The 57,671-nt window shown below is 60.6% G+C and carries 50 protein-coding genes (2 of these 50 cut by a window edge); 11 read left to right on the top strand and 39 right to left on the bottom strand.

The window, feature by feature from the left end; translation table 11 throughout:
- The 15 genes from GMET_RS04665 to GMET_RS04595 all read right to left on the bottom strand — a co-directional run.
- Nucleotides 1-934, bottom strand: partial view of a peptidylprolyl isomerase gene (locus tag GMET_RS04665; protein ID WP_004513962.1) — the 5' portion only. The gene continues 59 nt to the left of window position 1, outside the view; 934 of the gene's 993 nt are visible here — the first part of the coding sequence; the start codon lies at nt 932-934; its stop codon lies beyond the left edge, outside the window.
- A gap of 21 nt (nt 935-955) precedes the next feature.
- The gene (locus GMET_RS04660) at nt 956-2,458 is read right to left on the bottom strand and encodes a S8 family peptidase (protein WP_004513961.1); all 1,503 of its coding nucleotides are present in this window, start codon (nt 2,456-2,458) and stop codon (nt 956-958) included.
- A 92-nt stretch (nt 2,459-2,550) separates the two neighbouring features.
- Nucleotides 2,551-4,020, bottom strand: coding sequence for a hypothetical protein (locus tag GMET_RS04655; protein ID WP_004513960.1), 1,470 nt, complete (start codon nt 4,018-4,020; stop codon nt 2,551-2,553).
- Between the two features lie 845 nt (nt 4,021-4,865).
- A complete protein-coding gene (gene rodA / locus GMET_RS04650; RefSeq protein WP_004513959.1) occupies nt 4,866-5,966 on the bottom strand; it encodes a rod shape-determining protein RodA in 1,101 nt (366 codons plus the stop codon).
- Complete coding sequence (mrdA, locus tag GMET_RS04645; protein ID WP_004513958.1) at nt 5,963-7,894, bottom strand: penicillin-binding protein 2; 1,932 nt, start codon at nt 7,892-7,894, stop codon at nt 5,963-5,965. Before mrdA ends, rodA begins: the two co-directional genes overlap by 4 nt.
- Nucleotides 7,891-8,376: a rod shape-determining protein MreD gene (gene mreD / locus GMET_RS04640; RefSeq protein WP_004513957.1), complete on the bottom strand. Its 486-nt coding sequence runs from the start codon at nt 8,374-8,376 to the stop codon at nt 7,891-7,893. The genes mrdA and mreD overlap by 4 nt, the downstream gene beginning before the upstream one ends.
- Nucleotides 8,373-9,194 carry a rod shape-determining protein MreC gene (gene mreC / locus GMET_RS04635; RefSeq protein WP_004513956.1) on the bottom strand — a complete coding sequence of 274 codons (822 nt, stop codon included), beginning with the start codon at nt 9,192-9,194 and terminating at the stop codon, nt 8,373-8,375. Before mreC ends, mreD begins: the two co-directional genes overlap by 4 nt.
- A gap of 106 nt (nt 9,195-9,300) precedes the next feature.
- A complete protein-coding gene (locus GMET_RS04630) occupies nt 9,301-9,789 on the bottom strand; it encodes a dTDP-4-dehydrorhamnose 3,5-epimerase family protein (RefSeq protein WP_004513955.1) in 489 nt (162 codons plus the stop codon).
- Nucleotides 9,773-10,681: a glucose-1-phosphate thymidylyltransferase RfbA gene (gene rfbA / locus GMET_RS04625; RefSeq protein WP_004513954.1), complete on the bottom strand. Its 909-nt coding sequence runs from the start codon at nt 10,679-10,681 to the stop codon at nt 9,773-9,775. The genes GMET_RS04630 and rfbA overlap by 17 nt, the downstream gene beginning before the upstream one ends.
- Before the next feature lie 109 nt (nt 10,682-10,790).
- Complete coding sequence (gene gmhB, locus GMET_RS04620; protein ID WP_004513953.1) at nt 10,791-11,369, bottom strand: D-glycero-beta-D-manno-heptose 1,7-bisphosphate 7-phosphatase; 579 nt, start codon at nt 11,367-11,369, stop codon at nt 10,791-10,793.
- The gene (gene rfaE1, locus GMET_RS04615; RefSeq protein WP_004513952.1) at nt 11,356-12,828 is read right to left on the bottom strand and encodes a D-glycero-beta-D-manno-heptose-7-phosphate kinase; all 1,473 of its coding nucleotides are present in this window, start codon (nt 12,826-12,828) and stop codon (nt 11,356-11,358) included. Before rfaE1 ends, gmhB begins: the two co-directional genes overlap by 14 nt.
- A gap of 39 nt (nt 12,829-12,867) precedes the next feature.
- Entirely contained in the window at nt 12,868-13,815 is a 948-nt protein-coding gene (locus GMET_RS04610) for a hypothetical protein (protein WP_004513951.1), read from the bottom strand.
- Nucleotides 13,812-14,381: a D-sedoheptulose 7-phosphate isomerase gene (locus GMET_RS04605; protein ID WP_004513950.1), complete on the bottom strand. Its 570-nt coding sequence runs from the start codon at nt 14,379-14,381 to the stop codon at nt 13,812-13,814. The genes GMET_RS04610 and GMET_RS04605 overlap by 4 nt, the downstream gene beginning before the upstream one ends.
- 70 nt (nt 14,382-14,451) lie before the next feature.
- Nucleotides 14,452-15,519: a glycosyltransferase family 2 protein gene (locus GMET_RS04600; RefSeq protein ID WP_011365745.1), complete on the bottom strand. Its 1,068-nt coding sequence runs from the start codon at nt 15,517-15,519 to the stop codon at nt 14,452-14,454.
- A 173-nt stretch (nt 15,520-15,692) separates the two neighbouring features.
- Nucleotides 15,693-16,727, bottom strand: a complete 1,035-nt coding sequence (locus GMET_RS04595; protein ID WP_420794816.1) for a rod shape-determining protein — start codon at nt 16,725-16,727, stop codon at nt 15,693-15,695.
- 210 nt (nt 16,728-16,937) lie between these two features.
- Here GMET_RS04595 and GMET_RS04590 point away from each other — a divergent pair, with 210 nt between their 5' ends.
- Both GMET_RS04590 and GMET_RS04585 read left to right on the top strand, forming a co-directional pair.
- Nucleotides 16,938-18,524 carry a peptidylprolyl isomerase gene (locus GMET_RS04590; RefSeq protein ID WP_004513947.1) on the top strand — a complete coding sequence of 529 codons (1,587 nt, stop codon included), beginning with the start codon at nt 16,938-16,940 and terminating at the stop codon, nt 18,522-18,524.
- 40 nt (nt 18,525-18,564) lie between these two features.
- The gene (locus tag GMET_RS04585) at nt 18,565-19,455 is read left to right on the top strand and encodes a phosphoribosylaminoimidazolesuccinocarboxamide synthase (protein ID WP_004513946.1); all 891 of its coding nucleotides are present in this window, start codon (nt 18,565-18,567) and stop codon (nt 19,453-19,455) included.
- Between the two features lie 72 nt (nt 19,456-19,527).
- On the opposite strand, the gene GMET_RS04580 is transcribed toward GMET_RS04585, so the two are convergent.
- The 15 genes from GMET_RS04580 to GMET_RS04510 form a co-directional block, all read right to left on the bottom strand.
- Nucleotides 19,528-19,869, bottom strand: a complete 342-nt coding sequence (locus GMET_RS04580; RefSeq protein WP_004513945.1) for a YajD family HNH nuclease — start codon at nt 19,867-19,869, stop codon at nt 19,528-19,530.
- A gap of 63 nt (nt 19,870-19,932) precedes the next feature.
- A complete protein-coding gene (locus GMET_RS04575) occupies nt 19,933-20,388 on the bottom strand; it encodes a hypothetical protein (RefSeq protein ID WP_004513944.1) in 456 nt (151 codons plus the stop codon).
- Nucleotides 20,389-20,487: 99 nt separating this feature from the next.
- Nucleotides 20,488-21,960, bottom strand: coding sequence for a hypothetical protein (locus tag GMET_RS04570; protein ID WP_004513943.1), 1,473 nt, complete (start codon nt 21,958-21,960; stop codon nt 20,488-20,490).
- A gap of 29 nt (nt 21,961-21,989) precedes the next feature.
- Nucleotides 21,990-22,676: a hypothetical protein gene (locus GMET_RS04565; protein ID WP_004513942.1), complete on the bottom strand. Its 687-nt coding sequence runs from the start codon at nt 22,674-22,676 to the stop codon at nt 21,990-21,992.
- A gap of 15 nt (nt 22,677-22,691) precedes the next feature.
- Complete coding sequence (locus tag GMET_RS04560; protein ID WP_004513941.1) at nt 22,692-23,903, bottom strand: hypothetical protein; 1,212 nt, start codon at nt 23,901-23,903, stop codon at nt 22,692-22,694.
- Nucleotides 23,904-24,487: 584 nt separating this feature from the next.
- Nucleotides 24,488-26,683, bottom strand: a complete 2,196-nt coding sequence (locus GMET_RS04555) for an OmcA/MtrC family decaheme c-type cytochrome (RefSeq protein ID WP_004513940.1) — start codon at nt 26,681-26,683, stop codon at nt 24,488-24,490.
- 24 nt (nt 26,684-26,707) lie between these two features.
- Nucleotides 26,708-27,487: a cytochrome c gene (locus tag GMET_RS04550; RefSeq protein ID WP_011365743.1), complete on the bottom strand. Its 780-nt coding sequence runs from the start codon at nt 27,485-27,487 to the stop codon at nt 26,708-26,710.
- Nucleotides 27,488-27,502: 15 nt separating this feature from the next.
- Nucleotides 27,503-28,720 carry a hypothetical protein gene (locus GMET_RS04545; RefSeq protein WP_011365742.1) on the bottom strand — a complete coding sequence of 406 codons (1,218 nt, stop codon included), beginning with the start codon at nt 28,718-28,720 and terminating at the stop codon, nt 27,503-27,505.
- A gap of 346 nt (nt 28,721-29,066) precedes the next feature.
- The gene (locus GMET_RS04540; protein ID WP_004513937.1) at nt 29,067-29,519 is read right to left on the bottom strand and encodes a surface-adhesin E family protein; all 453 of its coding nucleotides are present in this window, start codon (nt 29,517-29,519) and stop codon (nt 29,067-29,069) included.
- Nucleotides 29,520-29,611: 92 nt separating this feature from the next.
- On the bottom strand, nt 29,612-30,772 hold the full coding sequence (locus GMET_RS04535; RefSeq protein ID WP_004513936.1) for an MFS transporter: 1,161 nt from the start codon (nt 30,770-30,772) through the stop codon (nt 29,612-29,614).
- A gap of 121 nt (nt 30,773-30,893) precedes the next feature.
- The gene (locus GMET_RS04530; protein ID WP_004513935.1) at nt 30,894-32,369 is read right to left on the bottom strand and encodes an AAA family ATPase; all 1,476 of its coding nucleotides are present in this window, start codon (nt 32,367-32,369) and stop codon (nt 30,894-30,896) included.
- A 171-nt stretch (nt 32,370-32,540) separates the two neighbouring features.
- Nucleotides 32,541-34,448: an arginine decarboxylase gene (gene speA / locus GMET_RS04525; protein WP_004513934.1), complete on the bottom strand. Its 1,908-nt coding sequence runs from the start codon at nt 34,446-34,448 to the stop codon at nt 32,541-32,543.
- Between the two features lie 289 nt (nt 34,449-34,737).
- Nucleotides 34,738-35,892 carry a carboxynorspermidine decarboxylase gene (nspC, locus tag GMET_RS04520; protein WP_004513933.1) on the bottom strand — a complete coding sequence of 385 codons (1,155 nt, stop codon included), beginning with the start codon at nt 35,890-35,892 and terminating at the stop codon, nt 34,738-34,740.
- 192 nt (nt 35,893-36,084) lie between these two features.
- A complete protein-coding gene (locus GMET_RS04515; protein ID WP_004513932.1) occupies nt 36,085-37,278 on the bottom strand; it encodes a saccharopine dehydrogenase family protein in 1,194 nt (397 codons plus the stop codon).
- A 190-nt stretch (nt 37,279-37,468) separates the two neighbouring features.
- Entirely contained in the window at nt 37,469-38,014 is a 546-nt protein-coding gene (locus GMET_RS04510; RefSeq protein WP_004513931.1) for a helix-turn-helix domain-containing protein, read from the bottom strand.
- A gap of 386 nt (nt 38,015-38,400) precedes the next feature.
- Between GMET_RS04510 and GMET_RS04505 the strand changes: the two genes are divergently transcribed.
- Nucleotides 38,401-39,654, top strand: coding sequence for an ISL3-like element ISGme6 family transposase (locus GMET_RS04505; protein ID WP_011365741.1), 1,254 nt, complete (start codon nt 38,401-38,403; stop codon nt 39,652-39,654).
- A 30-nt stretch (nt 39,655-39,684) separates the two neighbouring features.
- Nucleotides 39,685-40,497, top strand: a complete 813-nt coding sequence (proC, locus tag GMET_RS04500) for a pyrroline-5-carboxylate reductase (protein WP_004513045.1) — start codon at nt 39,685-39,687, stop codon at nt 40,495-40,497.
- 307 nt (nt 40,498-40,804) lie between these two features.
- Here the strand turns inward: proC and GMET_RS04495 are convergent, their stop codons facing one another.
- From GMET_RS04495 to GMET_RS04455, 9 genes are all read right to left on the bottom strand, one after another.
- Complete coding sequence (locus GMET_RS04495) at nt 40,805-41,599, bottom strand: polysaccharide deacetylase family protein (RefSeq protein WP_011365739.1); 795 nt, start codon at nt 41,597-41,599, stop codon at nt 40,805-40,807.
- A gap of 97 nt (nt 41,600-41,696) precedes the next feature.
- Nucleotides 41,697-42,392: a YggS family pyridoxal phosphate-dependent enzyme gene (locus tag GMET_RS04490; protein WP_004513043.1), complete on the bottom strand. Its 696-nt coding sequence runs from the start codon at nt 42,390-42,392 to the stop codon at nt 41,697-41,699.
- A gap of 6 nt (nt 42,393-42,398) precedes the next feature.
- Nucleotides 42,399-42,977, bottom strand: a complete 579-nt coding sequence (locus tag GMET_RS04485; protein ID WP_004513042.1) for a Maf family nucleotide pyrophosphatase — start codon at nt 42,975-42,977, stop codon at nt 42,399-42,401.
- A complete protein-coding gene (locus GMET_RS04480) occupies nt 42,961-43,254 on the bottom strand; it encodes a hypothetical protein (RefSeq protein ID WP_004513041.1) in 294 nt (97 codons plus the stop codon). Before GMET_RS04480 ends, GMET_RS04485 begins: the two co-directional genes overlap by 17 nt.
- A 64-nt stretch (nt 43,255-43,318) precedes the next feature.
- Nucleotides 43,319-44,623 carry a methylenetetrahydrofolate--tRNA-(uracil(54)-C(5))-methyltransferase (FADH(2)-oxidizing) TrmFO gene (gene trmFO, locus GMET_RS04475; protein ID WP_004513040.1) on the bottom strand — a complete coding sequence of 435 codons (1,305 nt, stop codon included), beginning with the start codon at nt 44,621-44,623 and terminating at the stop codon, nt 43,319-43,321.
- Nucleotides 44,620-45,027 carry a hypothetical protein gene (locus tag GMET_RS04470; RefSeq protein ID WP_004513039.1) on the bottom strand — a complete coding sequence of 136 codons (408 nt, stop codon included), beginning with the start codon at nt 45,025-45,027 and terminating at the stop codon, nt 44,620-44,622. The genes trmFO and GMET_RS04470 overlap by 4 nt, the downstream gene beginning before the upstream one ends.
- Before the next feature lie 219 nt (nt 45,028-45,246).
- Nucleotides 45,247-47,523: a type I DNA topoisomerase gene (topA, locus tag GMET_RS04465; protein ID WP_004513038.1), complete on the bottom strand. Its 2,277-nt coding sequence runs from the start codon at nt 47,521-47,523 to the stop codon at nt 45,247-45,249.
- 47 nt (nt 47,524-47,570) lie between these two features.
- The gene (gene dprA / locus GMET_RS04460; RefSeq protein ID WP_004513037.1) at nt 47,571-48,647 is read right to left on the bottom strand and encodes a DNA-processing protein DprA; all 1,077 of its coding nucleotides are present in this window, start codon (nt 48,645-48,647) and stop codon (nt 47,571-47,573) included.
- 52 nt (nt 48,648-48,699) lie between these two features.
- Nucleotides 48,700-49,701: a LysM peptidoglycan-binding domain-containing protein gene (locus tag GMET_RS04455; RefSeq protein ID WP_004513036.1), complete on the bottom strand. Its 1,002-nt coding sequence runs from the start codon at nt 49,699-49,701 to the stop codon at nt 48,700-48,702.
- A 213-nt stretch (nt 49,702-49,914) separates the two neighbouring features.
- Between GMET_RS04455 and GMET_RS04450 the strand changes: the two genes are divergently transcribed.
- The 7 genes from GMET_RS04450 to GMET_RS04420 form a co-directional block, all read left to right on the top strand.
- Nucleotides 49,915-51,126 carry a peptidase U32 family protein gene (locus tag GMET_RS04450; protein WP_004513035.1) on the top strand — a complete coding sequence of 404 codons (1,212 nt, stop codon included), beginning with the start codon at nt 49,915-49,917 and terminating at the stop codon, nt 51,124-51,126.
- A gap of 26 nt (nt 51,127-51,152) precedes the next feature.
- The gene (locus GMET_RS04445; protein ID WP_004513034.1) at nt 51,153-52,817 is read left to right on the top strand and encodes a phospholipid carrier-dependent glycosyltransferase; all 1,665 of its coding nucleotides are present in this window, start codon (nt 51,153-51,155) and stop codon (nt 52,815-52,817) included.
- A gap of 81 nt (nt 52,818-52,898) precedes the next feature.
- The gene (locus GMET_RS04440) at nt 52,899-54,062 is read left to right on the top strand and encodes a DegT/DnrJ/EryC1/StrS family aminotransferase (RefSeq protein ID WP_004513033.1); all 1,164 of its coding nucleotides are present in this window, start codon (nt 52,899-52,901) and stop codon (nt 54,060-54,062) included.
- A gap of 3 nt (nt 54,063-54,065) precedes the next feature.
- Nucleotides 54,066-54,998, top strand: a complete 933-nt coding sequence (locus tag GMET_RS04435; protein ID WP_004513032.1) for a glycosyltransferase — start codon at nt 54,066-54,068, stop codon at nt 54,996-54,998.
- On the top strand, nt 54,985-55,920 hold the full coding sequence (locus GMET_RS04430) for a formyltransferase (RefSeq protein WP_004513031.1): 936 nt from the start codon (nt 54,985-54,987) through the stop codon (nt 55,918-55,920). The genes GMET_RS04435 and GMET_RS04430 overlap by 14 nt, the downstream gene beginning before the upstream one ends.
- A gap of 52 nt (nt 55,921-55,972) precedes the next feature.
- Nucleotides 55,973-57,013 (top strand): bifunctional UDP-4-keto-pentose/UDP-xylose synthase, encoded by a 1,041-nt coding sequence (locus GMET_RS04425; RefSeq protein WP_004513030.1) that lies wholly within the window; start codon nt 55,973-55,975, stop codon nt 57,011-57,013.
- A gap of 139 nt (nt 57,014-57,152) precedes the next feature.
- A protein-coding gene (locus GMET_RS04420) for a 4-deoxy-4-formamido-L-arabinose-phosphoundecaprenol deformylase (protein ID WP_004513029.1) crosses the window boundary here: on the top strand, nt 57,153-57,671 show its 5' portion. Its footprint extends 408 nt past the window's final position; only the first 519 of its 927 coding nucleotides appear in the window; its start codon is at nt 57,153-57,155; its stop codon lies beyond the right edge, outside the window.

Genomic DNA, 57,671 nt, shown 5'->3' with positions numbered 1-57,671 from the left:
AACGTTTTTCATCGTCGAAACGTTGCAGGTAGCGGGAAATGAACTCTCGAACTTCCGAGTACGGCCGTACCGTCACCGGCTTTTTATCCAAAACTTCCATAATGTGGAAACCAAATTTAGTCCTGACCGGTTCGCTCACCTCATTGAGCTTGAGTGAAAAGGCGACCTTATCGAACTCAGCGGGCATGGTTCCTCGCGAAACATAGCCCAGATCCCCACCGGACGAAGCGGTGGAGCACGCCGATACCTCCTTGGCAACTGCGGCAAAGTCCTTATCCCTGACAACCCGATTACGGATTTCACCGGCCTTCTTTTCGGCCTTGGCAACAGCCTCAGCGGTGCTACCATCGGGCTCGATCAGAATATGTCTGACCTTGATCTGCTCCGGAACACTGAAGCTCGTCGGATTGTCGCGGTAGAACTTCTGGATCTCCTCATCGGGAACCGGAACGCCAATGACCTTCTTGCTCGTAAGATATTCGTCGTAGCGAATCCCGTCCCGAAGTTCAGCCACAAAGATGTCGAGGGTCTTCCCTCTGGCCTGGAGATTTTTGAGAAACGCCTCTTCGTCGGGAAACTTCCCTTTAACTTCCTGTAACCGCTTGCTCACCTTGGCGTCAAGGTCGGTAACTTGCTGCTGGTTGCTTGCCTGGCGAAGCAGTTCTGCATCAATGAGGGAATAGAGTGCTTTTTTCTTTTGGTAGTCGTTCATCTTTGCTGGATCACGCGCGAATCCGGAAGCTCTTCCCTTATTAGCCAATGCGGCAAGGTGCGACTGCAAAGCATTCTCGTAGATCGGAACCCCATTGACCCGGGCTACTACTTTCCCGGTTTTATTCACCTCATCCGCGGAGACAGGCGTCTGAAGCAGATGAAGAGTGAACATCACTCCCAAAAGGAATAATCCAAATGTTAGCGAACGATTTAATCTCATTTTTCCTCTATGCGTCACCCGTTACCGGGCGAGTTTCGTGATGGTGATGTCAGCTGAGGAACCAATGTCACCGGACGGGGTAAAAACAAGCGTCGTTTGAGAGCCATCGAGAGTCACACTGGCATTCAGTTCCTCAAGAGGAGATGTGAAGCCGGTGGCAAAGACCCGCTCGAATTCCTTGCAGCTTCCAACGACAGACTTTACCGCCAGCCGCTCCAAGCCGTTATTCCTGACCTGCAACGAATAGCTCCCCTTGTCGAGGGTTATGGATTGTGTGCTGAGCTTCGGCATGCCTTTTTTCTTCTCGATATGTAACTTGTAGGTCTGGTCCGTAGACGCAGAAAGGTCAACCAACCCCCAGCCGAAGTACTTGTCACGCCCTGGATCCCCCAAATCCTTGGCGGTTGCGTCCAGCCTTGCCCGTACCTCGTCGGCACGACTGCCGTTACCGTTTGCGTCGGCAATGCCGCTGGAAAGAAGAACCGCAGCCGCTCCAGCAACATGGGGTGAGGCCTGGGAAGTGCCGCTCAGGAGTGCGTATCCACCACCGCTGACCGTGGATTTGATATAGGTGCCCGGCGCGGCCAGTTCCACTTTTGCACCATAACTGGATGCAGCGACAGTGTTAAAGACGGCACGCTGGTCATTCTGGTCAGTGGCCGCAACGGCAATGACGGAATCGAACGCCGCCGGAACGGAAATAGTTTCCCGGTTGTCGTTTCCTGTTGCCGCAACCAGAACGATGCCTGCCTGGTAGGCCCGGTCGCAGACATCCTTGAGAGGCTTGAAAATGTCGGGATAGATGGAATAGATGTCGCCGGAATACCCGATGCTGAGGTTGATCACATCCATCTTGTTGTCAATGGCCCACTCAATCCCGGCAACGACGGTATCCATGTCCCCCCCGGCGGTGGCACTGAAGACCTTTACCGCGTAGAGGGATGCTTCCGGCGCCACACCGACAACGCCGGTGCCGTTGTCCCGGGCCGCGATGATCCCCGCCACATGGGTTCCATGGCTCTGGGCATCGTCGTCAAAGGGATCTGCTGTATTGTTTACAAAATTGTATCCACCCCGATAGTTGTCCTTGAGGTCGGGATGGTTGTAGTCAATTCCGGAGTCAACAATGGCGACCTTGATTCCCGCCCCTTTATATCCACGGGAGGCGGCAACATTGGAGCCGATCCGCAGAACACCCCACGAATCCACATATTCGGGTGACGGGACACTGAGCGGCTCTGCCGGTCGAATCAGAGTAAATTTAATATTATCAACAACATAAGCAACCGAAGGGTCCTGCTTCAGACGCGCTATCTCTTCCTCGGGAAGTTCCGCGGAAATGGCACGGATGTGCTGGTGAGTCCGGTGGATTCGGCCTCTTGCGCCATACACCAGATTTTTTTCATGATCTTTTGGCGCGCGAGTGAATCCGACGATCACCTTCTTCGTGGCAGCAAACGAATCAAGTGGTAAGCAAAGCATCGCCCCCATAACAGCGACAAGAAGGGTGCGTAGTATGTTCATGGTGTACCTCTTAATCAATGGGAAGCAGCCGGTAAACAGGTAAAAAGTGGGATAGGGGAGAAACTCCCTCCCCTATCCCGGAACATCAAAAATTACCGCTTGGCCTTCTTGCCTGCGCCGGTAACGAGGGCGCTGGTAGGTCCGTAAAGGGTCTTCACGGTAACGGTGCTGCCTGCCTTGACGGCAGTGCTTGAACCGACAATCTTACCATTACCCCAGAACGAAACGGGGATCTGGCTGCCGTCCGCGGCGAAGAGGCCAAGGCCGGTGTTCACGTCGGTAGCAGGAGCATCACCGAAGCCGCTACCAGTGATGGTAACCGTGCCGCCGCTGACCGAAGCCGACTTGATGGTGAGGAGCGGAAGTACGGCAACGCGAGTCAGGTTGCTCTGCTTGTCGCCCTTGACCACGAGCAGGTCGTAGGTGCCGACCGGAAGAGCCGGGATGTTTACCTGAATCTCGCTCACGGTAATGGAGGTCGGCTGGACATTGACCGTGACCGAACCATTGGTAAGGGTAACGGATGAAGTGAAGTCTACGCCGTTGCTCTGGTTGGTGAAGCTGCCACCAGTGATGGTGAGTGCGTTAGACTGGTTGGCGATGAGGACCCTGGTGCTCAGGTCGGATACGAACGGTACAACCGCACCGGCCGGAGACGGATCGGTTGCATACTTCTTGAACGTACCGTGGCAGCCCCAGCAATCGAAGTCAGCGCCGATGTGGCCGTAACCGAGCGGCATGGCACCCGGGACGACGTTGGTTCCGAGCGTGGAGCCGTTAGGCCCGGCACCGGAGGGGTTCTCAATGTTGTGGAGCGACTTGATGCCATGGCAACGCTCGCAGGTCCGGATGTCAAGGAAGTTGACGTCGCCCGGCACACCGCCGTGGCACCAGGTGCAGTCACCGACCTGGATCGGCTGGCCGGTCGTGGAAGTCGGAGCACCGAGGCCGGTCCCGTGGTGGTTATCGGCGTTGCTCTTGATGTCCTTCGGTCCGACGGTGGGGGAGGCTACAGCAGCCTGGTGGCATGCCGCGCAACCGCCGTAGTTCTGCGGGGAGGTGGGGTTGTTGCCGCGCCACTTGGTTTCGGGAGTGACCGAAGATTTGGCGTAGGTCGGGATGGTATGGCCATCCAGCGGATTGTCAATGAAGCTGCCGTGGCAGAACTTGCAGTCCTGCTGCTGGGCTTGGGTTGTGATATGGTGCGGAGTCTTGGAGTGGCAGCGGAGGCAATCCCGGAAATCAGCAAAGGTGAATCCGCCCGCCCCGTCGGGGACCAGCTGGTGGCAGCCGGTAACCGGGTTGGCGGTCGGGTCGCCGTAGCAGCTCAGCTGCCGCGGCGGCAGTGTCAGGTTGTGGTGACGGGGAACCACGACCGTATCACTCACGTGACACGGGGCGGCCTGCAGACAGTCAGCACGGGTCAACGCCGAAAACGTCGTATCGTAGATGCCTCCATTCTGGTTAACCGGCGGCGGGGGTACCACAGCCCAGTTGACAGCGGCAAAACCAAGAATTGCCGTTACTGCGAGCCCAGCGCTCAACAAAATCTTCTTTTTCATCCCTTTCTGCTCCTTTCGCGTAATTAACTGCAGAGAATTTTCATTTACGACAACAGTTGAATCAAAAGACCTCCTGTCATCACCTCCTTCGCGTTAAGATTGTGAAAACCCTGCCTACACGATCAACCATCACATTTCATGAACCGGGAATGAAGTAGCGCCCTATCCTTCCAGCCAAAAAGCAAAAAACATCACTCAAATCTGCGAAGCATTCCCTGTTTTAGAATCGTTCATATTCTGCATCTGAATTGCTCGTCATATCCATCCTGAAGCACTAGATTTCGGAGGAAGTCATCCGAGCACTGAATAGCATGTCAATCCCTAAAAGTCCTCCCCACTGATTAACACTCACTAACCAAGTGAATTACTTTAACGTGCAGAAATGTTTTGTCAAGGCGGATTTTGTATACTGCATTCTATAGGCACCGCCACAATTATCAAATAAATTTTATTGCCCTTCAAGTTGGCATTTTGACACAGCAATGTGAGCCGCATTCGTAAGAGGGCAAAACTTCTTCATTTTTTCCACAACGCATTCATTGTCGTAACGCTCCCACCCACGCAACACTCGTTAAGCCACCGTCAAATAACCGGACATCCGGTGAAATAGCTTACCCCTTCGCCGGAGCACCACACGAAAGAACTGGAGGCTGCTCAAAAAAACCTTTGTAATCATGCGCTTTTCCTCTATCCAGCGGGCCCACTGGCAGTAGTCTTTTCAACAGACTACCAATTAAATTGCAACCTTCGGACCCAAACAGAAAACTGATCAAAGCGCCGTTCCCGACGGTCTCAGGAGATGCATTCATGCGAGGCTTGAGGGGCTGTCTACCGGGAGGAGAGTACTAGAACATGAACCTGCGCATGCTGATATTGAGCAGCACTCCCACACCAATCATGGAGGTGATCATTGAGGTGCCGCCATAGGAGAAAAGCGGGAGGGGAACGCCGACAACCGGGAATACCCCGATTACCATGCCGATATTGATGATGGTATGCCAGAAGAGCATGGCCGTCACCCCGACGGCCATAAGGCTGCCGAATCGGTCGTTACACCTGCCGGCAATGTGGAGTCCCCAGAAAATGAGGAACAGGTAGAGAAGCAGCAGCGTCAGACACCCGATGAACCCCCACTCCTCGCCGAAAACCGAGAATGCGAAATCGGTGTGCTGTTCGGGGAGGAAACGGAGCTGGGTCTGGGTCCCGTGGGTAAACCCCTTGCCGAATATCCCCCCTGAACCGACTGCAATCTTGCTTTGGATGATATGGTAGCCCGATCCGAGCGGATCGCGTTCCGGATTGAGGAAGTTGAGGATTCTGTTTTTCTGGTAATCACGTAGGTAATAGCGCCATCCCAGGTAAATCGCGGGGACGGTTGCCGCAAGGCAGGCGACGAGGGTTGCCAAGCGGACTCCTACATAGGCAATCATGGAACAGGCAATGAGAATTATGACAATGGCAGTGCCCAGGTCGGGCTGCTTCATGATGAGGATTGCCGGTCCCCCCACGAACAACAGGGGATAGACGAGATCCCGCACGGTTAACCCGTCGACGGCCGGGTACCGTGAAAGGAACCGTGCGAGGGTCATAATCATGACCACCTTCATCGGTTCGGATGGTTGGATGCTGAAAAATCCGAGGTGAAGCCAGCGAGTGGCCCCCATGGATGTCTTTCCCATCAGCAGGACGGCAACCAGCACAACGCAGAGTAACCCGTAAAACCAGTAGGTAACGTCCTCCAGCAGATGGTAGTCGACACTGCAGGCGAGCACCACCAGGAACATGCCGGCAACGATCCAGTAGAACTGCTTGAGGTAATAGGGTGCCCCCACCAGGGTATAGGAAGCGGACGCACTGTAGATATTGACTATGCCCATGGCGCTGATGAGGAACACCAGCACCAGGAGAGTCCAGTCGAAATTGGTAAAAAGTCTGCGATCGATCATTGCTCTTGCTGTCCTTGCGACGCACTGCCGCCTTGCTCGGATGCCGGTGTTTCCTGCCCTGCCTGCTCTCCCGTCTCGCTGGGAACATCTTTCCTGACGGGTTTCCTGATGGATCCCTTTCCCTCGAAATAGGCCCTGAGGATGTTCCCCGCTATAGGAGCCGCTGCGGAGCCGCCGTGCTCGCCATGCTCAATAACCACGGCCACCGCCACTTCGGGTTTGTCGTAAGGGGCAAATGCGACGAAGAGGGCATGGTCCCGGTATTGATAGGGGATCCCCCCTCTGTTGTCACGGAGCTTCACCACCTGCGACGTACCGGTCTTACCCGCTACCTGCACCTGGTAGAGCCGCGCCCTGGCACCGGTCCCCCCGGGATCGTTGACGACGGCGGAAAGCCCCTCCTTTACCAGTCTGAAACTCCTGGCACTGATTCGTGGCCTGGCAATGACCTCCGGCTTGAACTCCTGGAGGGCCCTGCCGTCCTGGTCGATGATGCGTTTGACAAGGTGGGGACGGTAGACAACACCGTCGGTGGCGACGGTAGCAATCATTGACGCAAGCTGGATAGGCGTCATGAGAACGTACCCCTGGCCAATGGCAGCGGGAAGCGTATCCCCCTGGAGCCATTTCTTCTTGTGGCGTTTCTCCTTCCACTCCGAGGTGGGGATAAGCCCGCCCTTCTCGTTGTCCAGCCCGACCCCCATGGGGGAACCCATACCGAGCGCCCGGGCATAGGCTGCGATCTTGTTGATGCCGAGCCTTTCACCTAACTGGTAAAAATAGACATCGCACGACTCCTTGAGCGCACGCCTCAGATTCACCGTGCCGTGACCTTTTCGCTCCCAGCAGCCGAACTTGCTCGCGCCGAGGGTGTAGGTGCCTCTACAGACGACCGAGGTTTTCTCGTCGATGAGCCCTTCCTCAAGCCCCGCAAGGGCGGTAATGATCTTGAAGGTGGAGCCGGGGGGATACTGCCCCTTGAGGGCCTTGTTCTCCAGGGGGTGGCGTTTGTCCTCCAGGTACTCTTTCCACTTCTCGGGGGGCATCCGCCCGGTGAAGAGGGCGGGGTCGAAATCGGGATTACTGGCAAAGGCAAGAATATCCCCGGTGTTGACATCCATCACCACGGCCGCACCCGCCTGCTCGCCGAAACTCTGCTCGGTCCTTTTCTGGAGTTCCGCGTCGATGGTCAGAACGAGGCTCGAACCGACCGTGGGAGGAGTCTCGGAGAGAGTCCGCAGGATTCTGCCCCGGGCATCCACCTCGATCTGCCGGCCGCCATCCTTACCATGGAGAACCCGCTCCCAGTTGCGCTCAATACCGCTCTTACCGATGTAATCACCCGAATTATAACCGGCATAGGCATCGGACTTCAGCTCATCATCGGATACCTCGCCAAGATAGCCAAGGAGGTGTGAAGCGAGCACTCCCGCCTCGTACTGGCGCACCGGCTTGACCTCAATCTCAAGCCCCGGAAGCCAGAGACGTTTCTCCTCCAGCAGCTCAAGCTGGTCCCGGGTAATCCCCGAAGCGAGGACGATGGGATGGTACCGGGCCCTACCCTTGCCCTTTTCCCATTTTTCCAGGAGCTCGGCCCGGTCGATGTCGAGATATGCAGAGAGCTGGTCCAGGAGGGCATCGCGGTCCTTCACCTCCTGGGGAATAACGGCAACGCTGAACGAGGGGCGATTGCTGACGAGCACCGTGCCGTTGCGATCAAAGATGGTTCCCCGGGACGCCGCCACGGGAACAAGGCGGAGCCGGTTGCTTTCGGACTTGTTCTGAAAATCCTCGGCCTTGACAATCTGGAGATACCAGAGCCGGGTCAGGAGCAGAAAGAAGAGTGCGGCCACGAAGCATGACAGGATGATTATCTGCTTTTGCTTCCGGGGATCATTGGGCTGCCGGATGTAGGCCTTCCCGTTCATCGGGCCTCCCCAATCCGCGCAAGGGGGGGAACGGTGAAGATAACGGAGGCGACCAGGGCATTGACAAGGGCCTGGGGGACGAGGCTTTCGAGGAGGGTTGCGTAAATCCCCTGGGCTGAGGAGAAGAGAAAGAGCAGAAGCAGGTTCAGGAGGCCATTGACGATGGTTGAGGAAAAGACCCCGAGGATCATGAGCGAGCGCCGGTCGGTGAAGAGGCGGTCGGCCACCATGGTGAGCCCCAGAAAAATGATCAGGTAGGAAAAACCGTTCAGTCCCAGATAGAGACCGCTGAAACTGTCATGGATGAGGCCGAGAACGTAGGCGAGCGCCCCCCAGGCGACCCCCTCCCGCAGCCCCATGTAGACCACGAAAATAATCAGGAGGTTGGGCTTGAAGGGATCGGCAATATGCGCAGGAAAGAGGGTTACCTGCATGACGAGCGCCGCGAAGACAAGGATGGCGTACCAGAGGAACTTGATCATGGCGCCTTCTGCAAGAGAACGAGAACTTCCTCAAGCCTTGCCATATTCACGGCCGGACGAACGCTGATGGTCTGGAAGATGCCGTATTCTCCCTTCCTCACCATGGTCACTTCGCCGATGACGAGCCCCTTGGGGAAGATCCCCCCGATGCCGGAGGTCACAACCATGTCGCCGACCTTCACATCTTCCTCCCGGAGGGAGAATTCGAGGAAACAGAGACCGCCCCCCTTCCCCTTGACAACACCCCTGGCCCGGGAACGCTGGACCACCGAGGCTATGCCGCTGGCGGTGTCGGTGAGGAGCAACACGCGGGAACTCCCCGCCGCCACCTTGATCACCTGGCCCACCACGCCGTTGGCGGCCACCACCGGCATCCCTTCCTGGAGGCCGTCCACCGCCCCCCGGTTGATGACCAGGGTCTTGAACCAGGGGGAGCTGTCTTCACCGATCACCATGGCGGCCACCGACGGCGCCCGCTGGATCGCCTTCAGGTCCAGGAGCTGCCTCAACCGCATGTTCTCGTGGATTGCCTCCCGGTTCTCGATCAGGCGGGAGTTGAGGGTCTTCACCGACTCGCGCAGCTGCTTGTTCTCTGCCCGGACGTCAACCAGGTCGATGTAGTCATTCCAGACGCCGGAAAAAAAACCGCTGACACCGGCACCAACGTTGTGAACCGGCGCAAAGAGATCGATGACCATGCGTTCAAAGCCGCTTGCGTGCTCCCGATCCCGCAGGCTGAGGGAATAGAAGGCAAGGGCCGCCAGCAGGGCCGCGCCGGTCAGCAGGTGGAACCGGTATTTCCTGATCAGTTCGAGCATGGAGCGATGTTCTGGCCTCGGGAACCGCAAACGGTCCGTTCGGCCGAAAGATTCGAGGGTAGATCGGCATATCGCCGATCAAGGGCAACGGCTGTGACGTCCTTGATCAATCGAGCGTAAAGGGAGACCCCTCCACCTCTTCGTGCCGGATCTCGTCCACCGGCGATTTCTTCCCTTCGCCGGCATAGAGACGGTTCGGCGCGTTGAAAACGATCCCGTTCTCTCCGCCGACGTTCTTGTAGGCGTGGACCACGCCGGGAGGGACAATCATGGCAAGGGGGGCATCGATGCCGGCATAGATGGTCTGCTTGACCCCGAAAGTGGCAGAGGTGGGCCGGGCATCCCAGAGATAGACCTTGAAGTTGGAGGGACCGATAAAGCAGAACCAGTCGGTCTGGTCCACGTGCTCGTGGGGTCCCCGGGCTACCCCCGGCTGGGTCATGGAGAGATAGGCCATGGCCGGCATGGTGGCAGCATCGGTTTCATCGCTGCGGAACAGTTCGGCGAGCCACCCCCGCTCGTCGAGGAATTTCGTCAAGGGGCGCACCGCTACATCGTGAATCTTCCCTTTCTTGAACTCAGGAAAGTTTTGCATCGTCATGCCCTCCGCACAGGTTTGTTTCGTTATGGACCCGCACCAGGTATTCCCGGTACGAGGAGTTGGGAGTGGCGGCAATCACCTCCGCCATCTTGCGACAGTCGATATACCCCATCCTCAGGGCTATCTCTTCGAGACAGGCGATCTTGAGACCCTGCCGGGCCTCCAGGGTGCCGATGAAGTGGGATGCCTCCAGGAGACTCTGGTGGGTGCCGGTGTCGAGCCAGGCGATTCCCCGGCCGAGCTTTTCCACCATGAGTTCGCCCCGCCGCAGGTACTCCAGGTTCACGTCGGTGATCTCCAGCTCCCCCCGGGCGGAAGGGGCAAGATTGCGGGCGATCTCAGAAACCTTCCCGTCGTAGAGGTAGAGCCCTGGCACGGCGTAGTTGCTCTTGGGGGCAGCCGGTTTCTCCTCGATGCCGATGGCCTTGCCGGAACCGTCGAACTGCACCACCCCGTACCGTTCGGGGTCGTTCACGTAGTAGCCGAAGACAAGGGCGCCTCCGGCGAAATCGCGGATGGCCCGGTCGAGCCCCATCTTGCCGTAGAAGATGTTGTCGCCGAGGATGAGACAGACCGGATCGCCGGCAATGAACTCCTCCCCCACCAGGAATGCCTGGGCAATTCCCTTGGGCTCGGGCTGCACCTTGTAGGTGAGCCGGATCCCCCAGCGGGAGCCGTCGCCGAGGAGCGACTGGAAGCGGGGGGTGTCATGGGGGGTAGAGATGATGAGGATGTCACTGATCCCTGCCATCATGAGGGTGGCCAGGGGATAGTAGATCATCGGCTTGTCGTAGACCGGCTGCAACTGCTTGCTGGCAACGAGGGTAAGGGGATAGAGGCGGCTGCCGGCGCCGCCGGCGAGGATGATACCCTTCTTGATGGCCATTACGAACTCCATACCGGGGATTGAATCAAAATGGTCCTTCTGACAAGCGGTTATAGCACAGCAGGGAAAAGAGCGTCAAACCGTAACTCCCCCCTTCTGGGGCTGTCCATCATTCTTGGGTTCTTGCCAGAATCACCCGGGCCGCGGCAAGGAGGTCGTCGCAGACCGTCACGTCAGAGGGGACCTGTCCAGCCTCCGAAATACCGTAGCCGGTCCTGACCAGCAGGGGGCGGCAGCCGGCGGCGATACCCGCTTCCACGTCGGCCGCCTTGTCGCCGACGATCCAGGAGCGGGCAAGGTCTATGCCCAGATCCCGTGCCGCGGCGAGGAGCATGCCGGGAAGGGGCTTACGGCAGGCACACTCGGTGAGGTATGGGCCGATGCCGTGGCGGGGATGATGGGGGCAGAGATAGTAGGCGTCGATGGAGGCGCCGGCCTTTGCCAGCTCGTTGTCCACGAAGCGGTGGAGACGGTGGACCGCCGCCTCGTCGTAGTAGCCGCGGGCAACCCCCGACTGGTTGGTCACCACCACCACCAGAAATCCGGCTTCATTCAGGAGCCGGATCGCTTCCGGCGCCCCGGGGACGAACTCGAACTCCTCGGCCCGGTGGAGGTACTCCTTCTCCACGTTGATGGTGCCGTCCCGGTCAAGAAAGACGGCCGCGCGGCCCTCCTCACTCCTCACCATAGGCCCTCAGAATCTTATCGATGATGTTCGTGGTGGAGCGGCCATCCACGAAGGTCACGAGCTCGACCCTGCCGCCGTAGGACTCCACCACATCCTTCCCCACGACCCCTTCCGGCGTATAGTCTCCCCCCTTGACGAGGACCGCCGGCTTCAGGGTTTCGATGAGGCGCAGCGGGGTGTCCTCGTCGAAAATAACCACGTAGTCGATGCAGTCGAGGGCCGCCAGGATGTGGGCCCGCTCGGCCTCGTCGATGAGGGGACGCTTCTCCCCCTTGAGCCGGCGGACCGAGGCATCACTGTTGAGCCCCAGCACCAGAACGTCGCCATAGCTTTTTGCCTTCTGGAGATACTTTACGTGCCCCACGTGGAGGAGGTCGAAGCAACCGTTGGTGAAGACGATCTTCTTCCCCCTCGCCTTTTCCGCTTCGATGATCCCGGCCAGGCCGTCCAGGTTCTTGATCTTGGCATCGCTGTCGGAGTGCTGGAACCCCATGGAGCCGATAACCTCGGCGGGCGACACCGTGGAGGTTCCCACCTTCCCCACCGCTATCCCCGCCGCCACATTGGCGAGCCCTGCCGCATCGGCGAATCCGACCCCGCAGGCAAGGGCCAGCCCCAGTATTGCCAGCACCGTGTCGCCGGCGCCGGTCACGTCGAACACCTCCCGGGCGAAGGTGGGAATGTGGACCACGCCGCCGTCGCGCAGAAAGAGAGACATCCCCTCCTCGCTTCGGGTAATGACGAGGGCCGTGAGGTCGGCCGTTGCCAGAAGCCGCTCGCCGGCCCTGCAAAGGCTCGCCTCGTCGCGAATGGCGATCCCCGACGCTGCCTCGGCCTCCTTGCGGTTCGGGGTGAGGAGCGTGGCGCCCCGGTACTTGGTGTAATCGTTCCCCTTGGGATCCACCACCACCGGTATCTTCCGCTCCCGGGCAACGGCGATCACCGCGGCCAGAAGCGTCGGGGTGAGTACCCCCTTCAGGTAATCGGAGATGAGGATCACATTGAACCGGCTTCCCTGCTCCCGGAGGAAACCAACGATCTTCTCCTCGTAACCGGCCCCGATGGGATCGCGGGACTCCCGGTCGATCCGGACGATCTGCTGGTTGGCCGCCACCACGCGGGTCTTGCGGCTTGTGGTCCGCTGCGGGTCCTCAAAAACCCCCGACACGTCGACCCCCTTGCCGGAGAATGCATGGAGAAGGATCGTGCCGTTCTCGTCTCCCCCCACGACACTGGCGACGCTCACCCGGCACCCCAGGGCCACCAGGTTGTTGGCCACGTTGCCGGCGCCTCCGATGCGGACTTCCTCCCGGGTCACGTCGAGCACCTGCACCGGGGCCTCGGGGGATATGCGCTCGGCCCTTCCCCAGAGGTACTCGTCAAGCATCAGGTCGCCGATGACAAGGGCGTTGATATCCCGGGCATGGGCGAAGAGCGATTCGACGTTTTTGCGTTCCATGCGTCCTCTCTCCAAGGGCGCCCTCAGGGCGCCCCTCGTTCAGTTCAACCGGTCCAAGATCGCCGCGGCCAGAAGCGGAAGCATGATCTCGTGGTGGCCGGTTACGGTGTAGCCGCGCCCCTTTCCCGATGTGGGACGCTTCACCACGTTCTGGAGGGGGCGGTAGTGCTGCTGCATGTCGAAGTTGGCGGTGGAGAAGTGATCCACGTGGTGCCCCAGGTTCTGGGCGATGGAGAGGGCCTTGAGAAAGACCTCGGGGAGCAGCACGGCGCTTCCCACGTTGAGGTAGACCCCGCCGTCGCCGAGATCGGCCACCACAGAGGTGAGAAGCCGGAAGTCCCGGAAGGTGGCCTCGCCAATGACCGCGCCGTCGGCGGCCGGATGCTGGTGGATGATGTCGGTGCCGAGGGCCACGTGGACCGTGACGGGAATATCCCGCTCCACGCAGGTGGCCAGGAGGCTCCACTCCCGGAAGGGGTTCCCGTTGTCGATGATGAAACGCCCCACCGACTCGCCGTATCCCATCCCCCGGGCGATTCCCTCCTTCAGGGCCCGGTTGATGTCACGGCCGGTCTCCTCTGCCATACCAAAGGTGCCGCAGTGGAGAACCGCTCCCACGTCCTCGCTGGTCTCACCGATGAGCGACAGTTCGTAATCATGGATGGAACCGGCGCCGTTCAGGGCCACCGCCGTGATGGCGCCGGCCTCGATGAGCGTTTTCAGCACCGGTTGCAGGCCGCACTTGATTACGTGGGCGCCCATGGCGAGGATGACCGGCTTTCCCTTGGCCCGGGCATCAGCCACGGCATCGGCAACCCCGATGAGGGCCTCTCCTCCCAGTTGCCGCGGCAGCGAGCCCATAAGGTCGGCAACGCTCATCCCCGCGGAAACCGGGCCGGCGAAGTCGTTTTTGATGCTCACCTTGTTCTTCCGCTCGGCAAGGGGGTAGGTGGAAACTCCCGAAAGGTCGACGGGACGGTATTTCATTTGAACAACCCCTTCTCCACGAGATCGCAGACGATGTGGATGATGGTGATGTGCCCCTCCTGGATACGGGGGGTATCGCCGCTCGGAACGGTGACGTCGAGATCGACGATATCCTTGAGGGTCCCGCCGTCGCGCCCCAGGAGCCCCACGGTGATGCACCCCCGGTCATTGGCAAGGGCGAGGGCGTCGTACACGTTCCGGGACGAACCGCTCGTGGAAAGGCCGACAACCACATCCCCCTCGTCGGCCAGGGCCTCCACCTGGCGGCGGAAAACGGCGTCGAAGCCGTAATCATTGCCGATGGCGGTCAGGATCGAGGTGTCGGTGGTGAGGGCCACGGCCGGCAACCCCCGGCGCTCCATCTTGAAGCGGCCGACGATCTCGGCGGCAAAGTGCTGGGCATCGGCGGCAGAGCCTCCGTTCCCCATGACGAGGAGCTTCTTCCCGCCTTTCAGGGCGGCAACGAGCATCCCGGCAAAGGCGGCGATCCGCGGCGTCAGCTCCCGTTCCACCGCCTCCATCACCTCCCGGTGGGACCGGAGCTGGGTCATGATTTCCTCATTCATTGCATCCTCCTGGAAATCTGTATGATCTTCAAATTTATCCGAATCGCCCGGAGGTGTCACCCGGTTTCACTCAAGGGGATTCAGGGCGGTACAGGGACTCGTGCCGGCGCCGGATTTCATCCGCAAGCCAGCTGAAGGACCTGGCCCCCTCCACCCCTGGAATGGAGAGGCCGTCGACGCCGGCGACCGTTACCGTATCGCCGCGAACGGAAGCAAGTTTCCCGATGATTTTGCGAATTTCACCGGTGGCGAAGAAGCGGGGAAGAGGCGCCAGGGCGATGTTGCTGTGAAGGGGGGCGTGGCCGGTTTCCATGAGGGATTTGTGGAGCCCCGGGTGGAGAATGAGGGTAAAGCACTGCCCCATGCGGGCTCCCCGGAGGATGACGTCGAGCTTCCCATGAACCGCTTCGGGCTCGGCATCCTTGGGGAAATAGATGCAAAAGGCATCCTCCCGTCCCCACCGGGCGCGGCACGTTTCGGCGCTCCGCCGGACGGTCTCCTCCCTCCGGGCAACGGAGCCGAGGGGAACCTCTTCGGCATAGGTCACCACGGCCCCATCGAGGGCTAAGGTCAGAAACCCGTTTCTGAAGGCACGGCGGGAATAGTCCCTGAGGCACCAGGGACCACCGTCGAGCTCTTCGTCGAAGCCCCCCTGGCGTTCCACGAGCTCTCTCCGAACCATGGAGGCGGCAAAGGACCCATGGGACACCTCGGTGACCGGCCCGGCAGGTGGCGCGGCTTTCGGCCTTCGCCCCTGTCCGTCCTCAAGCTCCAGGCGCGGCACGATGATACCCGCATCGGGGCGGGAATCGGCCAACTCCACCATCGGCTCCAGCCACCCCCTTGTCACCAGGGTTGTGTTCTGCATAACGACCGCATAGGGAGCTTCCACCTGGGCGAGACTGCGGTTCACTGCCCTGACGAAGCCCTGATTGGCGCTGGTCTTCAGGAAGAGCGCACGCTCCCCGAGAATCTCGGAGAACTCTTCCAGAAGCCGTTCGGTTTCCCGGTCGCTGCCGTTGTCAATGAGAATGAGGCGGGCGGAAGGGGTGGTCTCCATGAGGGTGACCAGGCAGTTGCGAGTTTCAACGGGCCGGTTCCAGATGGGAATGAGTATGTCGACAGTGAAGGGTGTCATGGGAATCGTCACGCCTGCGGGTAGCATGGTGAACTGCGGGTCGGAAAACGAGCAAACCGCATGGACGGCCTGTCGACGGGGAAGTCAGTTCTTCCCGGCGACGCGTCATCCATGCGGCTTCTTATAACGGGCCTGTCCGCGGCGCTTCTCCCGCACGGCGGACAGGGGTCGAATCAGGACGAGACGGCAACCCGGCGAAGGAGGTTGAGTTCGTCGAGGACCTTGCCGGAACCGAGAACAACACAGGAAAGGGGATCCTCGGCGGTCACGACCGGTAGTCCCGTCTCCTCGCGGAGCAGCGCATCCAGGTTGCGGAGCAGGGCCCCGCCGCCGGCCAACACGATCCCCTTGTCAACGATATCGGCGGCAAGCTCGGGCGGGGTCCGTTCGAGGCAGATCTTCACCGCATCCACGATGGCATTGACCGGTTCGGAGAGGGCATCGCGGATCTCGTCGGAATTGATCTCCACCGTCTTCGGGATACCGGAAACCAGGTCGCGCCCCTTCACCTCCATGGGACGCACGTCCCCGATGGAGTAAGCCTCGCCAATCTCGATCTTGATGAGTTCAGCGGTCCGGTCGCCGATGAGGAGGTTGTACTTGCGCTTGATGTACTGGACGATCGCCTCGTCCATCTTGTCGCCACCCACCCGGACGCTCTTCGTGTAGACAATGCCTGCCAGGGAGATGACCGCCACCTCGGTGGTGCCGCCGCCGATGTCGACAATCATGTTGCCGGAGGCCTCGGTGATCGGCAGCCCCGCCCCGATGGCAGCCGCCATGGGCTCCTCGATGAGGTAGACTTCCCGGGCGCCTGCGGACTCGGCAGACTCCTTGACGGCCCGCTTCTCCACCTGGGTGATCCCCGAAGGGACGCAGATGACGATCCGCGGCCGGACCAGAGTCTTGCGGTTGTGGACTTTGTGAATGAAGTAGCGGAGCATTTCCTCGGTGATGTCGAAGTCGGCGATGACCCCGTCCTTCATGGGGCGGATGGCGGTGATGCTTCCCGGTGTCCGGCCGAGCATCTTCTTGGCCTCCATGCCGACGGCAAGCACCTTCTGCTGGCCGCTGTTCGTCTTCTGCACGGCAACCACCGACGGCTCGCGGACCACAATACCCTTCCCCTTCAGGTAGACGAGAGTATTGGCTGTTCCGAGGTCAATTGCCAGATCGTTCGAGAAAAGACCGAAGAGGGCGTCGAATATTTTAAGCATGCGCTAATCCCTTTCATAGTGCGCGAAAGTGAGCTTTTTCGAAGCGTTGCATCGTAGCAGAAACCCCCTGGGCATGCAAGGGGGAAAAGCTTGACCGGGAGTATTCAATGTTGCTTTTGCAAGGCAGGTTATAGTACTATGCGAACCCGTTGTTTCAGGGGTTACGGCACCGATTTCCCTCACGCAAAGGAGTCCTCGCGAATGCTCGGCATCATGCGAAAGTACAAGCAGTCCATCGTCATCAAGGTGGTCTTCGGCCTCATCGTCCTCAGCTTCATCGGCACCATTTTTCTTGTCTGGGGCAAGGGTGACGGGGGACTCACCCCGTCGAGTTATGCCGTCAAGGTGGATCGCACCAAGGTCAGTTACGAAGAATTCCAGCGAACCTACTACCGTCTGCGCGACATCTACACCCAGATTTACGGTCCGGCCCTCACTCCCGAGGTGGAGAAGCAGCTCAACCTGAAGAAACAGGCCCTGGACTCCCTCATCGATGCGGCGCTGTTGCGGAAGGCCGCCAAAGACATGGGGGTAAAGGTATCCGAAGAAGAGGTGCAGAAGGCCATCGCCGCCATCCCCGCGTTCCAGAAAAACGGCGCCTTTGACTCCGCCCAGTACTTCGCCGTCCTCAAGGCGAACCGGCTCGCTCCCAAGGAGTTCGAGGCGGGCCAGAAGGACGAGCTCATGGTGAAAAAGGCCCAGGACCAGATCAAGGCGAAGGTCCAGGTCACCGATGATGCGGCGCGGCAGCTCTACAAAAAAAGGAACGACCGGCTCAATCTCCAGTTCACCTCCTTTTCGCCGGAAGAGCTCAAGGGGGAGATCAAACTCTCCGACCAGGAACTCACCGACTTCCTCGCCAAGAACCAGAATGAGTTCAAGACTCCAGAGCAGATAAGCGTCTCCTACGTCCTGGCCGACCCGGCCAAGCTAGCAGGAAAGGTGGAGGTTACCGAGGCCGACATCCAGTCCTGGTACCAGAAGAACATCGACCGCTACCAGGGCAAGGGAGGCATCCTCCCCCTGGCCGAGGTCAAGGAGCAGGTGAAGGCCGACGCCCAGCGTTTCTATGCGGGTCAGAAGGCCTACGAGCTTGCCGCTGCCTCCGTGAACAAGCATAAGACCGCAGGGGATCTGGCCGCCGTGGCCCGGGAACTGGGAGTGGCCGTCAGCGAAACCCCGCTCTTTACCGCAAAAGCTCCCGCACCGGCCCTGGCCGGCGAGAAAGAAGTGCTCACGCGGGCATTCCTCCTCAAGCAGAATGAGTTGGGCGGCCCGGTGGAGACCCCCAAGGGGATCTACATCCTGAAGCTCAAGGAGCGCAAACCCTCCGACGTGCCGCCGCTGGCCCAGATTCGCGCGAAGGTCGAAGAAAGGGCCAAGGCCGTCAGGGCGGTGGAACTCGCCAAGAAGAAGGCCGAGGAGGCCCAGGCGAAGCTCGCCAAGGGAGACACGGCCGGCCTCAAGCTGCAGGAGACCGGAAGCTTTGCCTTTGACGCCAAGGGGAACGTTCCGGTGATCGGGACATCGCCCGAACTCATGGAAGCGGCCTTCACGCTGACCGACAAGGCCCCCGCCCCCCAGGCTCCCGTCAAGATCGGCAACCGCTGGGTCGCCTTCAGGCTCAAGGAGCGCACCGAGCTGAACGCTGCCGCCTTCCCGGCCGAGAAGGAAAAGATCAAGCAGGAACTCCTCCCGAAAAAGCAGGAGGAAGAGTTGCAGAAGTGGCTCAAGGAGCTGCGCGCGAAGGCGAAGATCGAGATCAACCCTGCCCTCAAGGATCAGTAGCGGGCACTATCACACGATTTACGAAAAAGGAGACTGAGCCATGGCAAACCTGGTCCTCAAAACCGACTTCCCCGATCTGAAGCTTGTGGCCCGCGGCAAGGTCCGCGACATCTATGACCTGGGCGAAGCATTGCTGATCGTTACCACCGACCGGATTTCCGCCTTCGACGTCATCATGAACGAGGGGATCCCGGACAAGGGGTACGTCCTCACCCAGATCTCCGCCTTCTGGTTCCGCCAGATGGAGGACATCATCCCGAACCACATCATCTCCACCGAGGTAAAGGACTTCCCGGCCGAGTGCCAGAAGTACGCCGCCGACCTGGAAGGGCGCTCCATGCTGGTCAAGAAGGCGAACCCCCTCCCGGCGGAGTGCATCGTGCGGGGCTACATCTCCGGCTCCGGGTGGAAGGACTACAAGGCCACCGGTTCCATCTGCGGCATCAAGCTCCCGGCAGGGCTCGTGGAATCCGACAAGCTGGAGGAGCCGATCTTCACCCCCTCCACCAAGGCCGAGCTCGGCACCCACGACGAGAACATCTCCTTCGACAGGATGGTCGAAATGATGGGGAAGGAACTGGCCGGGAAGGTGCGCGACGTCACCATCGCCATCTACAAGCGGGCCCGGGACATCGCCGACGCCAAGGGGATCATCATTGCCGACACCAAGTTCGAATACGGCATTTACAACGGCGAACTGATCATCATCGACGAGTGCATGACCCCCGACTCATCCCGCTTCTGGCCCAAGGACAGCTACAAGCCGGGCGGGGCGCAGCCCTCCTTCGACAAGCAGTTCCTGCGGGACTACCTGGAGACCCTCGACTGGAACAAGACCGCTCCGGCCCCGCCGCTCCCCGCCGAGATCGTCAAGAAGACTGGCGAAAAATACATGGAGGCCCTGGTGCGGCTCACGGGGAAAGGGAAGTAATCGCCAACTCCGATTCAAACCGGTACGCTCCCGACACACGAAAGCCCCGACCTTTTCAGGCCGGGGCTTTTTTCATTTCCTCCGCGATTCGCCGTCGTTCAGGTAATCCCCCAGCACCCCGCGGCTGTGCTCGTCATCGTGGCACCAGACGCAGAGATTCTCCCAGTTGCTCCCGTCGGGGGGATTATTGAGATGGTTCCCATCCCGGTGATGCACTGTGAGGAGATGGAGGTTTGCGAGATCGAACTCGCGGCCGCACTTGGCGCAGATCCAGCCGTGGATTTTCAACGACTGCTCCCGGTAGCTGCCGGAAGCGCTCTGCTCCCCCCGCATCCGCCGCACCATCTCGTCAAGTTCTGCCTGGCTCTTTTCGGCCGGCTTTCCCGATCGGCGGGGTCTAAACGTCTGTCCCATGGCTTTCACTTCCCGGCAAATGGGCCTTTTCAAAATAGAGAGGGACGATCCCCCTTTTCTTCTCTATTTGTTGTGCCCCTTCCCTCTTCCCTTCCCTTTGCCGTAGTCATCCCTTTGCTCCCACGTGCTGCCCGGCCTTCCGGTCAGGGCGAAATCTCCCCTCTTGAGGGCGTGGAACTCGGCCGAACCGGGCTTGATGCCGAGACTTCTGGCAATCACGCCCCATCCCTTTCCCCGATTGGACTGATAGGTCTGGAGTACCCTCTGGTATGGTTGATGGGTCATCTGGCCCAACTGGTAGATCATGAAGGCATCGGCCGGCTCCTTCACCGTGCCCAGGGTGGCACTCACCTGAACGCCGGGCACGCCGAACTGGGCGCTCAGCCTGCCGGCAAAGCCGCTCATGTCGGCACGGGCCTGCACGTTGAGGTTGCCGAGAAAGTAGTCAAGACCACCGGCAGCCAGGGCAGCAGTAGCAGTGAAGGTCAGCGCAAGCAGGAACAGAACGATTTTTTTCATGGAAGTCCTCCGTAGTGTATTTGCCCAAAGGCAAGTAATAGACTACCACAAAAAAACCCCCGCCGAAGCGGGGGCTTTTTATGCAGGATATGGCAGAAGTTACGGACGGGCTGCCACGCCTGTTGTTGCGTCGGCCCTAAACCAGGCAGCTGCTTCTGGATATGCCGCAACATCGGCAGGACTGAGAGTGATGGTGCCATCGAATGTGCCGTTATCAAGCCAATCCAGGGAGTCGAAAATCAAACGCTTGACATACTTACGATTGTGGGCGTAGCCGCCCGGCTCGTCTGAAGTAAGGAACGAGTTCTGCCATGCACCGTAGTCGTTGGCTGCAAGACCTGCGATATAAGCAGTGGTGCCACTAGACGGAATTACGATCCCCTTGGCCGTCAGTTTGGCTTTCAGCAAGTTGCCGGCTTGCTGGTAACCGGCCGACTCCTCTTCGAGTTTTGCCGGGGTCAAGGCATATGTACCGGCATGGCAGGCATTACAGGTAGCGATAGTGTTGATTGCAGTGATTGCACCATTGGAATCCTTCGTTACGACACCGAAGGTGTGACCCTTTGTGCTCTTCATGTGACAACTGACGCACGGCCCGGAACCATCAGTCATGCCAATAGTGTCATGTTTAAAGCCAGCATACACATAATTCTGTCCGGCAAACTCATAACCAACGTGGGTCTTCGCGCTGAACAATACTGCGCCGGCAACAGCGTGGTGGAATGTAGAGCCATTTCTCGTCGGCCTTGCGGATTGCATATTGCCGCGGCCAGAGTGACATACGAGACAAAGATTGGAGTCCCCTGCATCATCCAGTGTGATGGCGGCAGCTGCATAGGTGTACTCAAGGGTCTGTGCCCCCGGAGTACGCCTTGCCCAGCTGTAGTCGCTATGGCAGGCCGAACACATTATGGCTTCGTTTTTCTTGTTATTGCTCAGGAACGGAGCAGTACCACCAGCGATGACGTGCTTGTAACCCGAAGTTGTATGGCACTTGGCGCAGGCGTCACGGCTGGCTGTCGTCCAGGGATAGTGGGAGTTGACGCTGCTGGCACTGGCGTTACCAGCTACATACTCGACACTGCCATGGCCTGACTCAGCCCAGTCCCTGTTGTACTGGATAAGAGAAGTTGTATCGTGGGGATTGTGGCACTGGCGGCACTGCACGCCGGCGGCATCGGTCTGGCTCACGTATTGGGCCGCGAGGCTGGTGGTGTAGTTGGCGAAGTGCGGATATGCCAGCGATGCGACCGTGTGGCAGGTGGCGCACTGGGTATCCTGAACTGCTTTAACAATAGTGCCGCCGTCAGGGTGACCGCTGTTGGTGTGGCAGTCGGTACAGGCTGCGCCGGATCTGGTGTTGTGCGCAGACTTTTTCCACTCTTCAACGATAAGGGCACCGGTGACCGGTGAGGTCTTGTTCGTTGCGTGGCAGCTGATACAGCCAGCCGACGCCTGGAAGGAAGCACTCTGCTGATCGATGGCGCTTTCGCGATTGCTGCTACCGCAGCCGTACAGGCCAACCATGGCCGCTGTTCCCAGCAAAAGAGTCAGACTTTTAGACAACTTCATGTGGCATACCTCCTTGTTGTGGTGTGAGACTAGAGGGTGTGGCACTTCCGGCAGGACCGGTCGCTACGATCGATGATGTTGCCACCCTTAAAGTTTCTGGGGTGCGGGCTGATGCCGGTACCGCCCTTGCCGCTGGTGGCGTGGCATTTCAGGCAGACATCGCCGTCAGGGTGACAGGTCTGGCATGACTGGAGGTTCCTGCGGGCCTCGGTGGCATGCTCGCTGTTCCAGATGAAAGTCTGGGTGGTGCCGCTCCTCAGGTGCGACTTGATCCGCAGGGACCCCTTCGGGAACCGGCTGTGGCACTCGTTGCAGTAGGACGGCTCGTGGCAGCGGTTGCAGCTCTGGGGATTGTCCAGGGCCTTGATCGGGTGGATGCTGATGAAATCCGTCCGGTGGCTCTTGGGTACATAGTCACGCTGATAGTTGCGGGTCGACAGCTTGGCATCTATCCCGCCCCCCTTGTGACAGTCGAGGCAGAACTGCTGGGTGTGGCACTGGTAGCAGTTGCTTCCCGCCTTGCCGGCAAGAACCCGGTGCCCACGGAGCCAGTCCGTGTCATGGTTCGGGGCAACCCCCTCTCCCTTGTGGCACGAATTGCAGTCGGCGATGGGGGTCGAAGCGTACTCCTTGTGCGACATCTTGTCAGCCAACGCCATTTGAACTGAGAAGGTCGACGCCGCGAGGAGCAGTAGTGCGATTAACCATTTCTTCACGGATTCTCCCCCTTTCTAGAAATCGTAGTCAAAGACGAAGCGTCCTTGCGTGTCGTTCTCGTACCTGGCATTCACGTTGTTTTCCACGCGCAGCGAGGCGGTCATGCTCTTGGCCAGTTTGTACTTGCCGCCGAGCCAGTAGGTCCGGGCGATCTCATCGTTGTTCATGACATCACGCTTGTAGACGTCATAGCCGAGGCCGCCGGCTACCTGAAGGCTCTTTGTTACATCATAGAATGCATCGACCAGAACGCCGTTGGTCTTGCCGTTGTAGCCCTGGTTGTTGTCGAACTCGACATTGATCAGCAGCGGCTCGAAGGGCCGCACGCCGGTCCCGAGATGATAGATATGACCACGCCCGCCTTCCCCGAACCACTGGGAGGTGTACCCGCCGTTGACGGATACCATGTCATTGAAGGTGTAGTCGGCGCGGAAAACCGCCTCCTGGTAGCGGTCAACGGCGAAAACCGAATAGATCGACGTAGTGTCGAAGGTCGGATAGCTCTGATACCACTCGCCGGTGAAGACCAGGTTGCTGAGCGGATAGTACTTAACGCCTGCAAGCACTTCGTTGAATGTTTCCGAAACCAGGTCGAATCTCGTGTTGCCGTACAGCCGGACACTGTTGAACAGGTACTGCTTGAAGCTCGCCCCGAGGGTGTCGCGGGCGATGTCCCACTGGTCCCACTTCCGGAGCCAGCTCACCTCAAGATCGGTATTCTTGAACCCCTGAAGGTAGGCAGCGGCGCCAAAAGCGAGATCGCCGCCGTGACCGGACTCGTTGTCCAGGCCGAAGATGACGTTGCGACCGCCGTACACGGACAATGCGACGGGACCGACATTTTTGAGATCAATCTGGCCGCCGTCGATAATGGCCGATCCCGCTGCCTGGTTGATAAACTGCCGTCCCAGCCGGATGTCGACCTTGTCGTACAGATCGCGATACTCGCCATAGAGGTAGTAGAGCCTGCTGTTGAATCCTTCGCCGTTGTTCAGGTCCTGAGTGATCCTACCGTAACCGTAGATCGAGGCCTTTCCCTCTTTGTCGAGGTTCGTGACCGACAGGCGCAGGTACTCACCAAGCTCAACCTGTTTCTTGTCGTTATAATAGTTGTTGAACCAGGAGAGTTGAGTCGAGCTTCTGCCGTGGATCTCGGCCGCAAGACCGCTCGATGCGCTGAGGACGCCGGCCAGCAGGAGCAGGCGGGTAAACCCTTTGATTCCCATTCAGTGGACCTCCTTTCTCTCAAAATCTGCAACATCACAATTTGCGAACCCGGTTGGCCCCTCTCACCTCCTTCGATCCGGTGTTCGCCCTCTTGAATCGATTCAAGCTGAATGTTCCGTTCAACAGCCGCCCTGCGTTGCAACCAAGGTGCAGGCCGCTAATTTACACGAGTAGACAAAAAAATGACCGCTCGCCGGCACTCAGTTATTAATGAAGCAAAAACGACGCCACGTTCACACAGACAGAATGAGAATTTAAACGATTGTTCGACAAGGAGAGGTTGCGCTCAGGAATGGTTGAAAGGGGCAGAGGGGGAAACAACACTAAAACGATAATAATACCCATCACTTTGGCCAAAGAGAATAGATCAGGAACGTTCGTCACTAGAACTTTATAGTTTTATTGCAATAACTCTATATCAAAGAAGTCAAATGTCTAAATACATTATATTTTTTGACAGTGCCTGACAAAAATTGCTCTTCAACCCTGACAAGCCTGCGAGGGGAGATATGAGGCTTTGGCGGGCGAAAAAAGCCCCGGATTGCTCCGGGGCTTTTTTCGCTACTTCAGGTAGGCGTGGACGCTACCGCACAGGAGTGTGGGCGAAGTCCGGCCCCACAAGCAGTCCGGTACGGTGGCACTGGACGCAGGTTTCGGCACCGCCGACAACCTTGTCCGCAATATGGGTTGCGGTGCCGGCGCCGTCATGGCACGACGTACATGCCGCGGTAATCGGCTGAATCTTGGTGTCATCGCTGTTGTCCAGGGGGTTCGCGCCGGTGGCGGTGGTGGTGCCGAGGGCGTTGGTCGGCAGCGGCAGACCGAAGGTCCCGTCGAGGTGGCAAGCGGTGCAGATCCGCCGGTCGTTCGGATAGCGGACGTGGGAGAAGATGTTGGGCGTATTGCCGAAACCGTAGACGACGTACGGCTTGACACTGAGCTCTTCGCCGGTATGGATCGAGTGAATCATATCCTTGAGGTTGATAGTCCGCTCGGCAAGTCCGTCAAGGAACGGTCCGCCGACCCGTCTCCCTTTGTCGGTGGCGTTCGGGTTGTGGCAGATGACGCACTCTTCGATGCTGTTCACCCGGTTGGCACCGTGGAGCGATAGGCGGCTGTGACAGGCGTTGCACTTCTCAACCGAGACCACTTTCCGGCGATGGAGGGACTGATCAGTTATCCGGGCACCGTTGGCAAGGTTGAAATACCATTGGACCGCAGTGCCGCCGACGTTATAGGTCCCCTTTGGAGTCGTGTAGGGGATACGCCCTTCAAGGCCGATCACCCCCACCCCCGCGGTGAGGGCCACCGGAATCGGGGTGGCAAAGGAGATGGTGTAGCTGCCGTCGCCGTTGGCCGTTGCCGCTGTCGTGGCCTGGCTGAGGGGTTGTCCGTAGTTGGCAAGGCCGTTGTTCAGATAGTCGAGCTGGGTGAAGTAGCCGAACTTGAGGCTGAAGCTCGACGGAGCTGCTGGAGAGATGGCGGTACCGTCATCCTTGGTGATCTTGAAGGTAACCGTCGGCGCGTTTCCGGCAGTGGCGTTGGCAACGTTGATGATCTGGAAGTTGATGCCGGTATAGTAGGATGGGGCCTTCTCCAGGATAGTGTGAGCCCCGACAACCGAGAGCGTGTACTGATCGGTCGGCGTGGAATCGATGTGACAGCCGGCACAGACTGCATCGGTGGCATTACCACCGGAGTGCGGTGCTGATGTGATGGTGACGGGGTTGGGGGCGGTGTCGCCCGAACGGGGATTGTTCACCGTGAGCGTGGCACTTCCGTCAAAGGTGGTGGTGTCGTGGCAGGTGGTGCAGTTGGCGATCTTCGGGGCACCCTTCCACTTGTCCACGTCCTTGCCGAAGGTACGACCAACCAAGTCAGTACCCTGCTTGTGGCACTTGGTGCATTCGATCGGCGTGCCGGTGATCCGGGAGTCCCCTGAGATGAACGGATAGCCGACCGTGGAGTAGCTGTTGAAGGAGTTGCCGAAGCCGATGATTGCATAGCCCACACCTTGAGCCACGCTCGGGAGTTTTTCTCCCATGTGGATCTTGTGGATCAGCACCTTCATGTCGACGGAGTTGCCGGTCTGCGGATCGATTACCCCCGGATAGTGGCAGACGATGCAGAGGGCGATATCGCGCCGCCCGCCGCCGTGGAGGCCGAGGCTGCCGTGGCACTCGTTGCAGGCCGAGATGGAGACGACTTCCCGGGTGGCAGTCACGGCACCGCCGTCGGGCCTGAAGTTCAGGTACGGGTTGCTCGCCTGCTGGAACGACGTGCCGCTGACGGAGGTCACGGTCCGGGTAATCTGGGCAGCAACGGTGTGGGTCAGCGTCGGATCGAACGCCAGGTTCCCCAGGGTCTTGGTGGGGTCCTTGATGTCGGTCTTGAAGGTGTAGGTATAGATTCCCGGGCTCACGGTGGCGAAAGTCCCGCCGGAGTCGTACCCCGGCTGCGTCGCCGTGGTGGTGGGAATGTAGTTTTTGTAGTAGCCGTCAGCACCGAGCTGCGCCATGGTGAAGCGGACGCTGTTGGCGGGCAGCGAGGTCGGATCGAGCGGATTCCCGTTTTCGTCAAAAAGGGTAAAGGTGACCACCGGCAGTGGGCCGCTGGTGTTCACGCTCTGGACACTTGACTGGATGTTTCCGGTGGGCGTTGCCTGGGCGGTACCCGCTCCGGCGCCTTCTTTCTTGCTGCTGCCGCAGCCGTACAGCATGGCGGCCACGGTAAGGAGGCAGACGCCCAGCAGCAGTCTCCGTACTGAGTTACCGTACATACGCTACTCTCCTTTCACTGGGGGCTAAAAATGGTCATGGCACTTGACGCAGCTTCTGCCGTTGCTCTTGTCCCGGTAGTTCCCCTTGACCGAATCCCAATTGCGCGGATGGGGGCTCACCTTGAGACCGGTACGGGCACTGTGGCACCTCATGCAGACATCCCCTTCGCTGTGGCATGTCTGGCAGGCCTGAAGGTTCCGGCGTGCCTCCACGGCATGGTCGGCCGACCATTTGTGGGTCGGGAGCATGCCGCCCGGATGGCAGCTCTGGCACTGGGTCGCCGAGAAGCCTTCGTGCTTGGGCCCGACGTTCGAGAGCTGAATGTCGCTGAATTGGCGGCGATGGGACTGGAACTGAAGATCGTTCGCCCGGAACCGCTCGTGGCACTCGATACAGAATTTCTGCTCGGAGTGGCAGCGGGTGCAGCTCTGGGGATTATCCATTGCCTTGATGGGGTGGATCTCGAGGAAATCACTGCGGTGGCTCTTCGGCTTGTAGTCGCGCCGGAAGGTCTGGTTGGACGGTGAGGTGTCGATACCGCCGCCGGTGTGGCAATCGAGGCAGAACGCCTGATCGTGACAGTCGTTGCAATTCCTCCCCGGCTTCTGCGCCACGAGGCGGTGTCCCCGCACCCAGTCGGAATCGTGGTTGGGGGCTACCCCTTCGCCCTTGTGGCAACTGCTGCACTCTGCAATGGACGACGAGGCGTAATCCTTGTGGTTTTCCTTGCGTTCGGCTGTCGCCTGCCGTGAGTAAAGTGCCGCCATGGCCAGCAGCATAGTGAACATCAGCCATTTTCTCACAGGTATCCCCCCTTTCTAGAAATCGTAGTCCAGAACGAAGCGGCCGTTGATATCGCTTTCGTCCCGCGCGGTGATGGCGTCTTCCACACGCAGAGACGCCTGCAGATTCCTGGCAAGCTTGTACTTGCCCCCCAGCCAGTATTTCTGGGCCGTTTCGCGACTGCTCCCGTCAAGATAGAAGTCGCGTTGGTAGACGTCGTAGGTGAGTCCGCCGCTGAGCTGGAGCCCCTTCGTGACGTCCCAGGCCACATCGAGCTGGCCGCCATCGAGCTTGCCGCCGTAGCCATTGCGCTTATCGTAGGCGAGCCCGATCTCCACGGAGCTGATCGGATGGAGCCTGCACCCCAGTTCGTACACGTTGGCAATGCCGTCATCGCCATAGTCCTGACGGCTGTACCCGGCGTTGACGGCGATCATGTCGTTGATCGTGTAGTCGACCCGGAAGACCCCCTCCTGGTAGCGGTTAACGGCGAAGACCGAGTAAATCGAGGTGGTGTCGAAGGTGGGGTAGCTCTGATACCACTCGCCGGTAAAGATGAGGTTGGCCATCGGGAAATACTTGACCCCTCCCAGCACTTCGTTGAAGACCTCTGCCGTCACGTCGTACCGGGCGTTGCCATAGAGCTTCAGGCGGTTGAAAAGGTATTGCTTGAACGAGGCGCCGAGGATATCGCGGGAGACGTCACCGTCATCCCACTTGCGGAACCAGCTCACGTCCAGGTCGGTATTCCTGAATCCGGAAAGGTACGCCGACAGCCCCATGGCGTAGTTTCCGCTGTGCCCCGCCTCGCCGTTGATCCCGAAAACGACGTCGCGGCCGCCGAAGACGTTGAACCCGATGGGGCCGATGTTTCTCAGGTCGATCTGACCGCCGTCGACAAGGGCGGTCCCGGCGGAATTGTTCACAAACTGCCGGCCGAGCCTGAAGTCGACCTTGTCGAACAGCCCCCGGTAGTCGGCATAGAGATAGTAGAGTCTGCCGTTCAGTCCGTCGCCGTTGTTCAGATCCTGCGAACCGCGGCCGTAACCGTAGAGGGAGAACTTGCCGGCCTCGTCGATCTTCGTCACGGAAAGCCGCAGATACTCCACCAGCTCCACCTGGCGCCCGGAGTAGTAATCATTGAACCAGATCAGTTGCGTTGAGCTCCTGCCGTTGATCTGGGCCGCAAAACCGGTTGAAGCACTGACGACACCCGCAAGCAGGAGAATGTGGGTAAACCATTTGATTCCCATTCAGTGGACCTCCTTTCTCACAAAATCAGCAACATCACCTTGTGCGCCCCCCGGGTCATCTCTCTCACCTCCTCTGTTCCGGGGTCCGCTCTCCGATTGTAGCCGGTACCTTGATGGGCAAAACAATAAGACGCGCGCCGGCGCCCGGAACCCCTCGACAGGTCAAGGACAGCGGTTTGACAACAGAACGGTAATTGCAGCAGAGGGAGAAAAATCTTAAGGAAGGTCAAATACAGCCAGGAAGGAACATGAATACGTCATAGAAACAGCAATTGAATACCTAACCTGTCTCCCACACATATCCGTCGCTTCAAACGACGCGAGCATGGAATAGCAACCGTAAACCTCAGTCGCAGACGGCATCCCGTAGAAGGCTCATCCGCGTATCCGCTTCGATCTGCTCCCAGGGAGTCTTGCCGGCGAGGAGGTACTCCTTGATGGTCCTCCCCGTGCTGTCCCGGTGGACAACCTTTTCCAGCCGGCTCATGTCGTCGGAGCAGTTGATGGTGTAGTAAAAATTCGTGTCGGCCAGGTCCTCGAACCCCTTGGGATGACCGATGGTGTCAAGGGCGTCGGCCTTCCCCTCTGCGGTGTAGACCGCCTTGGTCCGGACGGTGACACTATCTTCATCATCCTGGACGATGGAGGTCGTGTCATAATAGTAGCGGGAGGTGGAGGGATCCTCGTCGAGGAGCACCCACTGGTCGTCGGCGGCATATGCCGGAGAAACCGGAACCGCCGATGGGGCCATGATGGTCAGTGCTGCCGTCAGCGCCCATATTCCCCATGATCTTTTCATTGAAAATCCCTTCCGTTTCCCTGAACTTACCTGAAGCAAACGTCATGAAGAATGATAAAGGCAAGCTTTGCGTTGTCAAGCCACCCCCTTATTCATTCCCGCGCCGGGGCCCTCACGAGGGAGAGGAGCAGCACGGCCGCAAGGGCCGCCAACGCCGCCCCGAAGCCGAAGGCAGCCACTCTTCCCGCCTTCTCCCAGACGGCGCCGAACAGAAGGCTTGCCGGAAGCGCCCCCGCCCCCACGGCGAAATTGTACCAGCCAAAGGCGCTCCCCCGCTCCCGGGATGGGGCGAGGTCGGCCAGGAGCGCCTTCTCGGCACCTTCGGTCATGGCGTAAAAGAGCCCGTAGAAGGCGAAGAGAAGCCAGCAGGCCACCTCGGTTTCGGCCAGGGCGAATCCTCCGTAGGAAAGGGCATAGACCCCCCACCCCACGACGATCACGCCGCGGCGTCCGATCCGGTCCGACAGGGCGCCGAAGGGAGTGGACCCGGCCATTTTGACGAGATGGAAGAAGGCCCAGAGGAGGGGAATGCGGGCTGGGGTGACACCCAGTTCGCCGGCCCTCAGGAGGAGGAAGGCGTCGGATGAGTTCCCCAGGGTAAAGAGAAAAAGAATCAGGAGGAATCGCCGGAGATCGCCATGGGGGACGATGCGAAGAAAGGTGCCGTCGCCGGTGCGGACCCGCGCCGTCTCCCGCACCTTCCAGATGATGAGGACAACGGCCAGGAACCCCGGGATGGCCGCGAGCCAGAAAACGGTCCGCAGATCCTTCACGAACCAGGCAAGGAGAAGCGTGGCGATGAGGGGACCGACGAGGGCTCCGGCGTGGTCCATGGCCCGGTGGAAACCGAAGGCCTTGCCCCGGAAGGCGGGATCGGTGGAATCGGCAATGAGCGCGTCGCGGGGCGAGGTGCGTATCCCCTTCCCCACCCGGTCGGCGAAACGGATGGCGAGGATCGCCGATGGAGCCGTGGCGGCCGCCACCAGGGGACGGGCAAGGCTCGACAGGGCGTACCCGCCGAGCACCAGCCCCTTGCGGCTCCGGACGCGGTCGGAAAGGATCCCTGACACCAGCTTCAGGAACGCTGCCGTCGACTCGGCCACCCCCTCGATGAGCCCGAGGAACGCCGGCCCCGCCCCGAGGACCGTCGTGAGGAAGAGGGGGAGGAGCGGATAGATCATCTCGCTCGACACATCGGTGAGGAAGCTTACCAGCCCGAAAATCAGGACATTGCCGGAGATGCCTCTAAACATTCAAAACCTCGGAAAAGCCGGGACCGGGGATCGGGGACCAGGGACCAGGAAAGGCGAAAATGTAAAGACCGGAAAGATAGGGTTTTGCCGGTCCCCGGTTCCTGGTCCCTGGTCCCTGTCTTTACGCCGGAACCGCCCGTTTGAAGGCCCAGGCCTCGATCTTCTTGATCTGCTCCGCCATGGTGACGGAGAGGGGAACCGTGCGGCTGATGGCGGCCATGAGGTCCTGCTGGGTCATGGGGCGCTTGCCGGTAAGGGCCTCGAAGGCGGCCGCCTGTACCGCCTGCTCGATCTCGGCCCCGGAGAACCCCTTGGTGGAACCGGCCAGGAGCGGCACGTCGAAGGCGCTCAGGCCAATCTTCCGGCGCGTCAGGTGAATGCGGAAGATCTCCTCCCGCCCCTTCGTTTCCGGGAGCCCGATGTAGAAGATCTCGTCGAAGCGCCCCTTGCGGATGATCTCGGCCGGGAGCATCTCGATGGCGTTGGCGGTGGCGGCCACGAAGACCGGGGCCCGCTTCTCCTGCATCCAGGTGAGGAACGAGCCGAGGATGCGGGACGCCGGCCCCCCTTCCGCCTTGAACCCCTGGGTGGAGATCCCTGCCTCGATCTCGTCGATCCAGAGGACACAGGGGGCCACCGCCTCGGCAGTCCTGAAGGCCTTGCGGAGGCTCGACTCGGGGGTGCCGTAGCTCCCGTCGTAGACCGCCGCCATGTCGAGCCGGATGAGCGGCAGCCGCCACGTGGCCGCAATGGCCTTCACAAAGAGCGACTTGCCGCACCCGGCGATCCCCATCATGAGCACCCCCTTGGGGAGGTTCGCCCCCGAGGAGATACCCTCCAGGCCGAAGGCCTGCTCCCGCCGGGCCATCCACTGTTTCAGGTTCTCCATCCCCCCCACCTGGTCGGGGGTGACGTCGTTCGCCACGAACTCCATGATGCCGCCCGTGCGGATGATGGCCCGCTTGGTCTCGAAAATGGAGCGGACCAGCCCCTCGCCCCCCGCCTCCCCGGCGGCACGGGCTCCCCGCATTCCCCGCTCCACATCCAGAAGGTCGAGCCCCTGGGCCGCCACCACCAGATCGTTCAGAAGGCCGGGCCGCTCCTGGCACGCCTGGGCCAACTGGGGGTCCCGCGCCCTCGCCTGCTCGAAGAAGGCCTTGATCTCCTCCATGGCCGGAAGCCCCTGCTGGAGGATGACAAACTCCTCGCGAAGCGCCGCCGGAATCCCCTCCTGCTGGCCGAGGACCACGATTGCCTTCGCCTTGGCGCGCATGGCGAAATCCTTCAGGGCACGGATGAGATAGGGGTTGTCTCCCCAAAACCAGGGAAGGTCCTTGAAGAGAAAGAGAAGCGGTCCGGGCTGGGCCAAGGCGAAACCGACGGCCGCCACCGGATCGTCGATCCCCTCCACCACGGCGCCGTCGCGGCTGAAGCCCTCGGTGCAGGTCCAGACGTAGGGAGAGCCGGCCCCCTTGAGCCGGGCCGCCGCCTGGGTGGCGATCTGCTCGGTCCGCCGTTCGTTGTCGGTCACCACGTAGATCATGGTGGCCCCGGCTCCGATGAGGCGCACGAGACCTGTTACGGTGAGATTTTCCACAAGTCCCCCCCATGTGAATGCCAATACATCTCTAATTAGACAGTGTACCGTACAAATACCACTTTTGCCGCCACTGGGGACGAGTTTCCGGAAACAAAAAGCCCCTGACAATCCGAACCCGGAGCATCAGGGGCATCTTCCCTTCCCATAATCCGCTTGTTCACCGGGATATCATTCCCCCAGGTACGTATACCCCAGGAGGGTCCGGTCCAGCAGTTCCAGGAAGTGGCTGCTCTCCTCGATGGAGACCTTGCGCAGGGCCACATCCTTCTCCATGGTGTCGCGGACGTGTTTGAGGATCTCCGGTCCCTTGTACTGGACGTATTTCAGGCTCTCCCACGTGGCGTCGCCGTTGATGACCGTGTCGATCTTGTAGCCGGTCTTCTTGTTGAAAGTGACATGCACGGCGTTGGTGTCGCCGAAGAGGTTGTGCATGTCCCCCAGGATCTCCTGGTAGGCGCCGATGAGGAAGAAGCCCACGAAGTAGTCCTCGTCCTTGCGGATCTTGTGGAGCGGCAGATACTTCGTCCGGCCGTTCTCGCCGACGAAGCTGGTTATCTCCCCGTCGGAGTCGCAGGTTATGTCGGCGATGGAGGCCATGACGTCGGGCTTCTGGTTGAGCCGCTGAATCGGCACGATGGGAAAGAGCTGGTCGATGGCCCAGGAGTCGGGAATCGACTGGAACAACGAGAAGTTGGCAAAGTAGGTCTGCCGCAGGCTCAACTGGAAGTTCTGGAGCTCCTCGGGGATCGGTTTAATCTTCTCCACGATGCCGTTGATCTTGCGCAGGATCTTGCCGTGGAGCCACTCGGCCATGGCCCGTTCGGCAAGGGTCAGGTACCCCAGACTGAAAAGGCTCACCGCCTCCTGGATGAGTTGTACCGTGTCGTGGTAGTCCTCCCGAAGGGAATAGCGGTCAATGCTCTTGTAGATGTCCACCAGCTTCTTGACCGTGGGGGCCAGCTTCTCAGCGCCGTTGAGGGTTTCCTCAAAGTCCGGCATCAGGTTCTGGGTATTGGTGTTGAGGAGGTTCGTCACCAGCACCGAGTAGTGGGCCGCCGTGGCCCGGCCCGATTCGGAGATGATATTGGGGCATTCGACACCGGCGTCCTCGCAGATGTTTTTGATTTGGTAGATGACGTCGTTGGCGTACTCCTCGATGGAGTAGTTGACGCTGGAGAAGTAGCTGGACTTGGAGCCGTCGTAGTCGACCCCCAGGCCGCCGCCGATGTCCACGTACTCTATGCCGACCCCCAGCTTCCGCATCTCGGCGTAGACCCGGGTCCCCTCGATGAGGGCGCTCTTGATCTTGTCGATCTTGGTGATCTGGCTCCCGATGTGGAAGTGGATCAGTTTCACGCTATCAAGGAGTTCGTTCTGCTCCAGAAGCCCGATGGCAGCGATGATCTCCGACATCCGGAGGCCGAACTTGGCGTCCTCGCCGCCGGAGGTGGCCCATTTGCCGGTCCCCTTGGAGGAGAGCTTCACCCGAATGCCGAGCTTGGGCTTGATGCCGGTCTTTTTGGAGAGGGCGATGATCTTCTCCAGCTCGAACATCTTCTCCACGACGATGGTGATGTCGTAGCCGATCTTGGTGGCGTAGAGGACCGTCTCGATGTACTCCTTGTCCTTGTAGCCGTTGCATATGATCGGGATGCCGTTCCCCGTGGCGAAGGAGATGCCGATCACCAGCTCCGGCTTGGAGCCCACCTCGATGCCGATGTTGTAACGCTTGCCGAACTTGGCGATGGCCTCCACCACCTGCCGCTGCTGGTTCACCTTGATGGGGTAGAAGGTCTGGTACGTGGACGGGTAGTCGTTCTCATCGATGGCGTACTTGAAGGCGCGGTTGATGGCAGCGATCCGCCCCTGGAGGACATCCATGAACCGTAGCAGGATCGGGGGCTTGATCTTGCGCTTGATGAGATCGTCCACCAGCGCCCGCAGGTCGATGGAGTGCTTCGACGTGGGGGAAGGGTGTACGCAGACGTTCCCCTTCTTGTTGATGGAGAAGAGGTCAGCCCCCCAGTTGGGGAGGTTGTAAATCTTTGCGGAGTCGTTGATCGACCAGCGTTCCATAGTGGTCTCCTGGCGACGCCATATTTGCGCCCTTCCGCCGTCGGCTCGTCGTCAGGCTCCTCTACGTAGCGCTGCTACGCCTGCGGGCCTTCCTCCTCTCCGCCAACGGAATCATCGCAAATCTGACGCCGCTGTATGATATGCAATTTTGTGTTTTATTTACCACCGGGGTGAGAGATTTCGGCCAGATCGGCGCACCCGCAGGAAGCCCGGCGGAGGCATAGCAGCGCTACGCCGCACAACGAGGCTTACGAGGACGGCGTCGAGATGGTCGGAAGATATCGCCCCTTTAAGACAATCTGCTCTTGAAATCCTCGTACCCGAAACGCCGCACCACCCTGAGCTCCCCGGTTTCCGGCTCAAAGGTACAGATGGCTGGATGCTGGATGCCGTTAAAGGTGGTGGTCTTCACCATGGTGTAGTGGGACATGTCCTCGAACACGAGCCGGTCCCCCGGTTTCAGGGGCTTGTCAAAGGACCAGTCGCCGATGACGTCCCCGGCCAGGCACGACGGCCCGGCAAGCCGGTAGGTGTGAGCCTTCTCGCCGGGGTCGAAGCCGCCGGTGATGCCGGGGCGGTAGGGCATCTCCAGCACGTCTGGCATGTGGCAGGTGGCGGAGACATCGAGGATGGCGATCTCCATCTCGTTGCGCACCACGTCCAGCACCTCCCCCACGAGGACGCCGGTGCCGATGGCGATGGCCTCCCCCGGCTCCAGGTAGACCTCAACGCCGTACTTCCCCTTGAAGTATTTGACCAGCTCCACCAGGGCGTCGATGTCGTACCCCGCGCGGGTGATGTGGTGCCCGCCACCGAGGTTCAGCCACTTCATGCCGTGGAGCAGCGGCCCGAACTTCTCCTCGAAGACCTTCGCGGTCCGCTCCAGAGGCTCGAAGAGCTGTTCGCAGAGGGTGTGGAAGTGGAGCCCCTCGACTCCGGCAAGCGACTTCCCCTCAAACGCAGCGCGGGGGATGCCGAGCCGCGACTTGGGGGCGCAGGGGTCGTAGATGGGGGTATGCCCTTCGGAATGCTCGGGGTTCACCCGCAACCCCACCGACACCCGCCCCCGCTCCTTCTCCCACAGGGGGCGAAACCGCTCCAGCTGGTTGAAGGAGTTGAAGACCAGATGGTTGGAGACGGCAAGCAGCTCCACCACGTCGCTCTCCTTGAAGGCGGCGGCAAAGCTGTGGACCTCCCGTCCGAACTCCTCCCGACCCAGGCGGGCCTCCCACGGCGAGCTGGCGCAGACCCCCTGGAGGGTCTCCCGGATGATGGGAAAAACGCTCCACATGGCGAAGGCCTTCAAGGCCATGAGGATCTTAGCGCCGCTACGCTTCTGGACATCGTCGAGGATGGCCAGGTTGTGGCGCAGCCGCCCCAGGTCCACCACGTAGGCGGGGGACGGGGCCAGCTTCAGGATTTTTTCAATGTCGATGCCGGTCAAATGCAAAACCTTTTCAAAGCATTAACCACAGAGGTCACAGAGGAAGACAGAGTAAGCGCCTTAACCGCCGGAGCGCAAGATTTCGGCCAGATCCTCGCACCCGCAGGGATGCCGGCGGAGGCGTAGCAGCGCTACGCCGCACAACGAGCATTCCGAGGACGGCGGGGAGATGGTCGGAAGATTGCGCTCCTCCTACAGTTCAGGCCACTCGCCTTCCACAGCCACTTCCGGCAGCCCCATGGGGCCCAGCTCCTTGAGGAACACCTCCGGATCGAACTGCTCCATGTTCCAGACGCCCGGTGCGTGCCACTTGCCGGTGAGCATCATAATAGCTCCGACCACTGCCGGAACGCCGGTGGTGTAGCTGATAGCCTGGGACTGGACCTCTTTGTAGCAGGCCTCGTGGTCGCAGATGTTGTAGATGTACACCTGCTTGCGCTTGCCGTCCTTGAGCCCCCGGGCAATGACGCCGATGCAGGTCTTCCCCTTGGTGAGGGGGCCGAGGGAGCCGGGATCGGGAAGGAGCGCCTTCAGAAACTGGATCGGGACGATCTTCTGCCCCTGGAACTCCACCTCGTCGATGCGGGTCATCCCCACGTTCTGGAGCACTTCCAGGTGCTTCAGGTAGTTGTCGGAGAAGGTCATCCAGAACTGGGCCTTCTTGATGGTCGGGATATGCTTGACGATGGACTCCATCTCCTCGTGGTAAAGGCGGTAGATGTTCATAGGGCCGATGCCCTCGGGGAAGTCGAAGACCCGCTTGGTGGAGAGGGGCGGCGACTCCACGAACTGGCCGTTCTCCCAGTGGCGGCAGACGGCGGTCACTTCACGGATATTGATCTCCGGGTTGAAGTTGGTGGCGAAGGGCTGGCCGTGGCTGCCGGCGTTGGCGTCGATGATGTCGAGCTCCTCCACCTCATCCAGGTACTTCTTGGCGGCTAGTGCCGTATAGACGTTGGTGACGCCCGGATCGAAGCCGGAACCCAGCAACGCCATGAGCCCCGCAGCCTTGAAGCGCTCCTGGTAGGCCCACTGCCAGGAGTACTCGAACTTGGCGGTGTCCAGGGGCTCGTAGTTGGCGGTGTCGAGATAGTCCACGCCGGTTTCCAGGCAGGCGTCCATGATGGTCAGATCCTGGTACGGCAGGGCCACGTTGATGACGAGCTTCGGTTGCTCCTTCCTGATGAGCGCCACCAGTTCGGGGACGTTGTCGGCATTCACCTGGGCCGTGGCAATGGTGTTATTCAGCTGGGCAGCGATGGCGTCACACTTGGACTTGGTCCGAGAGGCCAGGGTGATCTCGCTGAAGATGTCCCGGCGCTGGGCGCATTTGTGTGCAACGACCTGGCCGACGCCGCCGGCTCCGATTATCAGTACCTTGCTCATGTTTCCTCCTGAACGACGCCATATTCGCGCGCTAACGACGTCTGCTCGTCGAGAGGCTCCTCGACGTAGCGCTGCTACGCCTGCGGGCCTCTCTCCTCTCATCCGCCGTTATCATCACGAATCTGACGCCGCTTGAACTAATATAGTAGGCAAAATCCGTGTAACGATTCTTGAGAACGCGATATTTTCGTTAATAATCAAAGGTAGGCGGGGTTACGACCCATAGTATTCGGGCCGACCCCTTGCCGATATTCTTCACCGTGTGCCGCTTGTCCGAGGTGAAGTAGAAGCACTCGTCCTTCTTCACCGTGTAGATCTTGTCATCCAACCGGAGTTGGATCTTCCCGAGGAGGACAAAACCGAATTCCTCCCCCTCGTGGAAATTCTGCTCGTCCATCTCCTCGCCCGGGGCCAGGGTCACCAGGGCCGGGTCCATCTCCCGGTTCTGGGCGCCGGGGACAAGAAGCTCCACCGTGACGGCCGCGTCGTCGGCCGAGGGCTGGACCCGGGCATCCTTGCCGTAGACCACATCCTCGCCGATGGGGTCACTGAAGAACTCCTGCATACTGACGCCGAAGACGTCGAGGATATCCTTCAGGGTGGCGATGGAGGGAGATGTGGCGTCGTTCTCCAACTGGGAGATGTACCCTTTGGTCAGGTCGGCCCGATTTGCCAGTTCCTCCTGGGTGAGGGAGTTGATCATCCTGAGCCGCTTCAACCGCTCGCCGATCTTCACGTTCTAGTCTCCTGGTCCAGAAACCCTAAACATTCTATCCAATTGCGCTGTTTAGCATTTCTAAACTTTCTGTAAAGCAGCTGGTTTAGCATTTCTAAACTTTTAGTTTAAACCCGTGCGCACAAGGGGTGGTATATAATACAACAAAAACAGAGTGTCAACGATTTTTTCGACTGTCACAAAATAAGTGTAAACCGGCACCATTGCTTCCTGCCGCAAGGATCACCGGCTTGACTTTTCCGGGCGTATGCCGTAGGAGGGACTATACTTTTTTGCCTCGTCCGCAGAATCTGTGGGTAGTTGGCTGAAAAAATAAGGGCATTGCCCCTCCGTGAAGGATAAGATTGTTTTTGCGAGAAACGATCAAGTCCGACACGGGAGAAGCAATGCTTATCAAGACTGTACTGAACAAGTTCGAGCGTTTCAAGTCCTTCATTTACGGAGATTGCCGACTGGCGAAAGTCGGCGGCTCAGAAGCACTAGTCATTGACATCAAGGCTCGTCGCAACAGCAAGCCCGAATGCCCGGAATGTGGCAAGCGAGGCAAGACATACGACACGCAACCGGCCCGACTGTTCGAGTATGTGCCGATCTGGGCGTTCAAGGTCTTCTTTCGCTACGCTCCCCGTCGGGTTCTGTGCCCAATCCATGGGGTAAAGGTTGAATCCCTCCCCTGGGGGTATGGCAAAGAGCAAATGACGATCTCGTACCAGGTCTATCTTGCCCGGTGGGCTCGGCGACTCTCCTGGAAGGAAGTTGCCGAAATCTTTAAGACCAGTTGGGACAGCATCTTTCGGGCGGTGCAGTATGCTGTCGATTACGGCCTGGCAAACAGAAACCTTGATGGCGTTACGGAAATCGGTGTTGATGAAATTGCCGTCTTCAAGGGCCATCAGTATCTTACGATGGTCTATCAGCTCAATGCCGGCGTCAGGCGTCTTCTCTGGTGTGGTCCGCAACGTCGGATAAGAACGCTACTGCGCTTCTTTCGGGAATTCGGCAAAGAACGCAGCGCCAAGCTCAAGTATGTCTGCAGCGACATGTGGGCACCGTATCTCAAGGTTATCGCCAAGCGGGCACCCAATGCCGTGAACATCCTCGACCGCTTCCACATCATGCGGAAGTTTAACGAAGCGATTGACGAGGTTCGGCGCACCGAAGCCAAGGAGTTCAAGGCCGTAAAGCAGGAGAACGTCCTGGAAAAGGGCCGTTGGTTGCTGCTGAAACGGCCGGAAAATCTGTCCGAGAAGCAGACGTCACGATTGGGAGATTTGCTCAAGCTCAACCTCTCATCAATCAAGGCATATCTGCTGCGCGAGGACTTTCAGCAGTTCTGGGACTACCAGCGGTCTGACTTTGCTGGCAAGTTCCTCGACGACTGGGTCATCAGGACAATGCAAACTGACCTGGAACCGATGAAGAAGGTTGCCAGGATGTTACGCAACCACAAACCGATGATTCTCAACTGGTTCAAGGCAAAAGGCCGACTTTCCAGCGGCGCGGTAGAGGGTCTGAACCTCAAAGCAAAACTGACTATCAGAAAAGCGTACGGTTTCCGAACCATCAAGTGCCTGCAAGTGGCGCTATATCACACACTTGGCGACTTGCCAGAACCCCTGTGTCACCACAGATTCTGCTAAAGAGCCACTTTTTTTTGAGGAGGAACGGCGATGCTGAAGGGATGCAGAGTGGGGTTCATCGGCGGCGGCAACATGGCGGAGGCGATCATCAGGGGACTTCTGGCCGGCGGGGTAACGGCGGCGGAACTGGTGGTGGCGGAGCCCATGGCCGAGCGGCGGGAATTTCTGCGGGAGACCTACGGTATTGATGCCCGTGCCGACAACGGCGAGGTGGCCACGATGACCGACGCCCTGATCGTTGCCGTGAAGCCCCAGGTATTTCGGGGCATGGCTGCGGCCCTCGGGGCAGCAGGCTTTGCCGGGAAGCTCGTCATCTCCATCATGGCGGGGATATCCATCAACGGCATCGAGGAGGTCTGCGGCGACTCTTCCCGGGTGATCCGGGTCATGCCGAACACGCCGGCCCTGGTGCTGGAGGGGGCCTCGGCCCTCTCCCGAGGGAAGAACGCCACCGACGACGATTTGTTCTTCGCCCAGGGAATCTTCGAGCTGGTGGGAACCACCTGCGTCGTGGACGAGAAACTCATGGATGCCGTCACCGGCCTCTCGGGGAGCGGGCCTGCCTACGTGTTCATGTTCATCGAGGCCCTCTCCGATGCCGGCGTGAAGAACGGCCTCCCCCGCGACGTAGCAACCCGCCTTGCGGCCCAGACGGTCCTGGGCTCCGCGAGACTCCTTCTGGAGACCGGCGACCACCCCGGAGTCCTCAAGGAAAAGGTCACCTCCCCCGGCGGCACCACCATCGCCGGCGTAGCCGCCTTGGAACGGGGCTCCTTCCGGGGGACGGTCATGGCGGCCGTGGACGCGGCCACCGCCCGCTCTGCCGAGTTGGGGAAAAAATAACGACTTTTAGCCACAGAGGACACAGAGGGCCACAGAGAAGAACCTTCAAGGAATAAGGACGTCTATCCGCACCGCCGATGAATCCTGTATTTGATCAGGGTATCGTTAGCAAGAATCCGGTTGTTACTCTGTGTCCTCTGTGCCCTCTGTGGCTGAAGCTTTTGAGTTCACCTTCTCGAAAAGCTCGATCTGCTCCGCCAGGGAGAGCTTCTTCCCTTTTTTGCCCCCCCTGAGACAGAGCGAACAGCGGTCATCCCCGCACCACTGGCAGCACCGGCAGTCGGGACAAGGATGCTTCTTCGGGGGCTCAGTAGGCGGCACTTCGCTTGGCCCCACGCCCGACCAGAAGCTGGGCAAAGGCCTTCCCCTGGTCGCCGTTGCTCACCAGAAACCGGGGGAGCTTCATCACGCTGTCGGCCTGGGTGACAGGGTGCGGGTCAACGGTGAAGGTGGCCCGGTACCCCAGGGCACCAGCCCGGCGCAGCAGGTCGTCGTCGTAGATGCCGAAGGGCCAGGCGAGCATGTCTACCGTCACTCCCAGCTCCTTCTCGATCCTACCCCGCGATTTCCGCAGTTGAGTCTCCACCAGCTTGTCGAACTCCGCCGGTTTCAGCTTTTTCCGATCCTTCCTGAAATTGGGATGCCAGAAGGTGTGGGACTGAAACTCGAAGAGTCCCGTCTTCTTCAGCTCCCGGAGCTGGTCCCAGGTCATGGCGTATTTGGCATTGGAAACGGCCGACGGGTAGATGAAGACCGTCACCGGCACGTGGTACTTTTTGGCCAGCGGCAGCATGTCGGTGTAGACCGACTTGTGGGCGTCATCCTCCACGATGACCACCGATTTCGGCGGAGGCGCCGGCCCATTCTTCAGGTAGAAATCCACCACCTGGCGCAGCGGGATCACCCGGTAGCCGTTATCCCTGAGGTACTTCAGGTGCTCCTCGAATACGGAGGTCTTGATGGTCATGCTGTCGGCAACCGTGGGGCCGAAGCGGTGATAGAGGAGAATGGGGACGCTGAATTCACGGGGGGGCAGGCTTGACGAGACGATGGCAGGGAAAAGCATGCCGAACAGAACGGCAAAGATGATGCGCACTTTCATGAAACTGAGAGACCTCCGGGGTTAATGGTTTAGAGTGGTTGCAGCAAGAAAGCTGCCGGAAGGATTGTTGCAACAGACAGAATTTCGGGAAGACGGTTTACCGGCGGTATTCCCGCTCGCCGAAAAGGGAGGTGCCGATGCGGACCAGCGTGGCCCCTTCCTCGACGGCGGCCTCGAAATCCCCCGACATCCCCATGGAGAGCTCATCCATGACGACGCCGGGGATGCCCGCGGCGGCGACGACGCCGGCAAGCCGTTTCAATTCGCGGAAGTAGGGACGCGCCCCCTCGGGATCGTCGAAGAAAGGAGGCATGGTCATGAGCCCCCGCACCCGCAGGTGGGGAAGGAGCGCCACCTCCCTGACAAGGGTCAGGAGTTCCCCGGCGGTGGTGCCCGATTTGGTCGCCTCGCCGGCGATGTTCACCTGGATGAGGACGTCACAGGTGGTGTCGAGTTTTGCCCACTGGCGCTCGATCTCCTGGGCCAGAGAGAGGCGGTCCACCGAGTGGATCATGGTCACGAGGCCGGCAATCTGCCGCACCTTGTTGCTCTGGAGGGCACCGATGAAATGCCATTCCACCGGCTCCCGCACTTCGCCGGCCTTGGCAGTGAACTCCTGCACGTAGTTCTCGCCAAAGAGCCGCTGCCCCGCCCGGGCCGCATCCTCCACCGCCTCGGCCGGCTTGGTCTTGGAGACCGCCACGAGGCGCACCGATTCCGGGTCGCGGCCGGCCCGACGGGCCACCGTAGCGATGCGTTCCTGGAGATGGATAAGGTTCGAGGCAATCGTCATGACGCTTTACAGAGCCCCCATGGTACGAAGATCCTCCACCACCTCGCAGAGGGGGAGCCCCACCACGTTGGTGTAGGAGCCGTCGATCCGCTCCACCATACAGGCGGCTCCACCCTGAATGGCGTAGGCGCCGGCCTTGTCCATGGGGCAGCCGGTGGCCACGTAGGCGGTAATTTCCTCGTCCCGCAACGGCTTGAAAAAGACCTTGGTCACCACCGCCTTGCAGAGGATGCCGTCCCGCGCCTTGTCATAGATCGCATAGCCGGTGATGACCTCATGGGGGACTCCGGAGAGCTTTTTCAGCATTCGCACGGCATCGGCCCCGTCCGCGGGTTTTCCCATGATCTCGCCGTCGCAGACCACGATGGTGTCGGCGCCGATGAACCAGCGTCCCTCCGACCGGGCGGCGGTTGCCACGGCCTTGTCCTTTGCCAGGCGAACTGAGAAGTCGGCCGGGGCCTCGCCCGGAATGGGCTCCTCAGGGATATCGCTGGCAAAGACGTCGAACTCAATGCCTGCCGAAGCCAGAAGCTCCAGCCGCCGGGGCGATGCCGACGCGAGAACGATTCTACTGTTTTCCGGCATCGTCATGCTCCTTCGGCTGCTCTTCCTGGGCCTTCATCCGGGCCTCGTAGCGGCGCTGCGCCCCCTCCATCTCCTCCCAGTGCTTCTTCCAATCCTTCTTTCGCACAAAGGAGAGGACCACTGCCCCCACCAGAATCATCACCCCCCAGAAGATGCTCATGACCTGGGCTCTTGCTATGCCATAGCCAAGGGAAGCGATCCCCATGAGGATCAGAAGCGCCTCCATGGAGAGGATCCTGCCGATGAGGGATATTTCCTGTTTTTCCTTGTCGTCCATGGGTTCCTCGCAGGGGCGCTGCTTGCCGCGCCCATTTTCGATGCGGGCGCGGCAAGCAGCGCCCCTACACTGTTCCTATCCAACGGTCCAGCTCAGCCAGTGCCCGCTCCGCAAGCTTCCCCCGCCGCTCCTTCTTCTTCACCTTCCCCTCCAGGGGAGGGAAGAGCCCGTAGTTGACGTTCATGGGCTGGAAGTGCTTCACGTCAGCGTTGGTGATGTGGGTCACCAGGGCGCCGAGGGCAGTGGCCAGCGGCGGCACCACCGGCTCCTCTCCCCGGACGAGCCGGGCAGCGTTGACGCCGGCCAGGAAACCGCTCCCCGCCGACTCCACATATCCCTCGACCCCGGTGATCTGGCCGGCAAAGAGAATACGGGCATCCCCCTTCAGCTGGAACGTGGGGGCCAGGAGGGCTGGCGCGTTGATGAAGGTGTTGCGGTGCATGGAACCGAGCCGGACGAACTCGGCGTTCTCCAGGCCGGGGATCATCCTGAAGATCCTCCGCTGCTCCGGATAGGTGAGCTTGGTCTGGAAGCCCACCAGGTTGAACATGGTCCCTTCACGGTTCTCGGCCCTGAGCTGCACCACGGCATGGGGCTCCTCCCCGGTGCGGGGATCCGCGAGCCCCACGGGCTTCAGGGGGCCGAAGCGGAGGGTCTCACGACCCCGCTCGGCCATTTCTTCAACCGGCATGCACCCTTCGAAGTGTACCACTTTTTCAAAATCCCTGGCAGGCACTTTCTCGGCGGCAAGGATCGCGTCCACGAACCCCTCATACTCTTCCTGGTTCAAGGGACAGTTCAGGTAGTCGTCGCCGTCCCCCTTGCCGTAGCGAGAGGCCCGGAACACCTTGGTCATATCGAGGGATTCGGCGGTCACGATGGGCGCGATGGCATCGTAGAAGTAGAGGTTCGGCCCGGTGATCGCCCTGATTCTTTCGGCCAGCCCGTCGCTCGTGAGGGGGCCCGTAGCCACAATCACGATATCCTCGGAAGGAATATCCGCCACCTCTCCCCGCATGAGGTCGACAAGGGGATGGTTCTCGATTCTCTCGGTGACAAAGGCGGAGAAGAGCTCACGGTCCACCGCCAGGGCTCCGCCGGCCGGCACGCGGGTGGCGTCGGCCGCTGCCATGATGAGGGAGCCGGCCCGCCGCAGTTCCTCCTTGAGGAGCCCCACGGCATTCTCCAGGGACTCTCCCCGGAGCGAGTTGGAGCAGACGAGTTCCGCGAGCCCCGCCAGGTGGTGTGCCGGCGAAAAGGCATGGGGCTTCATCTCGTGGAGCGTGACCCGCACCCCGCGCTCCGCCGCCTGCCAGACAGCCTCGCATCCGGCGAGCCCTCCGCCGATGATGGTAATAGCATCCGTCACTGGGCGTTCCCCTCCTCGTCGGGTATTTCGTAGCGCTGCAGCGGATGCCCCGCCACGAGCCGCGCCTTGGCCCGCTCCTCGTCCCAGATGGTGAGGTACCCTTTCCAGCCCCGGTCCAGGAGTGCCTGAATGTGCCGCACCACCTCCGGCGTCGGCGGTTCGTGGAAGGCGTTGTAGCCCGAGAACCCGCCGGGAGGGATCAGGCGGTAGGCGCCATGGCCCCGTTTGACGCTCCGCTTGGTAAGGGTGGCCGTCCCGGAGCCCCACGAGTGTTCCTCGTACTTGGTCCAGCCGCAGATGGGGCACATAACCCGGCGGGCCCCCTGCTCGCCCCAGCACTCGGTATCGATCCGCGCGTAGGCGAAGCGGCACTGTTCGCAGGCTTCGTGCATGTCGTTAGGCATCATTGATTCCTTCATCGTGAAAAAACATCCGAAACACAGAGCAACTGAGCAACAGAGCAAGAAATTCTTTTTGCCTTAACTTGTGAGAACCTCTCTGCAATAACTGTTAAAGGTTTTGCGGGTTTTCTCAGTTGCTCAGTTGCTCTGTGTTATTCAAACTGAAACTGCCGCTTCATGCTAAAAAGGCGGGGATCGCTCCCCGCCCGGTCAGTCTCTCGGCTACTTCTTCCCTTCGGTCCGGTAGTCACACCCCTCTTTCGGGCACTTGAGGAACTCCCCTTCCCGCTTGTAGACCTTTTTCACCAGGAGCGGGAAGCCACATTTGGGGCACGGCCCCGGCTGGGGGGGATCCCAGAGGGCGAACTTGCACTGGGGGTAGCGGTTGCAGGAGTAGAACATCTTGCCGTAGCGGGACTTCTTCTCGGTCAGCTCCCCTTCCTTGCACTCGGGGCACGTGTGGCCGGTCCCCTTGGGCTTTACGAGGGGCTGGATGTTCTTGCAGGCGGGATAGGCGGAGCAGGCCAGGTACTTTCCGAAGCGGCCATCCTTGATGAGCATGGGGCTGCCGCACTTGTCGCACTTCTCCTCGGAGAAGACCGGTTCTGCCGGCTCCTGCTGCTCCCCCTGGGCGATGTTGCGGGTATAGGTGCACCCTTCCTGGTAGCCGGAGCAGGCGATGAACTTCCCCCGCTTCCCAAGCTTCACCACCAGCGGCTTGCCGCAGTCGGGGCAGAGTTCGTCGGTGGCCTCGGTGGTGAGGTCCGCCTTGCTCACCTCCCCCTCTTTCTGTTTCAGGAGGGAACTAAAGGGGCCCCAGAAGTCATGAAGGAGGGGCTTCCACTGCTTCTCACCCCGGGAGACCCGGTCCAACTCCTCTTCGAGGCTGGCGGTGAAATTGTAATCCACGTACTGGGTGAAGTGGTTGGTGAGGAGATCGTTCACCACCATCCCCACATCCTCGGGAACGAAGCGCTTGCTGTCGAGGCGGGCGTATTTCCGCTCCAGGAGCGTGTTCATGATGGAGGCGTAGGTGGAGGGACGGCCAATACCGTACTCCTCCAGGGTCTTCACGAGGCTCGCCTCGGTGTACCGCGGTGGGGGCTGGGTGAAATGCTGCTCCGGAACGAGCTTCTGGAGCTTCAGGAGTTCCCCTTCCGTGAGGGGAGGCAGAGTCCCTTCCTTCTCCTCGGCCTGGTCGTCGACTCCCTCGATGTAGAGCTTCATGAAGCCGGGGAAGCGGATCACGGTGCCGGCGGCACGGAAACGATAGCCCTCGCCGGCGCCGATGTCGACAGAGGTCTGATCCAGAAGCGCCTCGGCCATCTGGCAGGCCACGGTCCGCTTCCAGATGAGATCGTAGAGTTTGAACTGGTCGGAGGAGAGGTACTTCTTCACCTCGACCGGGGTGCGGGCGATGGAGGTGGGGCGGACCGCCTCGTGGGCCTCCTGGGCGTTCTTCGCCTTGTTCTTGTAAAAGCGGGGCTTGGCGAGGGCGTACTCCTTCCCGTAGAGGGAGGTGATGACCTCGTGGGCCTCCTGGAGGGCCTGGTTCGACAGCACCACGCTGTCGGTACGCATGTAGGTGATGAGACCGACAAGCCCCTCGTCCCCCACGGCGACCCCTTCGTAGAGCTTCTGGGCCGTGGACATGGTCTTCTTGGCCGAGAAGCCGAGCTTTCTTGCCGCCTCCTGCTGGAGGGTGGAGGTGGTGAACGGCGGCGCTGGGGTCCGTTTGCGCTCGCTCTTCGCCACTTTGTCGACGGTGTAGGCACCGTTCTCCAGGGCCTTCACGAGCCGGTCGGCCGCCGTGCCGTCGGGGATATCGAACTTGCCGAGTTTCTTCCCCTCGGCCTCCACTAGGTTGGCGGAGAACTTCTGCCCCTTGCCGGTGCCCAGCTCCGCGCCGATGGTCCAGTACTCCTGTTCCTGGAAAGCCTTGATCTCCTTCTCCCGCTCGCAGATGAGCCGCAGGGCCACGGACTGGACCCGTCCGGCAGAGAGGCCGTAGCGGATTTTTTTCCAGAGGAAAGGGGAGAGGTTGAAGCCGACCAGGTAGTCAAGGATGGAGCGGGCCTGCTGGGCGTCCACCAACTCCAGGGAGATGTCCCGGGGGTTTTCCACGGCGTGGACGATGGCGTCCTTGGTGATCTCGTGGAACACGACCCGCTTCACCGGCACGGCGTTTTTCTTTTTGTCCATGCCGAGGGCCGCCAGCAGGTGCCAGGAGATCGCCTCCCCTTCGCGGTCGGGGTCAGTGGCCAAGAGCAGGATGTCGCTCTCCTTCAGCTCCTTCTTGATGGCGTCGATGTGCCGCTTGCTCTCGGGGAGAATGGCATATTTGGGTTCGAAATCGTTGGCGACATCCACGGACCCCTGCTTGCTGGGGAGGGCGCGTACGTGGCCGTAGGAAGCCATGACCCGAAAGTCCTTGCCGAGAAATTTCTCGATGGTCTTGGCCTTGGCCGGAGATTCGACGATGACGAGGTGTTGTGGCATAAAAAAAATCCAATAATAGGTAAGTAACGCCTGGCATGCCAGGCGGGTCAATTTGTGCAAAAATACTTGCCGGGAAGCTGAGTTACGGCCCCCTTGAGTTCCAGGCGCAACAACATAGCCGAAAGCTCCCCCACTGTCAACGCGCTTTTGGCAATGATCTCATCGATATGGAGCGGCTCAGGGGCCAGGAGCGCAAAGACCGCCGCCTCGGCAGGCGGGAGGTCGGGCGCCGGCGCCGGCACTCCCCTGCGGGCCACCCTTCCCCCGGGGAGTTCTTCCAGGATATCCTCCACGCTTTCCACCAGCTTCGCCCCCTCGCGGATGAGGCGGTTAGCCCCCCGGCTCCCGTCGCTGGTGATGTTGCCGGGAATGGCGTAGACATCGCGCCCCTGGTCGAGGGCGATGCGGGCCGTGACCAGGGAGCCGCTCCGCTCCGCCGCCTCCACCACGAGGACCCCGTGGGAGATGCCGCTGATGATCCGGTTTCGACGGGGGAAGTTCTCGGCCAGGGGGGCGGTCCCCAGGGGGAACTCGGACACCACCGCTCCCTGTTCGGCCATCTCTCGGAAGAGCTGCCGGTTCTCGGCCGGATAGACCACGTCCACGCCGCACCCGAGCACCCCGACGGTTGTCCCATCCCCTTTCAGGGCTCCCCGGTGGGCCGCGGTGTCGACCCCGCGAGCCAGGCCGGAAATCACGGTGACACCGTTCCGGGCAAGCTCCTCGGCCATGCGCTCGGTCACCGTCCTGCCATAGGCAGAGGCCCGACGGGAACCCACCACCGCCACGGAAGTGCCGATACCGGCGAGGCTTCCCCGCACATAAAGGAAGGGGGGCGGGTCGGCGATCTCCCGCAGGAGCGGTGGATACTCATCATCGAGGATGGTTACGATGCGGCACCCCGTGCGCCTGACCGCCGCACACTCCCGGTCGGCAAAGGGGTGCGGGTCATGGCTTCGGAGGGAGGCCACCACCGCCGGACTCACCCCCTTGACGGAACGGAGATCGACATCGGACGCTCCGAAGACCGCCTCGGGGGAGCCGAAGCGCTCCAGGAGCCGCCGGAAGAGGACGTTCCCCACGAGGGGGACGGATTTGAGGGCAAACCAGTGATAATGATCCATGGGCAAGAACGAGAAGCGGGGACCGGCCGGACCGGCCCCCGCAAAGAAGGGGTTATCTGTTTGTCCTGGCCTCTACCCGGTCCCCCCGGTAGATGGTGTCGATGCTTTTCACCACAAGCCCCGTGGAGGTGTTCTCCCCCGACTGCACCACCACGAGGGCACCGACCACCTCGGGGGGGAGCTTCTCAACGGAGATGTCCGCATACTGCTGGTCGGGGACCACGTCCCGCAGGATATAGAGGAAGTATCCCGGCTCTATCCCCTGCTTTTTCCCCAAGTCGATAAAGGCGATGTCTCCCTCGCCGATTGCATTGTTGCCACTCTGGGTCTCGACGATGTAGCCAGAGAGGTCGTGGTCGGCAGCCTTAAGGGAAATCTGCCGGCGCTTGTCCCGATAGGGAAGGAGGATGGAGCCGGGACCGATTTCCCGGTAGGATTTGGTAATGATGGCCTTGGAAACCTTCTCCTCCACCTCGGTAAGCTGCAGCGTGCCGAGGGGGATCACCTTCTCGCCGAGAATCACGTTGGAGACGGGATGGCTCACGGCGTCAAGCTTCTTGTAGATGGAGAACCGGTCCCCCTCCTTGGCCCCGTGGACAGAGCCGATATCGGTGTAGACAATGTCGTCCTCACCCACGATCTGGCGGTTCTGGCTGGTGGTAATGATGCGGCCGGCGGGGTTGAGCCCCTTTTCCATCAGGAACCCTTCGCTGCCGCTTACCAGGAAGCTCCGCTCGGCAACCGGCTCCTCGGAGGGGCGCTGGACAGCGGGGGTGCCGGGGGAGACAGTGCGGGGTTCGATCTCGATCCGGTCCGGGTAGACGCGGACCCGCTGGCCGGGATAGATAAAGTGGGGATTGCCGATGGCGGGGTTCCTGGCCCAGAGGTTGGGCCAGTAGTAGGGATCCTTGAGGAAGCGGTCCGAGAGCCCCCAGAGGGTGTCCCCCTTCTGGATGACGTAGATTGTCGGCTCTTCGGACGCGGCCCGGACGGTGCCGACGGTGAGAAGCGCTCCGGCGAGGAGCATGCAGCCGATAGAGAACACTCTTTTCATGGTCGCCTCCCGTGCAGACGCGAACTAAATTCGTTCGGATACTAAAGTTCAGGTTACGTTTTTTGTCAAGGACAAACAGGCCGCAGGGGTTTCATTCAACCGACGGATATGCTAGGATTTCCGCGGTCGAAAGCACCATCTGGTTTCCGGGATGATCCCGCGCCACTGATTGAACCCCACTAATAAAGCATGCATCATGCCAAGAGGCCTTCCATGAAGATTCCCGAGCTCCTCGCGCCGGCCGGCAACCTGGAAAAGCTGAAGGTGGCCATCCACTACGGCGCCGACGCCGTCTACCTGGGAGGGGAGAAGTTCGGGCTCCGCAGCCTCGCCGACAACTTCACCCTGGCCCACATGGCCGAGGGGATTGCCTATGCCCACGACCGGGGGGTAAAGGTCTACCTGACGGTCAACGCCTTTCCCGACAACAGCGAACTGGAGGACCTGGACCGCTACCTGGAGGGGGTTGCTACAGTCCCCTTCGACGCTTACATCGCCGCCGACCCGGGGGTGATCGCCGCCATCCGCCGCATATCGCCAGATCGTCCCATCCACCTTTCCACCCAGGCCAACACCACCAACTGGCGCAGCGTCCTCTTCTGGCAGAAGCAGGGGATCGCCCGGGTGAACCTGGCCCGGGAAATGTCCCTGGATGCGATCCGCGAGACCCGGGAGCGGGTCACGGCCGAACTGGAAGTCTTCGTCCACGGCGCCCTCTGCGTCTCCTACTCGGGTCGCTGCCTCCTCTCCAGCGTCATGACCGGCCGCAACGCCAACAAGGGGGAGTGCGCCCACCCCTGCCGCTGGAGCTACGCCCTGGTGGAAGAGACCCGACCGGGCGAGTACTTCCCCGTGGTGGAGGACGAGCGGGGGACCTTCATCTTCAACTCCAAGGATCTCTGCCTCATCCGCCATATCCCTGAACTGGTGGGGGCCGGCGCCGATTCCCTCAAAATAGAGGGGCGCATGAAGGGAATCCACTACGTGGCCTCGGTGGTGCGAGTCTACCGGGAGGCCCTGGACAGTTATGCCGCCGATCCTCGCGCCTGGCACATGCAGTCCGAGTGGCTCGAAGAGCTCTCCAAGATCAGCCACCGGGGGTACACCACCGGCTTCTTCCTGGGAAAACCAGTGGATGTGGACCTGGAATTCGACTCCCGCTACCGGCGCAGCCACGAATTCGTCGGCGTGGTGGAAGAGGCGCACCCCGACGGCACCGTTACCGTGGAAGTCCGCAACCGGATCGTGGCAGGGACCACGGTGGAGGTCATCGGCCGGCGGATGCGCTCCACCCTCCACCGGCTCGACGCGTTCACCGACATGGATGGCAACAGCCTCTCCGAGGCCCATCCGAACCAGCGGATCCGCGTGAGTCTTCCCGTAGCGGCGGAACGCTACGACCTTATCCGGCGGGAAAAGCCATAGCCCCCTCATCCAAGAAAGACTACTCCATGAAAACTGCCTTCACCGTCTCATCCAACCGGGAGCAGAGCCTGTTCAAGGATCTCATCATCCTTGCCGTGGTCTTCGGCTTTGCCTTCTTCCAACGGCTCGGCCAGATTCCACTTCTCGATTCCGACGAGGGGCGCTACGCCGAAATCCCGCGGGAAATGCTCGAACGGGGGGACTTCATAACCCCCTTCCTGAACTACGTGAAGTACTTCGAGAAACCACCGCTCCACTACTGGCTGGAGGCCATTTCGTTCAGGATATTCGGCTTCAGCGAGTTCGCGGCCCGGGCTCCGGGGGCGCTCATGGGGCTCTGCGGCGTCCTCTTCACCTATCACGTGGGACGGACTGTTTTTGGTCGACGCGCAGGACTCCTGGCGGCGACGGTTCTCGGCACCTCCCTCGGCTTTATCGTCATTGGCCGCTACAACGTCATCGACATGACCCTCACCTTCTGGATGACCGCCACCCTCGGCTGCTTTCTCCTGGCGGTTCACGACAGGGGCCGGCGCGCCGGCCTCTACTACTATCTCTTCTACGTGGCGGCAGCCCTCACCGTGCTCGCCAAGGGGCTCATCGGCCTCGTCCTCCCCGGCGGCGTGATCGTCCTCTTCATCCTCCTCACGGGGCGCTGGCGGCTTCTTCGCGAGATGCGGCTCCCCACGGGCACTGTCCTCTTCCTTCTCGTCGCGGCACCCTGGTTCATTCTCGTCTCGCTCCACAACCCGGAATTTCCACGGTTTTTCTTCATCCATGAACACTTCGAACGCTTTCTCACCAAGGTTCACGGCCGCTACGAACCCCCCTGGTTCTTCATTCCGGTCCTGGCCGGGTTCATGCTTCCCTGGTCCTTCTACCTTCCGTCCGCCATTCGGGGCATGTGGCAGGAGCGACACACTCCCACGGGCGAGGCGCGTCTCTACCTCATCCTCTGGGGAGCGGTCATCTTCACCTTTTTCTCCCTGTCGAGCTCCAAACTGATCCCGTACATCCTCCCGGTATTCCCGGCGGTGGCGCTTCTCGTTGGCGAGTTCTTCTCACGCGTGGCCGACCGCCGCGCCACCTTTCCCACCCTGCCGACGGCCATCGCAGCGGCGGTGCTGACGATCGGCGGAGCCGGCGGCATCCTTTTCCCCCACCTGGCCAAGAACCCGAAACTGTCGGTGCTCGCCGGGGCCGTGATCGGCTCCTGCCTCCTTGCCCAGGGGATAGCCGCCTTCGTGGGCCTGCGCCGCAAGAAGGCCGCCGTGCTCCTAGTCTCCTTCGGCCTTTTCTCGTACCTTCTGGGCATCGCCGGCCCGCCGTTCATCCTCGCCCGCACCGCCGAACGGAAGTCATTCCGGGAACTGGGGCAACTGGTGAAGGAAAAGGCGGGACCGGATACCGCCGTTGCCAGCTTCCAGCTCTACCAGCAAGGATTTTCCTACTATGCGGGACGGCGGATCATCATTGTGGGAGAGCGTGGAGAGCTCGATTTCGGGAGCCGCCAGGGGGACCAGAGCCAGTGGTTCTTGGACGAGCAGGGCTTTGCGCGCCTCTGGGACTCGGGCCGACCGGTCATCGTTCTCATCAAGGAGGATGCCCTTCCCGCCTTGAGAAAACTCGTCACGACCCCGCCGCGGGAGTTGGGGAGAAAAGGAAAGGTTCTTCTCATCGCGAACCACTGACCCGACGGGGACAGCGTAAACGGTATGGCACTTCGCGCGGTTTTGTGCCATCATGTAGCGTTTTTCCGGAAGGAGGCAACCGTGCGCAGCGAATTTCTCCCCTTTTCCAAACCAACCATAGACGACGACGAGATCAATGAGGTCGTTGCATCCCTGAAATCCGGGTGGATCACCACCGGCCCCAAGGTGAAGCGCTTCGAGGAGGCGTTCAAGGCCTACGTCGGCGCCTCCTACGCCGTCCCCCTGAGTTCCGCCACCGCCGGGCTCCACCTGACGCTCATCGCCCTGAAGCTGGACGAAGGGGACGAGATCATCACCACCCCCATGACCTTTGCCTCCACGGTGAGCATGATCGTCCTCTGTGGGGCAAAGCCGGTGCTCGTCGACATCGAGCCGGGAACCCTCAACATCGACGCGGCAAAGATCCGCGAAAAGATCACCCCCCGCACGAAGGCGATCATCCCGGTCCACTTTGCCGGCCAGTCGTGTGATATGGACCCCATCTTCGCCCTGGCCAAGGAGTTCGGCCTCACCGTCATCGAGGACGCGGCCCACGCCGCCGGCACCGAGTACAAGGGGAAGAGGATCGGCTCCCTCGACAGCATCTCCATCTTTTCCTTCCACCCCAACAAGAACATCACCACCGGCGAAGGGGGAATGGTCTGCACCGCCGACGAGACCCTGGCCGAGGAGATCTCGCTCCTGAAGTTCCACGGCATGAGCCGCGAGGCGTGGAAGCGCTTCGCCGCCAGCGGCACCCCCAACTACGACATCCTCCTTCCCGGCTACAAGTACAACATGATGGACATCCAGGCCGCCATCGGCATCCACCAGCTCCCGAAGCTGGACGGGTTCATCGAGAAGCGCCGGGAAATAGCCGAATTCTACAAGGCCGCCTTTGCCGACGTCCATGAACTGGCTACCCCGGCCCTCGCCCCCTACGACCAGCGCCATGCCTGGCACCTCTACACGCCGCTGGTCCGGGTGGAGAAGCTCACCATCGATCGGGACACCTTCATGGCCGAGCTGAAGAATCTCAACATCGGCACCGGCCTCCACTACAAGGCGATCCACCACCACGCCTGGTACCGGGAGAACATGCCGGTCCCCGCGGGATCCCTTCCCAACGCCGACTACGCCTCCGACCGCATCCTCTCCCTCCCCCTTTTCCCGGCCATGACCATGGACGACGCCCGGGACGTGGTGGCGGCGGTGAAGGATGTCATTGCCCGGAACAGGAAGTAGGCCATGAGCAAGCCCTATATCTCCATCATCATCCCTGTCTACAACGAGGAACCGAACCTCCAGAAACTCCTGGCGCGGCTCTACCCGGTCATGACCGCCCTCGGCAAGCCCTTCGAGATCATCTTCACCGACGACGGCTCCCGGGACCGCTCCCTGGAAATCCTCCGGGAGATGGCCCAGAGCCATCCGGAAGTGAAGGTGATCGAGTTCAACGGCAACTTCGGCCAGCACATGGCAATCATGGCAGCCTTCGAGATGAGCGCCGGCGAGATCGTCGTCACCCTCGACGCCGACCTCCAGAACCCCCCGGAAGAGATCCCCAAGCTCGTGGCCGAGATGGAGAAGGGACACGACGTGGTGGGAAGCGTCCGCCAGAAGCGCCAGGACACCTTCTTCCGCCGGGCCGCGTCGCGGATCGTCAACATCACCACCAACAAGATGACCGGGATGCAGATGAGCGACTACGGCTGCATGCTCCGGGCCTACAACCGCACCGTCATCGACAACCTGAACCGCTGCCAGGAGATGACCACCTTCATCCCGGCCCTGGCTCAGACCTTCGCTTCGAACCCGTCGGAGGTGCCGGTCTCCCACGCAGAGCGGGCCGAGGGAGAAAGCAAGTATTCCCTCTACCGCCTCATCCGCCTCAACTTCGACCTCATGACCGGCTTTTCGGTGGTGCCGCTCCAGCTCTTCGCCCTTCTCGGCATCCTCACCTCGGTGGCGTCGGTCCTCTTCGCCCTCTTCCTCCTCGTGCGCCGCTTCCTGATCGGCTCCGAAGTGGAAGGGGTCTTCACCCTCTTCGCCATCCTCTTCTTCTTCGTCGGCATCATCATCTTCGGCATCGGCCTTGTGGGGGAATACGTGGGGAGGATCTACCAGGAAGTGCGGCGCCGGCCGCGGTATGTGGTCAGGAGGACCTATGGCTTCGAGTAGTGGGAGAGGAACGAGAGTGGTCGTCTGCGCCTACCACAACGTCGGCTTCCGCTGTCTGGAGGAACTGCTGAAGCAGGGAGCCGACGTGCGGCTGGTCTTCACCCATGAGGACTCCCCCACGGAGGAGATCTGGTTCCAGTCGGTGCGGGAACTGGCGCAACGCCACGGCATCCCGTACCTGACCAGCGACATCAACGAGCCGGCCAACGTGGCGAAGGTGCGGGAGATCGCCCCCGACTTCCTCTTCTCCTTCTACTACCGGAACATGATCACACCAGAGGTGCTGGATATCCCCCGCAAAGGCGCCCTGAACCTCCACGGCTCCTACCTCCCCAAGTACCGGGGACGGGTGCCGGTCAACTGGGCAGTGATCAACGGCGAAACCGAGACCGGCGCCACCCTCCACCACATGGTGGAAAAGCCCGACGCCGGCGACATCGTGGACCGGGAGAAGGTTCCCATTGCTTTCACCGACACCTCCTTCGATGTCTTCACCAAGGTGACCGATGCGGCAGTGACGGTCATCTCCCGGAGCTACCCGCTCCTGGTCGCGGGGACCGCCCCCCGCATCCCCATGAACCTGGTGGAGGGGAACTACTGCGGCGGCCGGCGGCCGGCCGACGGGCTCATCGACTGGACGAAAAGCGCCGTGCAGATCTACAACCTCATTCGCGGCGTCACCCACCCCTACCCGGGCGCCTTCACGTACCTGGACGGGAAGAAGATCCTTGTCTGGAGCGCCCGGCCGCTTCCGGGAAGCGCAGAGCCAGGGGTGGTGGTCACGGAAGATCCCCTGGTCGTCGGAACCGGCGAGGGGCTCCTGGAGATCACCTCGTTACAGCTCGAAGGGGGAGACGAGGTTGCGGCCGGAAGCTTTTCCGCCATCGTCCACCCCGCAGGGAAAAGGTTTGCAAACCCATAGCATCACCGTCGGCAGGATTGCCGCCGGTCACATTTTACCCACTGGAGATACCATGAAAATCCTCATCCTCGGCGTCAACGGCTTCATCGGCAACGCCCTCACCAAACGCATCCTCGACACCACCGACTGGGAGGTGTACGGCCTCGACATGAGCGACAACAAGCTCGAGCACTCCATCGGCCACCCCCGCTTCCACTTCCTGGAAGGTGACATCACCATCAACAAGGAGTGGATCGAGTACAACATCAAGAAGTGCGACGTGGTCCTCCCCCTGGTGGCCATCGCCACGCCGGTCACCTACGTGAAGGACCCGCTCCGGGTCTTCGAGCTCGACTTCGAGGAGAACCTCAAGATCATCCGCCAGTGCGTGAAGTACAAGAAGCGGGTCATCTTCCCCTCCACCTCCGAGGTCTACGGCATGAGCCCGGACCGGGAGTTCGACGAGGAGAACTCGCCCCTCATGCTCGGCCCCATCAACAAGCAGCGCTGGATATACTCCTGCGCCAAGCAGATGCTCGACCGGGTGATCTACGCCTACGGCGAGCAGGAGGGGCTGCGCTACACCCTGTTCCGCCCCTTCAACTGGATCGGTCCGAAGCTGGATTCCATCTCCACCGCCAAGGAGGGAAGCTCCCGGGTCCTGACCCAGTTTCTCTACAACATCCTGGCCGGCGAGCCGATCCAGCTCGTGGACGGCGGCAACCAGCGCCGCTCCTTCACCTTCGTGGAGGACGGCATCGACTGCCTCATGAAAATCATCGAGAACAAGGACGGGAGCGCCGACGGCGGCATCTTCAACATCGGCAATCCGGGGAACGACCTGTCGGTGAAGGAACTGGCGGAGAAACTGATCACCCTGGTAAAGGAGTATCCCGCCTACCGCGACAGGGCCGAGGCATGCAGGATCATCGAGGTTTCCTCCGGCCAGTTCTACGGCAAGGGGTACCAGGACATGCTGACCCGCGTCCCCTCCGTGAAGAACGCCAAGGCGCGGCTTGGCTGGGAGCCGAAGACCGTCATCGACGACGCACTGCGGAAGACCCTCGACTTTTATCTGATAGAAGAAAAAGAGAAGATCGAACACCTGCTGTGAAAATGCCGCTTTTCCGCCATCTCGGCGTTGTCGTTCGGAATCACCTTGTGCGGCGTAGCCCTGCTACGCCTCCGCGGGATCCCTCCTCCGCCTTGACCTTGCGAAAAATCGCCATTTTTCATGATTGGTTCATGACCTGATGCCCACCATAGCCCTCAAAATAGACGTCGACACGTACGTCGGCACCCGCGACGGGGTACCGCGGCTCTTGGAGATCTTCGACCGCTTCGGGATCAAGGGAACGTTCTACTTCTCCATGGGGCCCGACAACAGCGGCAAGGCGATCCGCCGCATCTTCACCCGCAAGGGGTTCCTCCGGAAGATGCTTCGGACCAGGGCGCCGTCGGTCTACGGGCTGCGGACCCTCATGTACGGCGTGCTCCTGCCGCCGCCGATCATTGCGGACAAGGTTCCCCACGTCCTGCGGGAGACCGAGGCCCGGGGGCACGAGGTCGGCATCCACTGCTGGGACCACGTCAAGTGGCACGACCTCCTTCCCTGGATCCCGCGAAACATGATCGCCCTGGAGCTGGGGCGGGCCTTCGCCCTTTTCGAGGAGATCCTCAACAGGAGGGCCAAGACCACGGCGGCTCCGGGATGGACCGTCACTGCCGACTCCCTGGAGATCCAGGATGCCCTCTACCTCACTTACTGCAGC

Origin of the sequence: Geobacter metallireducens GS-15 (assembly GCF_000012925.1) — a bacterium.
Taxonomy (GTDB): Bacteria; Desulfobacterota; Desulfuromonadia; order Geobacterales; family Geobacteraceae; genus Geobacter; species Geobacter metallireducens.
This window is presented reverse-complemented; position numbering and strand designations above follow the sequence as displayed.

What these genes read in the sequence shown, in the direction of transcription:
- GMET_RS04660 (WP_004513961.1), bottom strand. Translation starts at nt 2,458, where the DNA reads ATGAACATACTACGCACCCTTCTTGTCGCTGTTATGGGGGCGATGCTT.
- GMET_RS04655 (WP_004513960.1), bottom strand. Translation starts at nt 4,020, where the DNA reads ATGAAAAAGAAGATTTTGTTGAGCGCTGGGCTCGCAGTAACGGCAATT.
- rodA (WP_004513959.1), bottom strand. Translation starts at nt 5,966, where the DNA reads ATGATCGATCGCAGACTTTTTACCAATTTCGACTGGACTCTCCTGGTG.
- mrdA (WP_004513958.1), bottom strand. Translation starts at nt 7,894, where the DNA reads ATGAACGGGAAGGCCTACATCCGGCAGCCCAATGATCCCCGGAAGCAA.
- mreD (WP_004513957.1), bottom strand. Translation starts at nt 8,376, where the DNA reads ATGATCAAGTTCCTCTGGTACGCCATCCTTGTCTTCGCGGCGCTCGTC.
- mreC (WP_004513956.1), bottom strand. Translation starts at nt 9,194, where the DNA reads ATGCTCGAACTGATCAGGAAATACCGGTTCCACCTGCTGACCGGCGCG.
- GMET_RS04630 (WP_004513955.1), bottom strand. Translation starts at nt 9,789, where the DNA reads ATGCAAAACTTTCCTGAGTTCAAGAAAGGGAAGATTCACGATGTAGCG.
- rfbA (WP_004513954.1), bottom strand. Translation starts at nt 10,681, where the DNA reads ATGGCCATCAAGAAGGGTATCATCCTCGCCGGCGGCGCCGGCAGCCGC.
- gmhB (WP_004513953.1), bottom strand. Translation starts at nt 11,369, where the DNA reads ATGGTGAGGAGTGAGGAGGGCCGCGCGGCCGTCTTTCTTGACCGGGAC.
- rfaE1 (WP_004513952.1), bottom strand. Translation starts at nt 12,828, where the DNA reads ATGGAACGCAAAAACGTCGAATCGCTCTTCGCCCATGCCCGGGATATC.
- GMET_RS04610 (WP_004513951.1), bottom strand. Translation starts at nt 13,815, where the DNA reads ATGAAATACCGTCCCGTCGACCTTTCGGGAGTTTCCACCTACCCCCTT.
- GMET_RS04605 (WP_004513950.1), bottom strand. Translation starts at nt 14,381, where the DNA reads ATGAATGAGGAAATCATGACCCAGCTCCGGTCCCACCGGGAGGTGATG.
- GMET_RS04600 (WP_011365745.1), bottom strand. Translation starts at nt 15,519, where the DNA reads ATGACACCCTTCACTGTCGACATACTCATTCCCATCTGGAACCGGCCC.
- GMET_RS04590 (WP_004513947.1), top strand. Translation starts at nt 16,938, where the DNA reads ATGCTCGGCATCATGCGAAAGTACAAGCAGTCCATCGTCATCAAGGTG.
- GMET_RS04585 (WP_004513946.1), top strand. Translation starts at nt 18,565, where the DNA reads ATGGCAAACCTGGTCCTCAAAACCGACTTCCCCGATCTGAAGCTTGTG.
- GMET_RS04580 (WP_004513945.1), bottom strand. Translation starts at nt 19,869, where the DNA reads ATGGGACAGACGTTTAGACCCCGCCGATCGGGAAAGCCGGCCGAAAAG.
- GMET_RS04575 (WP_004513944.1), bottom strand. Translation starts at nt 20,388, where the DNA reads ATGAAAAAAATCGTTCTGTTCCTGCTTGCGCTGACCTTCACTGCTACT.
- GMET_RS04570 (WP_004513943.1), bottom strand. Translation starts at nt 21,960, where the DNA reads ATGAAGTTGTCTAAAAGTCTGACTCTTTTGCTGGGAACAGCGGCCATG.
- GMET_RS04560 (WP_004513941.1), bottom strand. Translation starts at nt 23,903, where the DNA reads ATGGGAATCAAAGGGTTTACCCGCCTGCTCCTGCTGGCCGGCGTCCTC.
- GMET_RS04555 (WP_004513940.1), bottom strand. Translation starts at nt 26,683, where the DNA reads ATGTACGGTAACTCAGTACGGAGACTGCTGCTGGGCGTCTGCCTCCTT.
- GMET_RS04545 (WP_011365742.1), bottom strand. Translation starts at nt 28,720, where the DNA reads ATGGGAATCAAATGGTTTACCCACATTCTCCTGCTTGCGGGTGTCGTC.
- GMET_RS04540 (WP_004513937.1), bottom strand. Translation starts at nt 29,519, where the DNA reads ATGAAAAGATCATGGGGAATATGGGCGCTGACGGCAGCACTGACCATC.
- GMET_RS04535 (WP_004513936.1), bottom strand. Translation starts at nt 30,772, where the DNA reads ATGTTTAGAGGCATCTCCGGCAATGTCCTGATTTTCGGGCTGGTAAGC.
- speA (WP_004513934.1), bottom strand. Translation starts at nt 34,448, where the DNA reads ATGGAACGCTGGTCGATCAACGACTCCGCAAAGATTTACAACCTCCCC.
- GMET_RS04515 (WP_004513932.1), bottom strand. Translation starts at nt 37,278, where the DNA reads ATGAGCAAGGTACTGATAATCGGAGCCGGCGGCGTCGGCCAGGTCGTT.
- GMET_RS04505 (WP_011365741.1), top strand. Translation starts at nt 38,401, where the DNA reads ATGCTTATCAAGACTGTACTGAACAAGTTCGAGCGTTTCAAGTCCTTC.
- proC (WP_004513045.1), top strand. Translation starts at nt 39,685, where the DNA reads ATGCTGAAGGGATGCAGAGTGGGGTTCATCGGCGGCGGCAACATGGCG.
- GMET_RS04495 (WP_011365739.1), bottom strand. Translation starts at nt 41,599, where the DNA reads ATGAAAGTGCGCATCATCTTTGCCGTTCTGTTCGGCATGCTTTTCCCT.
- GMET_RS04490 (WP_004513043.1), bottom strand. Translation starts at nt 42,392, where the DNA reads ATGACGATTGCCTCGAACCTTATCCATCTCCAGGAACGCATCGCTACG.
- GMET_RS04485 (WP_004513042.1), bottom strand. Translation starts at nt 42,977, where the DNA reads ATGCCGGAAAACAGTAGAATCGTTCTCGCGTCGGCATCGCCCCGGCGG.
- GMET_RS04480 (WP_004513041.1), bottom strand. Translation starts at nt 43,254, where the DNA reads ATGGACGACAAGGAAAAACAGGAAATATCCCTCATCGGCAGGATCCTC.
- GMET_RS04470 (WP_004513039.1), bottom strand. Translation starts at nt 45,027, where the DNA reads ATGCCTAACGACATGCACGAAGCCTGCGAACAGTGCCGCTTCGCCTAC.
- topA (WP_004513038.1), bottom strand. Translation starts at nt 47,523, where the DNA reads ATGCCACAACACCTCGTCATCGTCGAATCTCCGGCCAAGGCCAAGACC.
- dprA (WP_004513037.1), bottom strand. Translation starts at nt 48,647, where the DNA reads ATGGATCATTATCACTGGTTTGCCCTCAAATCCGTCCCCCTCGTGGGG.
- GMET_RS04455 (WP_004513036.1), bottom strand. Translation starts at nt 49,701, where the DNA reads ATGAAAAGAGTGTTCTCTATCGGCTGCATGCTCCTCGCCGGAGCGCTT.
- GMET_RS04450 (WP_004513035.1), top strand. Translation starts at nt 49,915, where the DNA reads ATGAAGATTCCCGAGCTCCTCGCGCCGGCCGGCAACCTGGAAAAGCTG.
- GMET_RS04445 (WP_004513034.1), top strand. Translation starts at nt 51,153, where the DNA reads ATGAAAACTGCCTTCACCGTCTCATCCAACCGGGAGCAGAGCCTGTTC.
- GMET_RS04435 (WP_004513032.1), top strand. Translation starts at nt 54,066, where the DNA reads ATGAGCAAGCCCTATATCTCCATCATCATCCCTGTCTACAACGAGGAA.
- GMET_RS04430 (WP_004513031.1), top strand. Translation starts at nt 54,985, where the DNA reads ATGGCTTCGAGTAGTGGGAGAGGAACGAGAGTGGTCGTCTGCGCCTAC.
- GMET_RS04425 (WP_004513030.1), top strand. Translation starts at nt 55,973, where the DNA reads ATGAAAATCCTCATCCTCGGCGTCAACGGCTTCATCGGCAACGCCCTC.